We start from the raw sequence: 55440 nt of genomic DNA, 5'->3' as shown, positions 1-55440 counted from the left end.
AGGGCGCCGGGCAGCCGGGTGACACTGCCACTCCGGGTGGCACCGTCAAGCCCGGTGGCACGAACTCGCAGGCGACCGTGCGCACTATCGGCAAGATCGGTTGGTACGAGGGCTTCGAGATCACCGTCGACAAGGCCACCGTCACGCCGGACGAATTCGGCGGCGCGACGGTGCGGGTGGACATCACCTACAAGAACACCGCCACGAAGGACCAGACGCTGAGCATCGTCCCCGGCGTGCAGATCGACAGCGCACTCGATCCCGGGGCCGGATTCGACAATCCGGACGTGCCCGGAAAGGGCTCGGCCGCAGGCGATGTCACCACCTCGGTGAAGAAGCTGGACAATGCCGAGCACCTGCTCGACACCATCACGATCGTCTACGGCACCTCCGCGGACAATCAGACCCTGATCCCGCTGAAGACCGACGCGAAGGCCGACAGCGTCGCTCCCAGGACACTGAACGTCTCGGGCAAACTGGTGCAGGACCAGACCACCGTCGACATCACCGGCGGCACACTGACACCCAGCTACACCAAGGGTGAGCGCAACAAGATGGATCTCGCCCTGCACATCAAGCTGGTCGGCGGCTCCGGCATCGCCGCGGGCGGACTGAACGTCTTCTACGAGTACTTCAGCATCAAGACGCCGGACGGCCAGAACGTGGTGGCCGATATCCGCGGCCCCATCGACGAACTGCTCAGCCGCAACCAAACCATCGACAAGGCGGACAATGTCGTCGTGTTCGTGGTCCCGGCGCCGGCGACCGGCTCCTATGTGGTCAGCTACGACGCGACCAAGGGGGCGAGCGCTGCCCCCACCTTCTCCTTCGCGGTGAGCTGAAAAGCACTGCGCGCCCGGGTCTTTCCGGATCCAGCAGCCACTCGGGCGCGCTTTTTCAGTGTTATCGTGCTCACAGTCCGGCGGCGAAGACCCGCGCCGCCTCGAGATCACCGGCATGCGGCCGTCCCTTGTTGACGCCGCCGACCACTCGCAGCGGTGCCCAGGCGTCGAACGCGCGAACCGAGAAGGTGTCGACCACGTCGAATCCCGCGCGCCGGACCAGCCGTGCCATCGGCCACAGTTGCGGCGGAAACCCACTGGTGGCGAACACGAATGCCCTGCCGCGCTCCGCTTTCGGCAGCGACCGCACGAACCCGCGCAGCCGGGGGTGGAACATCTGGTTGAAGATCCCCGACCCGAACCCCACCAGGTCGTACTCCCCGAGCGAGCTCACCTCGACCTGCGCGGGCTCCAGGACCGTGGCCTTCAGCACCTCGCCCATGGCCTCCGCCACTCGCCGCGTATTGCCATGCGACACCGAAACGCACACGATCAGGGCCTTCATCACAACGCTCCTTCGCTACCCGCATCGATCGGACATGCTCGGAGACACCAGCCGAGTCTCGACCGTGACACCGAAGCGGTGTGTCGGCCGTCATAGGACTCGCACGCTCGGGCCGGTGTCGGTGTGGCGACGGCCAATTCTGGTGGTCATGGTTCCGTCGATCACTTTGAAACTATGGCATTTCATATATTTTGGGATGTCAATTCGCCGCAGACCGCAGGTCGAGTGCACTGTCATGTTGCTTGCCGGGCCGGGTGCGGAGGCCGTCGCAGACGACATGCCGGACGCCGCTGATCGGGGCGTTGCCGACCGGCTTGCGGGAGTGTGACATGCTGGTAGCGAGCACGGGTTGTTGATGTGATCGCTCGGCTCGCAACAGGGAGATTTAAAAAGAATGTCGCAAGGCAGTGTGAAGTGGTTTAACGGCGAAAAGGGCTTCGGGTTCATTGCGCAGGACGGCGGCGGTCCCGACGTTTTCGTCCACTACTCCGAGATTGCCGGCTCCGGTTTCAAGTCCCTCGACGAGGGCCAGCGGGTCGAGTTCGAGATCGGCCAGGGCCAGAAGGGTCCGCAGGCGCAGAACGTCCGCGCCATCTAGGAGCCGACGCAACACCTAACCCGCGCCGATCGGCGCGGGTTTCGTGCTTTTTCGAGGCGTTGCGCTGCCGAAGTCAGAAATCTCTGCGGCGCAGGGTTTCCCATCCGGCCCACATCGCGGCGGCCGCCCAGACGCCGGTGACGGCGAGGCCGGTCCAGGGGCCGAGAGTTCCCGAGGGGGTGTGGACGAGTGCCTGCCTGCCCGCCCGGTCGGGGAGGAATTGGACGAGCCCGCCGTCGTGGGTGACGTCGCCGAGGGTGAACGACAGCAGCAGGACCACGGGTACGAGAATTCCCATGGCGGCCATGGCGTTTCGGAACATGGTCGCCAGGCCGGCGGCGAACAGGGCGATCAGTGCGAGATAGAGTGCGCAGCCGATGATTGCGCGCCACGCCGCCGGATCATCGACCCGCACCCGGTGTGCCCCCAGCAGGGGTTGCCCGACGAAGAAACACAGCGCCGCGGTCGGCAGACCCGCCAGTAGTGTGCTCACGCCGATCACCAAAAGGTTCGCCGAATAGACCAGGCCCCGCCGCGGCACCGCCGCGAACCAGATGCGCGCTCCGTTGTTCCTGAACTGTGCTGCCGCGCAGACGGCTCCGCCGCAGATGGCGGCGAGTTGACCGAAATTGACGCCGTAGAACGAGATCAGCAGCGCATCGAAACCCGGTTTGCCCGCGTCGTGCCTGCCGAGACTGGCGGTCCCGGTCAGCGAAAACCCCACGGTGGCTGCGAACATCAGTGCGACCAGGCCGCTGAGCACCGGCAGCGATCGGGCCTTGATCAATTCGGAGCGCAGGACAGCTGTGAAAGACATTGTCACATCACCTTTTCCGGCGTCGCGAGGGCCGAACTGGCAGAGGCGAACTCGGCGGAGTCCGCCGTCAGAGCGAGGTACGCCTGCTCCAAAGTTCCCGACTCGTCGGCAAGTTCGAGGACGGGAACCCCGGCTCGGACGAGCAGCGGACCGACCGTGCCGACCCGCGCACCGTTGACATACCAGCGCCCCGAATCCTCGGCGACCGGATCGAAGCCGGCATCGGTCAGCACGGTGCGCAACGGTTCGGGGGAGTCGGTGCGAATCCGGACCCGCGGCCGGGCATGGCGATCGATGAAGTCGTCGAGTCCGGAGTCGGCGAGGACCCTGCCACGACCCAGCACCACGAGATGGTCTGCGAAGGAGGCGGTTTCGGTCATCAGATGGCTGGAGACGAACACCGTCCGGCCCTCGTCGGCAAGGCCGCGCAGCGTGCTGCGGAGCCAGATGATGCCCTCCGGGTCGAGCCCGTTGGACGGCTCGTCGAGCATCAGGACCGGCGGGTCGCCCAGCAGTGCGGCGGCGATCCCGAGCCGCTGACGCATGCCCAGCGAGAACATCTTGATCCGTTTGCCGGCCACTGTCTCGAGACCGACCGCCCCCAGCACGTCGTCCACGCGCCGCCGGGGAATCCCGCCCGCGGCGGCGAGTGCCGACAGGTGCGCGAACGCGGTCCGGCCCGAATGCATCGCGAACGGGTCGAGGAGTGCGCCGATGAGACGCTGCGGACGGTGCGCGGCGGTGAACGGGCGACCGGCCACTGTCGCACGGCCCGAGGTCGGCCGATCCAGGCCGAGCACGAGCCGCATCGTGGTGGACTTGCCCGCGCCATTGGGACCGAGGAAACCTGTGACCCGGCCCGGCTGCACCGCGCAGGTGACCCGGTCCAGCACCCGCTTCGGGCCGTAGTCCTTGGTCAGCTCGTGAAGGTCGATGGTGGTCATGGACCTCAGCCTGGTTCCGCGTCGCGGCTGTGTCCTCCCGCTGCCGGGTGAATCGTCTCCCCAATTCGGGGGAGCCGAGCCCCGGAAGGCGGCTGGCACGATGAAGCCATGATCAGTTCGGTCGCGTCACGCCTTTCCGATCCGGTGACGTACTCGCGCGGGCTGCATCTGGCGCTGCCGCTCGCCCTGGTGGCAGTGTGGCTGTACATCGATCGCACCCACTGGTACCTGCCTGCGGCGCTCGCCGTACCGGTCGGGCTGATTCCCGCGACACGCTTGGCGGAGGGTCTGCAGGCACAGCTGTTTTTGATCCACCGCGAACACGGTGGGCCCCAACGTTCGATCACGGCCGCCCGTTCGGTGGACCGGTCGGATCGATGGCGGACCGTGCTGTGGCTGGAAGTCCGGCTCGGACTGAGCGCGATCCTGCTGGAGACATGTGTGCCGGTCGTACTGCTCACCCGGGACCTGGTGCGCGCGGCGACCGGGAGCCCGCCCGCCCACGACGCCATCATCCGAATCATGCACCCGCACTGGTGGTTCGGGCTGCTGATACCGCTGACCATCGCCCTGCTCGGCATCGTTGTCATCGGCCTGGGCGACCTGGTCACCGCCGCGGCACGCACGCTGCTGGCGCCGTCCGCGGCGCAGCGGCTGCGAGCCCTGGAGGAGAGCACCGAGCAACTGCTGCAACACAATCGGATCGCACGCGAACTGCACGATTCGATCGGCCACGCCCTGACCGCCGCGGTCCTGCAGGCTGGTGCCGCGCGCGCGACCGGTGACCCCGAGTTCACCGAGCGCGCCCTGACCGCCATCGAGGACACCGGGCGGGCCGCACTCGAGGATCTGGATCGGGTCCTGCTCGTGCTGCGCGAGCCACACCGTCCGATCCATGAAAGACCGACCCTCGCGGACGCCGAACGGCTGTTCGAAGCAGCCCGGTCCGCCGGTGCGACGGTCGACGCAGTCGTAATCGGTCCGCTGCACCGGATTCCGGGTCCGGTCTCGCGGGAGGGCTACCGAATTCTGCAGGAGGCCATTACCAATGCCATGCGTCACGCTGGACGGGTGCCGATCGAGGTTCGGGTCTTGTCCGGGCCGGACCGGCTCGACCTCGATATCGCCAACGAGCTGATCGGCCCGATCTCCGCCGGCGTCGGAACCGGGCTCCACGGCATTCGCGAGCGTGCCGAACTGCTGGGCGGATCGGTGCGGCTCGGTGCCGAGGACGGCAGGTGGCAGGTACGAGTCGAGCTACCGATCCAGGTCCGGAGGTGATCGAATGCCTGTGACAGTCCTGCTCGTCGACGATGAACCACTCGCTCGCGCGGGCCTGCGCGCGATCCTCGATGCCCAGCCCGACATCGAGGTGATCGGCGAGGCCGCCGACGGCGTAGCCGTCGTTTCGCTGTGCAGACAGCTGAATCCCGATGTGATCGCCTTGGATGTGCGAATGCCGTTGATGGACGGCATCGAGACCACCCGTGCCATCCTGCGTTCCACCGCGCGGCCACCGAAGATCCTGGTGATCACCACGTACGAGAACGACGATTACGTCTACGCCGCCCTGCGCGCCGGCGCCGACGGATTCCTTCTCAAACGAGCCCGTCCCGCCGAAATCGCCAACGCGGTACGGACTGTCGCAACCGGGGATTCGCTGCTGTACCCCGCCGCCGTCCGCGCGCTCGCTCACGGGCGCGGGAATCCCCGCGCCCGTGAGCAACTCGTTCGCGCCGGCCTCACCGACCGTGAGGAAACCGTCCTCCTGCTGATGACCCGCGGACTGTCGAACCGGGAAATCGCCGACCAACTCCACATCGGAGCCGAGACCGTCAAGACCCACGTCAGTGGCATCCTCACCAAACTCGACGCCCGGGATCGCACCCAGGCCGTGATCCTGGCCTACGAATCCGGCTTCGTCGACCGCTGATTCGAATCCTGAGCGGTCAGCGGGCGGCCCTGACCGCGAGGGCCGCGGCGACCAGGAGGGTGATGCCCTCGGCCGTGGCGGTGGCGCCGACGGCGTGGGCAGCGGAGAGGGCGGTGGAACCGGCGAGGGTGAGGAATGCGGTGCCGAAGGCAGCCACGCCGATCACGACGCCCAATTGGACGCAGGTGACGAGGATGCCGCTGGCGTCGGCGGCGAGGGCCAGGGGGATCTTGCTGGTGGCGCGGGCCATGAGGGGGCTGAAGGCGAGGCCGTAGCCGATGCCCATCACGCCGAAGACGGTCAGTTCGAGCGGGCCGATGTCGCGGCCGCCGCGCATCTGCAGGCCCATGACGATGGTGGTCAGGGCGGCGACCAGCAGGCCGGTGGGGATCATCGCGCGGTGGAGGCGGGCGGGGATGCGGGTCCAATTCAGGCTCACCAGGCCGAACGTCACGCCATTGGGGAGGAACAGGAGTCCGGCGTGCAGAGCGCTGTAGCCGAGGGTGGACTGGAGATGGATGGTGAGGACGAAGACCCAGCCGCCGAAGGTGCACATGACCAGGAACAGGGTGGCCGCGGTGAGCACCAGGCCGGGGGCCCGTAGCACGCGGTCGGCGAAGAGCGGTTCCCCGCCGCGGAGGTGCACCCAGCGCTCGACCAGGGCGAAGGCGGCGAAGCCGAAAGCGGACGCGCCCAGGGTGATTCGGGTCCACAGCGGCCAATCCTGTTCGTGCCCGAGCACCAGCGGCACGACCAGCGCCAGGACCGAGCCGGTCAGGACGGCCAGACCGGCCAGGTCGAGCTTGCGGTCCACGCCGGTCGTGACGGCCGGCAGGATGCGCGGGGTGGCGGCGAGCAGTGCCAGGCCGATCGGCACGTTCACCAGAAACACACCGCGCCAGCCGGTTCCGGCGATATCGCTGCTCACGATGAGGCCGCCGAGGATCTGGCCGACGACCATGCCGCCGGAGATGACGGTCGCGTAGGCCGACAGCGCCCGTGCCCGGGCGGGTCCGGTGAAGGAGCGCTGCAGGATGGTCATCACCTGCGGCACCATGGCCGCCGATCCGACGCCCTGCAGGAACCGGAAGACGATGAGCGCCCCGGAGCTCCAGGCCAGCCCGCATGCCAGCGAGGCGAGGGTGAACAGCGCCAGCCCGGTGACGAACAGGGTGCGCTGCCCGAACCGGTCACCCAGCCGCGCGCCGGTGACCAGGAGCACCGCGTACGCGATCACGTATCCGGAGACGATGAGCTGCAGCCCGGAACCGGTGGCGTGCAGGGAGGTTCGGATGGAGGGGATGGCGACGTTCACGATGGAGGCGTCGAGTACCGCCATGAACTGGCCGAGCAGGATGACGGTCAGGACTGCGAGGGGACGTCGGACGGCTACCGGGGCGGGAGCCGCCGCGGGTGGAGACTGGGTCAGGCTCTGTGTCATGGGAATCAGCGTGCGCGGCGGCCGAAGCGGCGGACAGGAGTCTGTCTATACGGGTACTGGCACCACCTGGATACCCCTAGCGAATACCGTCACCATGGAGTGATGGTGTCAGCCTCGGGTTTCAACGGCGTCGAGACAATCACGGAAGCGGCCGTGCGCAATGGCAATTCGCGGTCGGTGCGCAAGACCCGGCGCGAGGAGATGTCGACCTTCCTGAAGTCGCGGCGGGCGCGCATCCGCCCGGAGGACGTCGGCCTGCCCGCGGGCGCGCGCCGGCGCACTCCGGGGCTGCGGCGTGAGGAGGTGGCGCAGCTGGCGGGGGTGGGGATCACCTGGTACACCTGGCTCGAGCAGGGGCGCGACATCAATTGCAGTGTCCAGGTGCTGGATGCGATCGCCCGGGCGCTGTGCCTGGACGGCGCGGAGCACGCGCACCTGTACCGGCTCGCCGACGTTCCGACCGCGCCGACGCCGATCACCGAGGAGTTGGTGCCCGAGGAGGTGCAGATAATCCTCGACCACATGCATCCGCTGCCCGCCGCCCTGTTCAGCGCCAAATACGATGTGCTGGCCTGCAATACCGCCTACTCGACGATGTATCCGATGTTCATGAGCGGCTCCCGGAACGTGCTGCGCAAGGTCTTCCTGGCCGACGAGTGCTGCACGCCCTACCCGCCCCACTCGGAGCCGGACCACCTGGCCCGCATGGTCGGCTACCTGCGCGCCGCGTACGCCCGCAACCTCGGCGACCCCGAATGGGTGGAATTCATCGACGACATGGTCTCGGCGAGCCCGCATTTCGCGGAACTCTGGGCACGTAACGACGTCGCCCTCCCGCTGGGCCGCACCCGCATCATCCGCAACCTCGCCGTCGGCGAACTCGAGATGTACATGACCAGCATGTCCCTGCCCTCCATCGCCGGCGCGTGGATGCAGGTCTGGACGCCGTCCGACCCCGAAGCCTGGGACAAACTCCACGCCCTGCTGTCCATGACGACCGAAGAGCGCCATCGCCCCTGGTCCGAACACGTCGAGCAGGCCCACGGCCGAACCCTCACGATCGACGACCGCGCCTGGGCCTGAGCGGTTCTCGCATGTGCGTGACGCGCGGGGTGCGCGGATGTCGCGCGGGAGGGCAGTGGGGTCGCCTAGTCTGCGCTGCATGAGCGAGCGCTCGGGAGACGTCACCGTGGGTCAGGCGACCGGGCGGGCGACGGTGCTGGCGTGGGGGTTCTGGGACTGGGCGGGCGCGGCGTTCAACGCGGTGATCCTGACCTTCGTGTTCTCGGTGTATCTGACCGACAAGGTGGGCAAGGATCTGCCGGGCGGGATCTCGCCCAGTGCCTGGCTCGGGTGGGCGCTGGGAGCGGCGGGGCTGGTGGTGGCGGTGACCGCGCCGGTGGCCGGGCAGTGGTTCGACGCCACCGCCAGACGCAAGCTGGCGCTGGGACTGCTGACCTCGCTGACGGTGCTGGTGATGGCGGCCATGTTCTTCGTGCATGCCGACTACCACTACCTGTGGCTGGGATTGGCCCTGCTGGGCGTGGGTTCGGCGACGTTCGAGCTCTCGCATGTGCCGTACTTCGCCATGCTGCGGCAGGTGTCCACGCCCGCCAATGTCGGGCGGGTGTCCGGGTTCGGCTGGGCCATGGGCTATTTCGGCGGGATCATCCTGTTGCTGATCAGCTATGCCGGCTTCATCGCGGGCAAGGGCGACTATCGCGGACTGCTCGGCGTGCCGATCGAGGACGGGCTGAACATCCGCCTGGTCGCGGTGCTGGCGGCGGTCTGGTTCGCCGGATTCGCGGTGCCGCTGTTCCTGTTCGTTCCCGAGGTGCCGCGCACCATGGCCGACCCCGGTGCGGCGGTGCGGGGCCGGTCGTTCCTGCGCTCGTACGGGGTGCTCTTGCGCGACATCCGGGAACTGTGGCGCGTCGATCGGCGCACCGTGGCGTTCCTGCTGGCCAGCGCGGTGTTCCGGGACGGCTTGGCCGGGGTGTTCACCTTCGGCGCGATCCTGGCGGTGCGGGTGTACGGCATCGCGGACTCGGATGTGCTGCTGTTCGGCATTGCCGCGAATGTGGTTGCGGCCCTGGGCGCGCTGGTCGGCGGCCGGTTCGACGACCGCACCGGCCCGAAGGCGGTGATCGTCACCTCGCTGGCGGGCATGATCGTGTGTGGAGCGTTCCTGCTGGTGCTGTCCGGTCCGCTCATGTTCTGGATCTTCGGCCTGGCGCTGACCGTATTCGTCGGCCCCGCACAGGCTTCCGCACGCTCGTTCCTGGCCCGGGTGTCCCCGCCCGGCCGCGAGGGTCAGATGTTCGGGCTCTACGCCACCACGGGTCGCGCCGTATCCTTCCTGGCCCCAACCCTTTTCGGCTTCTTCGTCTGGGCGTTCGACGCCGAGCGGGCGGGAATCGTTGGCCTGCTACTCGTCTTGATCGTCGGCCTGATGCTATTGTTGCCGGTGCGCGGAGATGATGTGCGCGGCCGCTGATTTCAGGGACGAAGCACACCTATGAGGGCCGCCACGCACCCATGCCGAGCGCGATGAGCCGCACCTGCAGCACCGCACGCTCCACGGTCCGCACGCTCTCCCGGGATTCGGCCATCAGGTAGTCGGCGATCCGGTCGGCGACCGTGGACACGATGAGATCCGCGGCCAGCTCCAGATCATCGGGCGACCATGCGTCCAGCGCCCGCACCCGGGACAGGTCGACCACCAATTCCCGTTCGATGAGCTGCATTTCGACCGCGATGGCCCCGCGCAGCGCGGCCGAGCCGCCGTGGCGTTCGCGAATCAGGAAGCCCCACAGATCGCGTTTGCCCTCGACCTGGTCGAAGACGAAGCGCACGGTCTGCGCCAGCGTCGGGTTCGGGGTGCGCCGCATTTCCCGTAGCGCCAAGCGCAATTGACGCACGCCTTCTTCGACCAGCGTGGTGCCGAGTTCGTCGAGTGAGGTGAAGTGCCGGTAGAACGCGGTGGGCACGATGCCGGCCGAGCGTGCGATCTCACGCAGGGACAGGGCGGCGAAGCCGCGGTCCGCGGCCAGGGCGAGGGTGCCGTCGAGTAGCGCCGCGCGGGTGCGCTCCTTGCGCTCTACTCGGGTAGCTGCCTGCTCGCTCATCTCGATCACCATACATGCGTTCACATTCGTTCCATTCGCAAGATGTCGTGTGGGTCACACGAACTGCCGGTTGAACTGGAGTGGCTTCGCCCGGCACACTATTTCAGTGTACAGATGTGCACCGAAATCCATCGGGGTCCGGTATGACATCGAGGTCACGCCGGAGGCGCATCGACTGCGAAGAGGCGTCGCTCAGCCCGGCGACGCGACAGGAGGCTCACATGGTCGGACTACTCGACCTGGTGCAGAAGACAATGACCACCCCGCACCCGCTGGATCGCTACCTCGAGCTGGTGCGCCCGACCCTGACCCGGCGCTCGATGCGCGCGGAGATCACCCACGTGCGGCGCAGCGCGGTCGGCTCGGTCACCCTCACCCTCAAGCCCGCCCGGCAGTGGTCCGGGCACGTGGCGGGCCAATACGTGCAGATCGGCGTCGTGATCGACGGCGTCCGCCACACCCGCTGCTATTCGCCGGTCAATGCCGAGGGGCGCCGTGACCGGCACATCGAACTCACCGTCAAGGCCCACCCGCACGGCCTGGTCTCGAACCACCTGCACGAGAACGCGATTCCCGGCATGGTGGTGGACCTGGAGCCCGCCGCCGGCGTGTTCCACCTGCCCGAGCCGCGGCCCGAGCAGATCGTGCTGATCAGCGGCGGCAGCGGCATCACGCCGGTGCTGTCCATGCTGCGCACCCTCGCCAACGAGGGCTACCGCGGCCGCATCCTGTTCCTGCATTACAACCGTTCTCCGGAATGGGTGCCGCATCGCCAGGAACTCGAGGCGATCGCCATGCAGCACGGCAATGTCCGCATCGAATTCCGCTACCCGGAGACCCAGCGCGACGCCCACTTCGGCTACGACGAGCTGGAGTCCCTCGCGCCCTGGTTCCCGTCCGCGCCGACCTACCTGTGCGGACCGCCCGGCCTGATGGCCGCGGTGCGCACCGTCTACGAGGCCGAACAGCTCGGCGATCGGCTGCACAGCGAGGAGTTCACCCTCACCACCGCGGTCGTGGACCCGGCCGACGCCGAGGGCAAGGTGACCTTCTCCGGCAGCGGCGTGGTCGCCGAGAACACCGGTGCGAGCCTGCTCGAGCAGGCCGAATCCGCGGGCCTGAGCCCGGCGTACGGCTGCCGCATGGGCATCTGCTTCTCCTGCACGGCCGTCAAGCGCAGCGGCTGCACCCGCAACCTGCGCACCGGGGAGCTCGACAGCGACCCGGACCAGCCCATCCAGATCTGCATCAACGCCCCCGTCGGGGACGTCGACCTCGCTCTCTGACTCATTTCTGCCATCTGAACAGGAGGGATCATGGCGATCCTCACCGAAACCACCGAGGGCCCGCTGGTGCTCAGCGTCGATCAGGTCGAGGAGATCGGCCGCGAGCTCGACGCGCTGCGCGCCCGCATCACCGCGGACCTGGGCGACCGGGACCGCGAGTACATCTACCAGGTCATCAAGGTTCAGCGCGGCCTGGAGATCGCCGGCCGCGGCCTGCTCTACCTGGGCTTCCTGCCGCCGTTCTGGCTGGCCGGCGTGGCCGCGCTGAGCGCGTCGAAGATTCTCGACAATATGGAGATCGGCCACAACGTCATGCACGGCCAGTGGGACTGGATGCGTGAGCCGACCCTGAATTCCCGTGTCTTCGAATGGGATACGGTCTGCCCTGGCGACCAGTGGCGGCACTCGCACAACTACATGCACCACACCTATACCAACATCCTCGACATGGACCGCGACATCGGTTACGGCATCCTGCGCGTGGACGAGGCGCAGAGCTGGAACGTGCTGCGGCTGGGCAACCCGCTCTACGCCTTCGCGCTGATGGTCGCGTTCGAGTGGGGCGTTATGGGCCACGACCTCGAGATCGAGAACATCGTCCGGGGCAAGAAGTCCTGGCAGGAGGTCAAGACGCTGGTCAAGGGCCAGTGGCGCAAGGCCAGCCGGCAGGTGCTCAAGGACTACGTGGTCTTTCCGGCGCTGACCGGACCGCTGTTCCTGTCCACGCTGGCGGCCAACTTCACCGCCAATATCGTGCGCAACCTGTGGACGTTCTCGATCATCTTCTGCGGCCACTTCCCAACCGGCGTACAGACGTTCACCCAGGAGGAGTGCGCCGAGGAGACCCAGGGCGAGTGGTACGTGCGCCAGATGCTGGGCTCGGCCAATATCAAGGGCAGCAAGCTCTTCCACATCATGTCCGGCAACCTGTCGCACCAGATCGAGCACCACCTGTTCCCGGATCTGCCGGCCAACCGGTACCCGGAAATCGCCCCCGAGGTGAAGGCGCTGTGCGAAAAGCACGGCCTGCCCTACAACACCGGACGCTTCTCCCGGCAGATCGGTTCCGTGTGGTTGAAGCTGGTCAAGCTGGCGCTGCCGCCGTTCCTGGTCAAGAATTCAGCACAGGCCGGTGTTATCGTGATGCGCCGGGGGCAGGCGAGCGAAGTGGGCGTGTAAATGATTTCCAAATTCGAGAGCAACAAGGATCTGATCCAGGAATTGACGTCGTCGGGAGCACGACACGTCGGCAATATCGCCTCGATCATCACCGGCACCGTCGCCGAGGTGACCCGCGAGATCGGTGACTGGATCACCGACGCCATCGAGATGCGTGAGGCCGCCGCCGCTGCCGCGCAGGATGCGGCCGCCCAGCGCGCCGCGAACCTGACCGACGACCTCGACGACGAGGTCGGCGAAGCCCCGGAATCCGCACCCGCACAGGATGATTCGGCGACGAAGCCGGTCCGTAGCGAGCGCGTGACCGATTCCGACGTCATCGACGCAGAGGTCATCGACCCGCGTTAGCTCTCGGGGGTGCGGGGGCGAAGCCCCCGAGAGCCCCCGGAGTCGGGCTCCTCACCAGGTCGGCAGTCGCCGGCGATGCTGGGCGACCTCCGTGATCAGATCCCGATAGCCGTCGGCGAGCTCGGCGAGCCGGTACCACTGCAGGTGGGCCTCCGTGTCCACCCCGCGGCGGGGCCGGTCCTCGCTGATGCGATGCGCCACCGCGCGGTGTGTCTCCTTCTCCACCCCATGGTGGGGCCGCGCTCGCCCGTCGCCTGCTTTCGGAGCCCGCGTCGGCTCGGACTCGGTATTGCCCAGAGCCCGTTGTGCGGCAACCCATTTCGCGGCCATCCGGTCGATGACCGCGCCGAGGGTCTCGGTGTGCAACGAGGCCCCGGCGCGGTGCGGAATGTTCACCGCCACCCAGTCGTCGATGCGGGCCACCAGTTCGGCCCGGCGCTCGTCGATCCGGTCGACACGGTGGGTGCTGTCGGCGACATCGTCTGGGGTGGCGTCGGCGGCATGCGCGGTGTCCAGGGCGCGATATCGACGCTCGTGGCATCGCACCAGTTCGTGGGCTGATTCGAGGACGTCGCGATCGCGACGATCGGAGCTGACCGGTTCCCGGAAGGCGCGCAACAGCGTTGATGGCGATGGGAGCTCGGCCCCGAAACCCGCTCCGGTGTAGTCGATTGCCATGATTCCCACCCTCGGCGTCGCATGCGTGGATGCGCCAGGGCCGAGGGGGTTTCGGGGAGGGGCTCCCCTCGGCTCCGGCGCAGCCCCGCACCCGGAACGCAACAGCCCACCACCAGCGACACGGTGAAGTAACCGGGAAATCCGCGACGATGCGATGAGAAGACTGTCCGATAATGCGGGACATATTCAGGAAAGCGCGATAGTCGGAGGGGCGCAACCATCCGGCGCGTGATCGGCGAAGCTGCCTGAAAATCGTTATACAGCATTACAAGACGGTCACATGGCCGCGGCGGTTGAAGGCCGATCGACACCTCTGCGGGCGGTGTGTGAGACAGGTTCGAGTGCTGGGCTCGACCGGGGCGAGGCTTCCCGCCGGCGGGTACGGTTACCGAGGCTTATGAATAGCTACCTGTGCGGCGTGCCGAGGGCGCGACGCGCCGTAGTCCGTTAGCCTCGATATTCGTGCCCGCCTATGCGTCGTCGCCGGAACTGCGATTCGGTTTCATGTTCGCGCTGGAAGACCCCGAGCGAATTGCCGAAGTCGTCCGTAATCTGATTGTTCGCCGGACGGTGTCGGTATTCCGTCTCGCGCATCTGTCCAGCGACAACGGACCGCCCGATCGGTTTGTCGTGAACTGGGGTGCGCTGCCGCAGGTCTCCGTCACGATCGCCGCGCCGGACCCCGACGAATTACGTTCCAGCGGAACGATGCTGGTCAACGCGTTTCTGGGGGAGGACGGCGAGGTGAGCCTGTATTCGGCGGGCGCGGCGCCGCCGCAGTAGGAACTGGACGGTCCTCTCCCTGTGACGGGCCGCACAGCCCGTCTTAGCGACCTCTCAGCTACCGACAAGGTTCGCCTCAGTGTCCCTCGGCAGTGTGGGTCCGGTCGCCGAACGGAAATCCCGGACGGCGGCGTCCACTAGAGAGAGGTTGAAACATGATCCCGGTTATCATCCAGACTGGTTCCGCTGCGCTGAACGGCGTGCTGAACACCGGTAGTGCGGCCCTGGGTGGTCTGCTCAACACCCTGTGGACGGGATCCTTCGGCCGTTAATTCGCAATAGAGCGAAGGGTTTTCGGGCAATCGCCCCGGGTGCGTTCGCATCCGGGGCGATCTTTTTGTCAGACGGCCAGGGCGGGAGCCCGGCGGGCCTGGAGGATCTGCTCGAGCAGGGCCACCAGGACGAGTTTCACCGATTCCCGGTCGCGGGCATCGCAATCCATGAGGTGGATGGTGGGCGAGAGGTCCAGCGCCTCGCGGACCTCGTCGAGCGCGAAACGCGGTCCGGCCTCGAAGCGGTTGACCGCCACCACGAACGGGGTGCCGCGCTGCTCGAAGAAGTCCAGCACGGGGTAGCAGTCCTCGACGCGGCCGGTGTCGACCAGGATGACGCCGCCGAGCGCGCCGTCGAGCAGGTCGTCCCAGAGGAATTCGAATCGCTCCTGGCCGGGGGTGCCGAACAGGTAGAGCACCAGGCTGGGGTCGAGGGTGATGCGGCCGAAGTCGAGGGCCACGGTGGTGGTGGTCTTGCCGGTGGCCAGGCCCGGATCGTCCAGTCCCACCGACACTTCGGTCATGGCGGCTTCGGTGGCGAGCGGCTCGATCTCCGAGATCGCTCCGATGAAAGTGGTCTTGCCGACGCCGAATCCACCGCTGGTCACGATTTTCACCGAGGAGGCCAGCGGTACGTCGGCGGGGTCAGAGGTTCCGAACAAGGTCCCGGATCCTTTCCAGAGCAGCGGTGGAGAGTTCATCGGTCCGGCCGACCGAGACGTGTCCTTCGGATACCAGATCGCTCACCAGCACCCGCGCCACCCCGATCGGAACCCGCAGGGCCGCACCGATTTCGGCGATGGAGTGCGGGCGCTGGCACAATCGCACCACCCGTTCCAGCTCGAACCGCAGCGGCGCGGACAGGGCCGCGGGGGTGGCGCGCACCAGGGTTTCGATGCGCAGGCCGTCGACTACCGGCGTGGTGCGCCCCGAGGTCATCATGAACGGTCGCACCACCTGTTCCTCATCGTCGGCCAATCTCGTATCTCGCGTGGGTTTTTCGGACGCGGCGGCACCGGACCAGCCGCGCGGGCGGCCGGGCGCGATCATGCGTGCGTCCGGCAGCCGATGCGAATCATTCATCGGCTCAAGGACTCCCGCAATTCGGTGATCAGGGCCGGGGTCAGCAGCGCGCCGGCACGGTCGGCCAGCACGGCCATCTGATAGCCGACCAGGCCCACATCGGCGCCGTTGTCGGCGATCACGCCGATGCAGCTGCCATTGCTCATGGCCGAGACCAGCAGGAATCCGCGCCCCATCTCGATCATGATCAGCCGCAGGCCGTCGAAATCGTAACTGCGCGAGGCACTTCGGCCCAGGCTGGTGAGCCCGGAGACGATGGCGGCGAGCCGGTCGCCCGCGGTCCGGTCCAGGCCCTGGGACATGGCCATGAGTAGTCCGTCGGAGGACACCGCCACGGCGTCGCGCACCCCGTCGGTGGTACGCACGAAGTCGGCCAGCAGCCAGTTGAAAGTGTGCGGATCGGTGTCGGTGTAGTGGGTCGTCACCCGGTGTCCTCCTATGCTGTCGATCCGGGCCGCGGCGGTTCGCCGGTCTGCCCGCGCTGATGGCCGGACCGGAATCCGGCGAGCATGCTGCGTATCTCGTCGGGTGAGCGGTCCGCGACCGGCGGGGCGGCCGGCCGTGCGGCCGCCGGTTGGGCGCCGCCCGGTGTGACGCCCGGATTCTCGCGAGTCTTCCGGTTCCGCTTGACGAGACCGTTTCGCGTACGTTGCACCTCCGGGACAGCTCCCGAAACCTCGGTCGCCGCTCCCGGTGAGCTCGCCGGAGCCAGGCCCGCCGGGGGCCCCGCCGCCGGTGGCTGAATGGCGAACGAACCCGTGGTCGGCCCGCCGAAGAGACGCTCGGCGGCGGTGGCATGCGGTGGGGCCGCCGGGGTATGCGGCGCAACGGTCGGGGTGGGGGTGGGCAGCGGAACGAGCTTGATCGAGTTCGGGCTCGCGGATGCGCCATTGGCGACGTCGTCGTGGCGGGGTGTCGCACGCTGCGGGCGTTCCGTGTCGCCGGAGCCGGGGGTGTGCCCCGAGCTGTGGCGGCCCGGTTTCGGGTCCGGCATGGTGTCGGCGACCGTCGGAAGCTGCGCGCCCGCAGCGTGTTTCGAATCCTCGGGCGGGGCGGGAAGCTCCGCGCCGGGGTCGCCGAGCAGGTCGTCCGGCAGCAGCAGCCGGGCCACCACGCCACTGGTCGGGGACACGGTGAGCTCGACCTCGATGCCCAGGCGCCGGGCCAGCCGGCCGACCACGTAGTGGCCCAGGAAGCGGGTGGGCGCGACGAGGAAGTCGGCTTCGCCACGCAGGCGGGCATTGGCGGTACTGAGCTGGTCGGGCGGCATGCCGACGCCGTGGTCGACGATGGCGAGCATGTAGCGCGAGCCGAGCCGGCGGCCGTAGATCTCCACCTCCAGATCGGGCGGGGAGAAGGACAGCCCGTTCTCGATGAGTTCGGCCAGCATGTGCGCGACCTCGCTGACATGCGCGCCCGCGATGGAGATCTCGTCCACCCGGCGCAGCACCACCCGCCGGTAGTCGTCGACCTCGGACAGACCGGCGCGGATGACGTCGGTCAGCGGAATGGGTTTCGACCAGCGGCGCGGGCTGGACTCGCCGACCAGCACCAGCAGGCTCTCGGCATTGCGCCGCATGCGGGTGGCCAGGTGGTCGAGCTCGAAGAGGTTGGCCAGCGTGCTGGGGTCGAGCTCCTCCCGCTCGAACTCGCTGATCAGCCCGAGCTGGCGGCGCACCAGGTTCTGATTGCGCCGCGCCAGGTTGGCCATGGATTCGGTGCTGTTGCGGCGCAGCCGCGCCTGCGCGGAGGCGAGTTCGTAGGCGGTGGTCTGCACCCGGTCCAAAGCCCGTGCCACGGACACGATCTCGGCGCCCGCGCTCTCGTCGGCGTGCACCGGTTCGGGCGGGTCCGGGTCCGCGCCCTCGGAGGTCTGCCAGGCTTCGATGAGCTGCGGCAGTCGTTTACCGGCCACCCGGTCGGCCTCCTCGGCCAGCTCGGCCAGCGGCCGCACGATCGCCCGCACGGTGGCGACCACCAGCGCCACCTCGGCGGCGATGGCCAGCAGCGCGGCCAGCACGTAGAGGGACAGGCGCAGGGCGGCGTCGCGGCGCAGTTCGCTTGCCCGGGAGGTGATCTCGCCGCCGATATTGCGCTGGACGGTGCGTTCGCCGTCGATGATGGAGCTCATCTGGCGCCACCAGTCGGAGGGGTTGACCGATTCGGTGATCGGACCGCGCTCGGAGGCGAGGGCGATGGTCTCCGCGTCGCCCGCCCGCGCCGACTCGTCGGTTCGCATCGCGGTGTAGAGCTGCGAACGCTGCGCGGGTGTGGCATCGCGTTCGAAGGCCGTCACGGCGGCCTGTCTGGCGGCTCGGATATCGAGGAACTTCACGTACTCGCCCGGTGCGAACGCGCCCGCGGCGAAGACACCGTTGAGGAAGCCGCGTTCCTGACCGGTAAACTCCTTGACGTCGCCGAGCGCGTAGAGGCTCTGCAGCCCCCGCCACAGCCGGCCGTCGAGAGCGTGATCGAGGCCGGGCCGCGCCTGGTTCAGCGTGCCGATCGCATTGGTATAGAAGGTGAACGAGGCCGACCGGTCGGCGCGACCGGCGTCCACATCGGCGCGCGTGGCGGTCACCCCGGAGAACTGCTGGAGCGCGGTGCGCACCAGATCGGCCCCCGGCGGCTGCTGGTTCAGCGTGGAGTTGAGCTCCTGCAATGCGCTGTCGGTGGCCAGGCGCTGATTGCCGAGCGCCGTGCGGGACGCGGCGTCGCCGCCGAGCAGTCCATTGGTGAGACCGCGCTCGCGCTGTACCTCGTGGACCAGGTCCTGTACCGCCAGCGCGAGATGGACCGACTGGGCGGTGTCCCCGGTGTCGCGGTAGTCGTTCACCTCGCGGGTGATGACGATCGTCAGCAGCGCCAGCACCAGCGCCACCGACACGATCAGAATGCGTCGCAGACGAGCCCGGATAGTGCGTGGCCGGATCAATTCCATTGGCGGCGTGAGCTTTACGTTACCCGATGGCAACAGTTTCGCCGGACGCACTCTCACTCGGTCTCCCGTAAATCAGCTGTCGTGCCGACCCGGGCCGGGCACATGGAGAATAGTCAGCAACGTCGCACACCCGACCCCGGGCCGCAATTCGAAACAAGTCGATGTGGTGTGCGGAACTCGCCGTCGCGCGCGCTATTACAAATCTGGTCACAATGTGTGAGAAGCAGATGTGATCTTCGCGTCGCCGGGGAAACATTGCGGTGAACAACGGCTCACCGCTGTTCCGGCGGCTGTCGGATGGAGGCCGCCGCGCTCGAGAGGAGTGACGGACATGCAGCCCAGTCCCGCTTATCCGGTGCGTGTGCGGGGAGACCTCGACCCGGGGTTGTCCCGCTGGATGTGGATAGTCAAGTGGATACTCGCCATTCCACACTATGTTGTGCTGATCTTCCTGAGCATCGCGTATCTGGTGGTGAGCATCATCGCTTTCTTCGCGATCCTCATAACCGGCTCGTATCCGAGAGGGCTCTTCGATTTCAATGTCGGCGTGCTGCGTTGGAGCTGGCGAGTGCGTTTCTACGCGCTCTCGCAACTGGGAACCGACCGCTACCCGCCGTTCAGCCTGCAACCCGATCCGGACTACCCGGCTGATCTGGAAGTCGACTATCCCGAGCAACTGAATCGCTGGATGGTCTTGATCAAGTGGTGGCTGCTGGCGATTCCGCAGTATCTGATCGTCGCCGCGTTCATGGGCGGCGGCCGCAATCAGCTGTCACTGCTGCCGATCCTGCTGATAGTCGCCGTCATCGGCCTGCTGTTCACCGGCGCGTATCCGCGGGGCCTGTACGACTTCGCCATGGGCGTCAACCGCTGGACGTTGCGGGTGCGCGCCTACGCGTCCCTGATGACCGACGCCTACCCGCCGTTCCGGCTCGATCAGGGCGCGAGGGAGCCCGACGCCGCGGCCTCGTAGAGGCGCCGCACCACGTCCTCGATATCGGGTTCCTCGATGGAGAGGTCGCGGACCTCGGCGCGCGCCGAGACTGCCGTGAGCAGCTGTGCGGCAGTGGTGATCTCGGTGTCGAAGGCCAGCCGCTGCCGCATGCCCGCGCCCTGACTGTCGAGCAGTTTGGCGCCGGGCAGGTCGGCCAGGTCGGGGGTGGGCTCGACGAGATCGACGGTGAGCACGCGTTGCGCACCGACGGTCGCGCCGAGGCCGGTCAGCGAGCCGTCGTAGACCAGCCGGCCGTGGTCCACCACCAGCACCCGCTCGCACAGCCGCTCGATATCGCCCATGTCGTGGGTGGTGAGCAGCAAGGTGGTGCCGCGCTGGGTGCGCTCGTAGCGCAGGAATTCGCGTAATCGCTGCTTGGACAGCACATCCAGGCCGATGGTCGGTTCGTCGAGAATGACCAGTTCGGGTGAATGCAGCAGGGCCGCCGCGACTTCCGCGCGCATGCGCTGGCCCAGCGACAGCTGCCGGACCGGGGTGTCGAGGGTGCCGCCCATCTCCAGCTGCTCGACGAGCTCGGCGGTGCGGGTGCGCGCCGCCGCCGGGGTGAGCCGGTGGATGGCGGCCAGGATCGAGAACGATTCGCGCAGTGGCAGATCCCACCACAGCTGCGAACGCTGCCCGAACACCACACCGATCCGCCCGGCCAGTTCGCGGCGCTGCCGCACCGGGTCCAGCCCGCAGGTGCGCAGCCGACCGGCCGAGGGCACCAGGATGCCGGTGATCATCTTGATGGTGGTGGACTTGCCCGCCCCGTTCGCACCGATGTATCCGACCGCCGCGCCCGGTTCGACCCGGAAGCTCATATCGTCCACCGCGGTGAGCACCTCGCGCCGGCGCCGCCAGCGGCCGTCCTTCTTGCTCAGCACGAAAGTCCTTGTCAGGCCCTCGATGTCGATGATGGCACCGTTCACCCGCCGCCTCCTTGATAGTGCCTGGTCCCGAGTCGCCACAGGAACAGCGCGGCCGCCCACACCCACGCCGCCGCCACCGGCGCCGCCCAGGCCAGCCAGCTCGGCAGCAGGGCGGGCCCGGACAGCCCGAGCAGCGCGATGGCGGGCAGATACGAGGTGAAGGCGACCGGAACCAGAAATCCGAACACGAGTTTCATCGGTGCCGGGAACACCGAGGTGGGTTGCATGGACGCGTACGACCCGCCGTAGGTGAAGGCGTTGGTCAGCTCCGCGCCGTCGATGAGGAAGAACTGCGCCCCGGCCGCGCACACGAAGAGCCCGGCGAAGATGGCGATTCCGGACAGCACCGTGACGGCGAACAGCACCAGGTGCGCCGGGGTCCACTGGATGTCGTTGCGTGCCAGGCCGAATGACAGCACGGTGGCGGCCACCGCGATGCGTGCCACCCGGCGCAGCTGGATATCGCTGGTCATGAGCTGCAGCAGCAGGGGTTGCGGCCGCAGGTAGAAGGCGTCCAGCTTGCCCATCCGGATGTAAGTGGGGAGCGTGTCGGCGTGCCCGACCACCATGTCGGCGATGGCGAAACAGGTGTTGCTCATGCCGAACAGCAGCAGCATGGCGTTCAGGTCCAGCCCGCCCAGTCGGGGCACATTGTGGAAGATCACCCACATCTCGGCGAACTCCACCAGCCCGATCAGGAAGGCGCTCACCACATCCGCGGCGAAGGACAGCGGATAGGCGCGTTGCGCGCGCACCCGCGAACCCAGCACCGCACGGTAGGGCGTCAGCCGGGAGGGACGTGCCTCACCCACCCTGCACCTCCAGTTTGCGGCGCCCGGCCCGCAGTAGCAGCTGCCCGGCGCCCACCAGCACGGCCAACCAGAAGCATTGCACGACAACGATTTCCACCGCATCCCTGCCGGCCGTGCGACCGGACAGCACATCGATGGGCCACTGCAGCATGGACGGGAATGGCGTGGCGTAGGCAATGTCGCGCAGCCAGCTCGGAAACAGGTGCACCGGCGCGAACAGCCCGGCCAGGAAGGTGCCCAGGATCATGTGCAGGGCGCGCAGCCCGCGGGTCTCGATGAGCCAGAACCCGGCCAGGCTGACCGCGAACATGGACAGGAACGACAGCGTCATGGCCAGCAGCAGGCTGAGGGCGCCCAGCACGTACGGTCCCGGCGTATCCGGGAACGCGAGCCCGAAGGTGAGCACGCCGACGAGAATGCTGGGTATGCCGCGCGGTAGCAGAGAGAACGCCGCCCGGCCGAGATATTCGGCCAGGTGCGCGAATTGGATGTCGATGGGCCGCAGGAGGTCGATGGCGACGTCCCCGGTGCGGATGCGCTCGACGATGTCGGGCAGCGTCCAGAAGGCGATGGCGCCCAGCAGTCCCTGCGACAGCCAGATGTAGGCGCCGATGGTCCCGCGGTCGTAGCCGCCGAATCCGCTGTTCACGCGCACGGCCGTCATGAGCACGGCCGCCCGCACGAAGCCGAACACGAGATTGGTGAACAGGCCCGCCAGCATGGCGAGCCGGTAGTGCGATTGCCTGCGAAACCCTGCCTTGACCAGCTGCCAGTTGACCCCCACGTCGCTGCGCACAAGAGGTTGACACTACGGGTGCGGTCGTTGTCCTGCAATGGAGTTGCGTGGCCCCCTCGTGCGGGACCGAGTTATGCTCGATGCCGGTTTGTTGCGGTGCGCGTCACGCACGGAGCATCCGCGTCCGATTCGCGGGAAAACGGGTTCACGGCTCGGTTCCTGTGATAGAAACATCAGCGTTTCACTTAGTTGCGACGCTAGGACCGCTGATGACCATTGCCGACACGAACGTTTTCGAGGCTCTCGAATCCAATGTGCGTGGTTACTGCCGTTCCTGGCCGACGGTGTTCGACACCGCCAGCGGCGCCTGGCTCACCGACGAGAGCGGCAAGGAGTACCTCGACTTCTTCGCCGGCGCAGGCGCGCTCAACTACGGCCACAACAACCCGCTGCTCAAGCAGGCGCTGATCGACTACCTGCTCGGCGACGGCATCACCCACGCCCTGGACATGTCCACCGTCGCCAAGCGCCGGCTGCTCGAGGCCATGCGCGACCTGGTGCTCGTGCCGCGCGGGCTGGACTACAAGGTTCAGTTCCCCGGCCCGACCGGAGCCAATGCCGTCGAGGCCGCACTCAAGCTGGCGCGTAAGGTCACCGGCCGCACCACCGTCCTGAACTTCACCAACGCCTTCCACGGGATGACGCTGGGCGCGCTGTCGGTCACCGGCAATGCCGCCAAGCGCGCCGGCGCGGGCGTTCCGCTGGTGCACACCACCCCGATGCCCTACGACGGCTATCTGGATGAGCCCGAGGACTTCTCGTGGATGCGCCGCGCCCTCGACGACAGCTCGTCCGGGCTGGACAAGCCCGCCGCGGTCATCGTCGAGACCGTGCAGGGCGAGGGCGGGATCAATGTGGCCCGCGCCGAATGGCTGCGGCAGCTGTCCGAATTGTGCTCGGCCCGTGGCATTCTGCTCATCGTCGACGACGTGCAGATGGGCTGCGGCCGCACCGGCCCGTTCTTCTCCTTCGAGGTCGCGGGCATCACCCCCGATATCGTCGCGCTCTCGAAGTCGATCGGCGGCTACGGCCTGCCCATGGCGCTGGTGCTCATGCGCCGGGACCTGGACCAGTGGGCGCCCGGTGAGCACAACGGCACCTTCCGCGGCAACAACGCGGCCTTCGTCACCGCCGAGGTCGCGCTGCGCCACTACTGGTCCGACGACCGCCTGCAGCTCGCCACCCTGGCCAAGGGCGCGCGCGTGCACGAGCACCTGGTCGCGCTGACCGAATCCTTCACCGGCATCTCCACCCGCGGCCGCGGGCTGGTGCACGGCCTGGTCTTCGAGGACGCCTCGCAGGCCGAGAAGGTCTGCCAGGTCGCCTTCGAGCACGGCCTGCTGGTCGAAACCTCCGGCGCCAACGACGAAGTCGTGAAGCTGCTCCCACCTCTGACCGTCAGCGATGACGAGATCACCCACGGCCTGGGCATTCTCACCCGCGCCGTGGAGATCGTCCGCGACGGCCACTAGACGTCGGCCACCGCCCACACCGGTGCCGACCCGGTGCCGGGTTCCCAGCTGCGGAGGGAACCCGGCACCACCCATTTCTATGCCTTTCTATGTCGTGAAATGCTGCTGGAACCAGGCGAACAGGGCCGCGTTGTTCTTGGGCGAGTTGCCGGGATACTCGGCTGTCGATCCGGTGACCACCACGAACAGGTGCAGGTCCTCGTACACCGCGACCAGGACGTCGCGGGCCGGATCATCGGTCTTGTCGGTGTAGCAGAAGAACCGCCCGATGGGGGTGCTCTGTTGTCGCCAGACATCATCGGCGCCACCGCCGCCGCAGGCATGGCCGGGAAACTGACCCAGGTCGGCCTGATACACGGTCTTGGTGGTACCGCTGTTCGGGAATCCGACGAAGGAGACCCCCGGGTCGTCGATCTTGGTATCGCAGTCGAGGATTGCGGTGGCCGGGCCGACGGGCGGGTTGCCGTGCCGGCAGTTGGTATCGATGTACGGGGCGTTGAGATGACCGAGCAGGGAGCGGTCGCCCTCGGTGAAATCGTCGGGGTCGTGGGCGTTCTCCTGGGACCGGAACTGTCCGAGGTTCCCTTTCTCGTGATAGTCGCGCAGCGCCGTCTTGTCGGCGCCGTCCCAGATGTATGCGGCCATCGCCAAATCGGACTCGTCGGTAATGACCAGCGCCGGATTGCCCGCCGCCGACGTGGTGCGGTCGGTGTAGCAGGCCTTTCGCCCGATCTCCTTGCCGTCGTCCATCGAGGCGCCGTCCTTGCCGGGCGGATCCGAGGGACAGCTGGTCGCGCCCATCACGCCGAGAAAGGCGGTGTTGTAGTAGTCGTGCAGCGCGTTCGCGGTCCGGAATCGGAAGAAGTGCGCCTCGGGTGCGGATGTGGCCGGGTTCGGGTCGCAGACGATGAAGGACAGGACGGCCTGGTCGGAGGACCCGTGCGCGCAATTGGCCCGGTGATATCCGGTCCCGGCGACCACCGAGAGCAGGTCGATGTCGGGACCGCGCAGGGTCGCCGCGTCCCCGATCGCCGTGCCCGGTTTCGTCCGCTGTGAATAGGCCCAGCCCGCGAAAGTCAGTGCGGCCGCGACGAGAACGAGCACACGTCGGTGCTGGGTCCGAGGTCGAGTGAGGAGAAGCGCTCGGGGGCCATGTAGCGGAAGGAGCCGACCGCCCCGCCGTCCTGGGTGAGCGACTCGTCGGTGGCCGACTGCGCGATCCCGAAATCCACCAGGTAGACGAAGCCCTCGTGGGTGACCAGGATGTTGTCCGGCTTCACGTCCCGGTGCAGCAGCCCGTCCCGATGCGCGGCGTCCAGCGCGGCGGCGACCTGCTCGACCACCGCGACCGCGTCCTCCGGCGCGCCCGGCCCGTGCCGGTGCAGCAGTGAGCGCAGGCTGTCGCCGTCCACCAGCCGCATGTCGTTGTAGAGCCGGCCGTCGATCTCCCCGTAGTCGTGGATCGGGACGACGTGCGCCTCCCGCAGCCGCGCGGCCGCGTGCGATTCGCGCTGGAACCGCTGCCGGTACACGGTGTCCTCGGCCAGGCGTTCGGGCAGCACCTTGATGGCCACTGTCCGGTCCTTGACCGTGTCGTAGGCCTGGTACACCTCGCCCATGCCCCCGCGCGCAGCTGGGGCGGGAGCAAGCCCAGAATCACGCGGATTACAACCGGTGACCGGGCCGGGCCGGACCGGCAGGGTCGGGGTGTGGCGGACGAAGGCTCGCGGCCGCCACCGTCCCCGTCCCCGTTCGCCCGAGGTGCTGTCGTGTCCGCAATTGCCGTGCAGGCCAGGCCCATTACCGGCCGGCCACGCCTGCCGAGCGTCTCCGTGCTGGCGCGCTTCGTCGCGCCGGTGCTGCTGGTGGTGGTCTGGCAGCTCGCCAGCTCGACCGGTGTGCTGCCCGAGCGGCTGCTCGCCTCCCCGGTGACCGTCGTGCAGACGGCCGTCGACCTGATCAAGGACGGCACGCTCACCAAGGCCGTGTCGGTGTCGCTGCAGCGAGCCGCGCTGGGCTTCGTCATCGGCGCGGTGGCCGGCATCGGGCTGGCCCTGCTGGCCGGGCTGAGCCGGGCCGGGGAGTACCTGGTCGACCCGCTGATGCAGATGCTGCGGACGCTGCCGTTCTACGGCCTGATCCCGCTGTTCATCCTGTGGTTCGGGATCGGGGAGCTGCCCAAGATCGTGCTGGTCGCCTTCGGGGTGGCGATTCCCCTGTACCTCAACACCTTCGCGGGTATCCGCGGCGTGGACGGCAAGCTGGCCGAGCTGGCCCGGGTGCAGCGGCTGAGCCGGGCGGGCCTGATCCGGCACATCGTGCTGCCGGGCGCGCTGCCGCAGACACTGGTCGGCCTGCGTCAGTCGCTGGGCGTGGCCTGGCTGGCGCTCATTGTCGCCGAGCAGGTCAATGCCGACGCGGGTCTGGGTTTCATGATCAACGACGCCCGCGAGTTCCTGCGTACCGACGTGATCGTGGTCGGCCTGCTCGTCTACAGCGTGCTCGGGCTGCTCACCGACGCGCTCGTTCGTTCCATCGAGAGGAGAGCGCTGTCATGGCGACGCGGCTTCCTGGCACCCTGACCGATTCGGTGATCGCGGCGACGCTGGCCGAACTGGAGGAGACGGCGGCGACCCCGGCCGCGGCCGATTCCCCGGTGGTGCGAATTCGGGATCTGGTCAAGGACTTCGGCGAACGCCGCGTCCTGCACGGACTGGATCTCGATATCCGCGCCGGCGAATTCGTGGCCCTGCTCGGGCGCAGCGGCTCCGGTAAATCCACCCTGCTGCGGGCGCTGGCGGGCCTGGACGACGAGACCGGCGGCGAGCTCACCGTATCCGGAGAGGTCGCGGTCGCCTTCCAGGAACCGCGCCTGGTGCCGTGGAAACGCGTGCGCGACAACGTGACTCTCGGACTGCGTCATGAAAACCCCAGGGCCGCCGCCGCAGCCGCGCTGGCCGAGGTGGGCCTGGCGGCGCGCGGCGAGGCCTGGCCGCTGACCCTCTCCGGCGGTGAGGCGCAGCGGGCCTCACTGGCGCGCGCCCTGGTCCGGGAGCCGGATCTGCTGCTGCTCGACGAACCCTTCAGCGCCCTGGATGCCCTGACCCGCATTACGATTCACGGCCTGGTGCTGGACCTGTGGGCGCGGCATCGGCCCGGCGTGCTGCTGGTCACCCACGACGTGGACGAGGCGGTGCTGCTGGCCGATCGTGCCCTGGTGCTCGACGGCGGCCGGATCGCCCGCGAGATTCCCATCGACCTGCCGCGCCCGCGTCGGCGCGACCATCCCGAATTCCTGGCCCTGCGTACGGCATTGCTCGCCGAGCTGGGTGTCACCCCGGAAGGAACCACCGAATGAGATCCAAGCGCCTGTTCGCCGCCCTGGCGGTCGCCACCGCCCTCGTCAGCGCGGCGTGCTCGTCCCGCAATGACGACACCAAGGGCGTGAACGCGGACGGATCGGTGGACCTGTCACAGGTGACCCTGCACATCGGTGATCAGAAAGGTCTTGCGCTGCAAGCCCTGCTGGAGGTCTCCGGCGAGGGCAAGGGACTCCCGTACAAGGTCGAATGGTCCACCTTCACCGCCGGACCGCCCCTGCTCGAGGCCATCAATGCCGGATCCATCGACTTCGGCGGCGTCGGCGACGCTCCGCCGGTGTTCGCGGCGGCGGCCAAGTCCCAGATCAAGATCATCGGGTCCTACGACTCCGGGGCGGCCGGGAACGGTCTGGTGGTGCCCAAGGACTCGTCGATCAAGGATCCGAAAGACCTGCGCGGCAGGAAGATCGCGGTCACCAAGGGCAGCTCCGCGCACTACCACCTGTTGTCGGTGCTGACCAAGGCCGGGCTCACCTTCTCCGATATCGAACCGCAGTACCTGCAACCCGCCGACGCGCTCGCCGCGCTGTCCACCGGGCGGGTGGACGCCTGGACGGTCTGGGATCCCTATGTGGCCCAGGCCGAACTGAGCGGCAATCGGGTGCTGGTGGACGGCACCGGCTACGTGAAGCCGGACAGCTTCTTCGTCACGGGCTCGAAGACGTTGCAGAACAAGGCGAATGCGGCCGCCGTCCGGGACCTGCTGGTGCGCATCCAGCGTGCGCATGTGTGGATCACCGGCCATCGCGAGGACTGGGCCAAGCAGTCGGCCGCCATCACCGGGGTGCCCTACGACGTCACGCTCCTGGCCGTGAACCGCGCCAACTACCAGGATCACCCGCTCGATGACGCGACGATCGTCGCGGAACAGCAAGTGGCCGAAGGTTTCTCCGACGCCAAGCTGATTCCGGGCAAGGTCCGGATCGCCGACTTCATCGACACCCGCTACAACGATCGATTCACCTCCTAGGAGTCCCCGCATGAGCTTGTCGTTCCACTGGTTCCTGCCCACCTCCGGCGACTCTCGCGGCCTGGTGGCCGGCGGGCACGGCACCCCGATGTCGGGTGACCGCCCGGCCTCGCTGCACTACCTGAACCAGATCGCCGCGGCCGCCGAGACCAACGGCTTCGAGGCCGTGCTCACCCCCACCGGCTCCTGGTGCGAGGACGCCTGGCTCACCACCGCTATGCTGGTTGAGACTACCGAGACGCTGAAATTCCTGGTGGCCCTGCGCCCGGGCCTGATGAGCCCCACCCTGGCCGCGCAGATGGCGGGCACCTTCCAGCGGCATTCCGCGGGACGGCTCTTCCTCAATGTGGTGACCGGCGGCGAACCGCTGGAGCAGGCGGCCTACGGCGACTTCGCCGACAAGGAGACCCGGTACGCCCGGACGGGAGAGTTCCTGGATGTGGTGCGGTCACTGTGGAACTCGCACGAGCCGGTCACGTTCCGCGGCGAGCACATTCACGTCGAGAACGCGCTGTTGAGCAATCGGCCCGATCCGGTGCCGCCGGTGTTCTTCGGCGGCTCCTCGGCCCCGGCGGGACCCGTCGCGGCCCGGTACGCCGACACCTATCTCACCTGGGGTGAACCGGTGCTGGCGGTCAGCCGCAAGCTCGACTGGATCCGCGGGCTGGCCGTGGACCACGGCCGCAAGCTGGACTACGGCCTGCGTATCCACGTCATCACCCGCGACACCTCCGAGGAGGCGTGGGCGGTGGCCGACAAGCTGCTGGCCGGGATCGACCCGGCCGATATCGAGCGCGTCCAGAACGCCCTGGCCAAGAGCGAATCCGAGGGGCAGCGCCGGATGTCGGAGCTGCACAACGGCAGCACCGACCGGCTCGAGATCGCCCCGAACCTGTGGGCGGGCGTGGGCCTGGTGCGCGGTGGCGCGGGCACCGCGCTGGTCGGCTCGCACGCGGAGGTGGCCGAGCGCCTCGTCGAATACTCGAAGGCCGGCATCTCCCACTTCGTGCTCTCCGGCTACCCGCACCTGGAGGAGGCCTACTGGTTCGGCGAGGGCGTGCTGCCGATCCTGGAGCGAAAGGGCCTGTGGCAGCACCCGATCCGCCGCCCGTCCCTTCCCGTCTCGACCCCGTTCGCCAGCGCGTCCAGCAGCTAGACCCGAAGTAGCCGGGCCCGGCCGCCGCACCCGAGGGCGCGGCGGCCGGTGAGTACATGCCGTGAGTAATTCGGCGGAAGCGGCAGCGGGACAGGTCTTCCTACGCTTCGGGCAGCACCCACCGCGGGTGACTCCGAGAGGAGGAGACCATGTCCTATATCCACATCAGCCACACGCCCGCGTCGGATTGCAGCGGTACCGGGAGGTGCACGAGGCGCTCGGACCCGAGCCCCTGGCGGGCAACCTGCTGCACATCGTCGGCGAACTGGACGGCACCCTGCACATCGTGGACGTCTGGGAATCCGCCGCCGCGGCCGACAGATTCGCCGCCGAACGGCTCTTCCCGGCCTTCGAGCGCACCGGCATCGCACCCGGCCCGGACGCCACCATCGAGGCCTTCGAGGGTGAGATCACCGACCGGCGCGGGTAGCGGTCGGTGCTCCGCATTCCGGGCGGAGAGGTGTGGCGTGCGAGCAACGTGCGGTCCGGAGGTATCCGTGTCGACCGAGTTCATCGGGCGCGAGCGCGAGCTCGCCGACCTGCGCCGGCGATGGGAGCAGGCGGCGCACGGCACGCCGCGGCTGATCATCTGCCGCGGTGAGGCGGGCATCGGCAAGACCCGCCTGGCCAGTGAACTCACGACCTGGGTCCGAACGCGAGGTGGCCGCACGCTCTGGGCACGGGCGCTGGAAGCCCGGGATGCGCCGCCGTTCGGGCTGTGGCGGCAGGCCTTCGACGCATCCGAGCCCGACATCGAGGATCCCGCGACCGGCCGGACGCGACTTTTCGACGGGTTCGCCGACCGGCTCACCGGGGACGAGCCGGTGCTGCTGGTGCTCGACGACATCCATTGGGCCGATGAGCCGTCGCTGCTGGCGCTGCGGCACATCGTGCGCGGCTGGCGCGATCAGCGAATCCTGGTGTGTGCCAACGCCCGTGACACCTCCGCCGACGCCGAGGCGGGCTGGCGGGCCGTGGCGCCGGAACTGCTGCGGGAGCCGGTGACCGACGTCCTGGACCTGACCGGGCTGTCCCACGGCAGCTCCGCCGCCTGCTTGAGCGCGGCGGCCGAACGTGCCGTGCCCGACCGCATTACCGCCGCCGCCTACCGGATGAGCGGTGGAAACCCCTTCTATCTGCGGGAACTCGGGCGGAGCCTGCTCGGCGCCGCCGCCGGCGACGAGCTGCGCCTGCCCGCCACACTGCGGGAAGTGGTGCGCGGCCGCCTCGCCACCGTGCCACCCCGTGCCCAGGAACTGTTGCGGGCGGCCGCCATCCTCGATGACGCCTTCCCCGTCGCGATCGCCGCGCGGCTGATCGGCCGCCCGGTGCTGGAATGCCTCCCCGCGCTGGACGCCGCCGTCGCCTCCGGCCTGCTCGTCCTCGAATCACCGGGCGGGACAGTGCGATTCACGCACGCCCTGTGGTTCGCCGACCAGCTGCGGCCCTACCGCGATCGGCATGTCGTCAGCGGTGCGGGTAATGCGCACTACTTCGGCCCGGTGCCGCTCTGGCTCGGTAAATTCGCCGCCGCACTGGGTGATTCGGCCGCCGCGGAACGCGAGCTGCGCACCGCGCTGGAGATCTGCCGGGACACCGGCGCCCAGGGTTTCGTGGTCGAGGCGAGCACTGATCTGACCGCGGTGCTGCTGGCGCGCGGGGCGACCGAGGAGGCGCTGGCACTGGCGAAAGCCGCGCTGCCGCAGGCCGAGTCGATCGGCATGCCGCCGTGGACTGACCGACTGCGGAGCCTTGCCGCCGAGGCGTCCGCGCGGGCGGTGCTGTCCCCACGTGAGCGGGAGGTGGCCCAGCTGGTCGCCGCGGGGCTGAGCAATCGCGAGATCGCCACCGCCCTGGTGCTGTCCGAGCGCACCGCGCAGAACCACGCGCAGCACATTCTCACCAAACTCGGCTTCACCAATCGCGCGCAGATCGTGACCTGGGTGTATAACGCCGCCCGTGGCCCGGGCGCACAGGCTGGACTGCGGCCTCGATGAACAGGGCTCGGAGACGCCGGAATTCACCCTGTCGTAGTGCGACCGTCGACCGCGTCTGACACAGTCGACAGGTATGAACGGTCGGCGGCGTGTTCTGGGACTGTGCGCGGCGGTACTGAGTTTGGCTCTGGTGGCGGGCTGCGGCGGTGCGGACAACCCGACCTCCGCTACCTCGACCGCGGTGCCGCTGGTGTCGACCGGCGACCTGCCCAAGGCGCAACCGGGTGAAGTACACCTGTTCGGGATCAACGACCTGCACGGGAATCTGCAACCGCCGGACGGCGCCAACGGCAAAGTGGGGACGTACACCGCCGGGGGAGCGGCGTACCTGGCCGCGCATCTGGCGCGGCTGAAGGCGGCCTACCCGGACAGCGCCATCCTGTCGGCCGGGGACAATATCGGGGCCAGCCCGCTCGTCTCCTCCCTGTTCCACGACGAGCCGACCATCGACTTCCTGAACTCGGTGGGTGTCGCGGCCTCGGCGGTCGGCAATCACGAATTCGACCACGGCGTCGCCGAATTGCGCCGACTCCAGCAGGGCGGATGCGCTGCCGACGGCTGCACGCCGGGCGAGCCGTTCACCGGGGCGAAGTTCCCGTACCTGGCCGGCAATGTCACCGACGGCAACGGCCAGCTGCCGCCCGGGCTGAAGGCGTGGACCATGCTCGAATTGGGCGGCCACAAGATCGGCGTCATCGGCGTCGTCACCACCGACACCGAGCACATCGTCACGCCCGAGGGCATTCGTGGCTACCGCTTCGGCGACGAGGCCGACGCCATCGGCAAGTACGTGCCCGAGATGAAATCCGCGGGTGCGGAAACCGTGGTGGCGCTGCTGCACGACGGCGGCGCCCAGCAAACCCACGGCGGCCCGGTCGATTACAACGGCTGCGCCGGCATCTCACCCGACGTCCAGGCGCTGGCCCACCACACCGATGCCGCGGTGTCGGTGCTGCTCACCGCGCACAGCCACCAGGCCTACAACTGCACACTGGACGGCAAGGTGGTCACCCAGGCCGCCTCCTTCGGCCGCCTCGTCGCCGACGTTACCCTGCGCTTCCACGACGGCAAGGTCGAGGCGAAGGCTGTCAACCGGGTCGTCACCCGCGATGTCACGCCCGCGCCCGGCGCCGCCCAGCTGGTGGATTACTTTGCCGGACAAGCGAAACCGCTGGCCGATCGGGTGATCGGCCAGGCCACCGCGCCGGTGCCCGCCGAGCCCGCTCCGGCCGGGGATTCCCCGCTCGGCGATGTCATCGCCGACGCCATGCTCGACGCCATGACCACCGTGCAGGCCGTGGCGGCCTTCATGAATCCAGGTGGTGTGCGTGCGGGGCTGACCGGCGGCAACATCACCTACGAGCAGGCCTACACCGTGCAGCCCTTCGGCAATCAGGTGGTGGCGGTGGAGCTGACCGGACAGCAGATCCTGAATCTGCTGGAGCAGCAATGGGACAATGTGAGCAAGCCCGGCGTGTTGTCGGTCGCGGGCATCACCTACACCTACTCCGACGGCGCGCCCAAGGGGCACAAGGTGGTCGACGGCAGCGTCCGGGTGGCCGGGCAGGCGCTGAATCCCGTGGCGGTCTACCGGGTTTCGACCAACAACTTCCTGGCCGCCGGGGGCGACGGCTTCACCGTGTTCCAGCAGAGCCGCGAAACCCTGGTCGGCCCCATCGATCTCGACGCCCTGGAGACCTACCTGCGCGGCCGCGGGGCGGTCACCCCGCCCGCGAGCCGCATCGAGAAGCACTAGCGCCGGAACTCCTCGACCGGGAGCCTTGGAGTGCTATTGGCCCATCACGTATTTCACCGTCGGCCCGGCGGTCCAGCCGCCGTCCACCGCGAGTTCCGCGCCGGTGACGTAGGAGGACGCGTCCGAGAGCAGGAAGACGATGGCCGAGGCGATCTCATCGGCCTCGCCGACCCGGCTCATCGGGGTATTGGGATAGCCGCCCTCACCCTGCTGGATGCCGACCTGTGCGGTCATCGGGGTGTAGGTCATGCCCGGGTGCACGGAGTTCACTCGAATCCGGTCGATGCCGTTCTCGATGGCGGCCACCTTGGACATGCCGCGCACCGCCCACTTGGAGGCGCCGTAGCTGCCGGTCAGGGCCAAACCCATGAGCCCGGCGGCGGAGGAGATATTGACGATCGAGCCGCCGCCCGCCTGCTTGAGCGCGGGGATGAAGGTGCGCATGCCCAGGAAGACGCCGACCAGATTGATGTCGATGACCTTGCGGAAGTGCTCTACCGATTCATCGGCCAGCAGCTCCCCGGTCGAGATGCCGGCATTGTTCACCAGGCCGTGCACGCTGCCGCCGAAGGCGTCGCAGGCCGCGGCCAGCGCGGTGGTCCAGTCGAGTTCGGAGGTGACGTCGAGGTGCTGATAGGCAGCCCGCGAGCCCAATTCGGCCGCGAGCGCCTTGCCCTCCTCGTCGAGCACGTCGGCGATCACGACATTCGCCCCGGCCCCGACCGCCTGCCGGGCGGCCGCGGCGCCGATGCCCCGGGCCGCGCCGGTGATGAGAATCGTCTTGCCGCTCAGATCGTGCATGGGAGGCTCCTTCCAGAGGAACCGGCGCACAGGCGTGGTGACCCGTTCGCCGGCCACACAGTTGGTTTGCTGAATAGTGTCCGATGCGTTCCGAATCGGCTCGGCGGCGCACCCGAATCCATATTGTTGATATGCCAACTAATTCGACCCAGCTGTCGGCGCGGGTATTCCCGTAGGGTGCGGGCGTGAACCGCGCGCCCATCGGCACCGTCGACGAACTCATGACCCTGCTGGCCGGCTGCGCCGACGCCTGGGACATGCCCGACCGCAGCGGCGATCCGGTCGACATCCTCGACCACGACCGGCAGTGCGCCGAGCTCCTGCGCCGGGACTTTCCCGGCGACGAGGAACTCCAGGTGGCCGGGCTGGTGCACGACATCGGGCACGTGCTGGTGCCCGGTGACGACGCGGGGCACGGAGTCCACGGCGGCGACGCGGTCCGGGCCCTGCTCGGCGCACGTGTCGCGCGGCTGGTCGAACTGCACGTCGTGGCCAAGCGGTATCTGGCGGCCACGGATTCGATACACGCCGAGGCGCTTTCGCCGTCGAGCCGGCGCACCCTGATCGCGCAGGGCGGTCCCATGACGCCCGCGGAGATCACGGCCTTCGAGCGCGATCCCGATTTCGCCGCGGCCCTCGCGTTGCGGCGCGCCGATGACGCGGGCAAGGTGGTCGGGCTGACCGTCCATCCCCTCGAGACCTGGCGGCCGGTGGTCGAGCGGGTGGCCGCCGCCCGCTGACCGCGGGTCGCCGGACCCGGCCGGGCGGCGTGCATAGACTCGCTCTGTGCCGTTGTCCCCGCGCGTCCCCGATCTGGCCGCCCTCGATCTGCTGCTGTCGGTGATCGAGCTGGGCAGTCTCGGCCGGGCGGCCAAGGCGCACGGCATCAGTCAGCCCTCCGCCAGCTCGCGCATCCGCTATCTCGAGCAGCTGGTGGGCGTGCCGGTGCTGGAGCGGACGACGCTCGGCTCGCGGCCGACGGCGGCGGGCTCGCTCATCGCCGAATGGGCGCGCACTGTCGTGGATGCGGCCGTGCGGCTGGACGCCGGGATCGACAGCCTGCGCGCGCAGCGGGATTCGCGGCTGCGGGTGGCGGCCAGCCAGACCGTCGCGGAGTACCTGTTCCCGAAATGGCTGGTGGGCCTGCGGGCCCGGATGCCGGACACCTCCATCGCCCTGGAATCGGGCAATTCGGCCGAGGTCGCCAAGGCGGTGCTCGAGGGCCGGGCCGGAATCGGGTTCGTGGAGAGCCCGCGCTTGCCGACCGAACTGGAAAGCCATGTGGTGGGCCGGGATCGGCTGGTCGTGGTGGTCGCGCCCGGTCACCCCTGGGCCCGCCGGGCCGAGATCGACGCGGCCGAACTGGCGCGCAGTCCGCTCATCTATCGCGAACCCGGATCGGGCACCCGGAACTCCTTCGAGCGCGCCATGACCGCCGGAATGCCGGGCTGGGAGCCGAATGTCGCGCTGGAGCTGTCCTCGACCACTGCCATCAAGACCGCCGTCGCCGACGGCATCGCGCCGGCCGTGCTGAGTTCCCTGGCGGTGGCCACCGAACTGGCCGAGGGAATCCTGATGTCGCCCACGGTGACCGGTCTGGATCTGGAAAGACAGCTGCGTGCGGTATGGCCGATCGGACAGAAGCCGACCGGTCCGGCGCGTGATTTGTATGCCATTGCGTGCCGCCCACTGTGAATCGCCCGCGGGAGTTTTCAAGGGAGTCCAGGGGAGTTTTCGCGCCATTCCGGGGAGTTTTGTCCGAAGTGTTGACAGAGTGACGCCCATCACCATAGTGTTCCGGCGCAGGCCCACCGAATTTCCGAAGGGCCAACGCTGCCTGCACATTTCTCCCGCCAATACAATGGCTTCGCTGAATTCGCAGCCTGAAGACTCAAGTGCGCCAACGCCTCCCCGTGGGCGTTATCAAAGGGTTATGGTCACGGCATGGTGCGAACCGCCGCCGCTGCCGCAGACCCGGATGAGCCAGACATTCCGGCCACTGCTTCGCGGCCGAAGCTAGAGGTTGTTCCCGAATCGCCTGACCCCGAAGCGCCACAGTCCCACTCCTTCGGCGCACACGTCCTGAGCCCGGCCGATATCGAGCGACTCCCGTCCTCGGCAAGGCACCGCATCGCAGCCTTCATCCACCTGCAGGTGGCAACCCTGGAGGAATGGCCAGAGCCGGTGCTGCCCCCCATTCCCGATCTCGACGATCTCTGACGGTCGTGCACCCCGGGTATTCCCCGAACCGGATTCGTCCAAACCTGTGTGATCCCGTCCGATTTCATCCCGCACACTGCTGAGCTTCATCGAAAACGTGAGCTTCATCGAAAACGGCCGCAGCCCAAGCGCATCGGTGACGATGTGCAGGAACTGCGGCCGCGCCGTGGTTGATCAGCCGCCGATCGACTGGAAGATTTTGACGCCCACCAGGATCACCGCGAGCAGCAGGTAGCCGCGCAGGGCGAACATGCCCACCGTGCGCGCCGTGGAGAACGCCGGTCGCGCCAGGGTGTCGAGCGCGGGGGTGCGCCAGGTGTCGCGGTCCGCCTCCAGAATGGCCTTGCGCTCGGCCTTGGTGAGGCGAGTGGAGTCCAGCTCCTCCACCTGATCCGGATCCAGTCCGCCGAGCTCGGCCGCGGTCCGCTCGGCCCGGCGACGCCGGCCGCGCTGCCAGGCGATGAGCATGCCCGCCCCGCCCAGGACGCCGACCAGCGCGCCGGCGCCGAAGCCGATTTCGAGGGTCGTGGTGGTCAGGTCCGGGAAGAAGGTGGCCGCGGTCAGCGCGAGCGACAGCAGCACCAGCGACCAGACGATGACCCCGGCGACAATGTTCTGCCTGACCGTGTTCACCCACGGGCCGAGCACGGCCTTGTCATTGCAGAGCAGGACCAGGAACACCGTCGCCGACGGCAGCAGCACCCCGGCCAGCGCCTGCACCCCCTGGGTCAGCAGGCCCAGAACGTGATCGGGGCTGAACGACACCGCGGCGGCGACGCCGAGCAGTGCCGCGTATCCGATATAGAAGGCCGGCGCCTCGGAGACCTTCCAGTGCAGCGAGTGCCGCCGGCCCAGGGTGTCGCCGAGGGCGTAGGTGGTGGCCAGGCCGACGGCGTTGGCGCCGATGAGCGAGGCGTCCAGCAGCAGGATTGCGAAGAGCGCGCCGGCGGTGGTGCCCACGTGGTCGTGCAGCGCGTGGGCGACGGCCCCGGCATCGGTGAAGCTGCCGGCCGCGGCCGTGCCCGCGAGGCCGAAAGTGGTCGCCGCCATGATGGCGACCGCGCCGACCATGACCACGACGATGCCGACCCACAGGTCGATGCGCTCGTAGCGGATCCAGCGGGGAGTGATGCGCTTGTCGACGATATTGGACTGCTGGAAGAACAGCTGCCACGGCGCGACCGTGGTGCCCACGATGGACACGATGAGCAGTAGCAGCGTCGAGTTCAGCCCGCCCGGGAATGACGGCAGGAATCCGTGCGCGACCTGAGATGCCTTGGGGTGCACCAGGAATGCCAGCGGGAACATGACGATGTTCAGCGCGATCAGCCCGAACAGGAACCGCTCCCAGCGCCGGAACGAACCGCCGGCCACCATGGCGAACAGCGCGACCGCGGCCAGCGGCACGGCGATGCCCTTGGGCAGCCCGAAGTAGTTGAGCGCCATGGAGACACCGATGAACTCGGTGACGATGGTGAGCGCGTTCACGATGAACAGATCGCCGACGCTGAACGCGCCCCAGAACTTGCCGAAGCGGTCGAAGATCAAGCGCGCGTGGCCGACTCCGGCGACCGCGCCGAGACGGACCACCATCTCCTGGTTCACGTAGAGCACCGGGATCAGCAGCACCAGGGTCCAGACCAGCGCCATGCCGTAGTTCTGTCCGGCCTGCGCGTAGGTGGCCACGCCACCGGCATCGTTGTCGCCGACCATGACGATCAGGCCGGGCCCGATGATGGCCAGCAGCATGCGGAAGCGCTGGCGGCGGGAACGGCCTTCGAGGGTGTCGTGCCGGCCGATGGAGCCGAGCGCGCCGACGATGTCGCCGACGTGCGCGCTGTCCATGACGGCGCCGGTGGGGTGGACGTCGGCGGCGGGCCGGCCGGCTGCGGCGGGCACGGCGACGGTGGAGGTGCGGCGGCTGGAGCCGTTCGCGAAGAAGGCCATGGCCTGTCCCTCGCTTTCGATCATCAGATGTGCGGGCGTGCGGAATACGCCCGGCCGCCGAGCGAGTTCGGGCACGGATCGGCCGGCCCGGGGCACGCGCGGGCTACTGACCGGCGGTGGAACGCCGGGCACGCCTGTGCGGGAAACGGGTCAGCCGGTGACCGGAATGCGGCAAGCCGGGGACGTCAGAAGAGTGAAATCCGTACTCGGATACGGACTATCGCCGGAACTCATTGTTCGTCCCTCACCTCCTTGCCGCCGGGACGTACGTGGACGTCACTACATCGGGTGTCGCATCGCGCGCGGCAAGAGGGATCTGGGCCCCGCACGACGGCGTGGACCCTGCACCCCTCTCGTCAGAGCTTCGGCACTGCACGACGTATCCGGGGGCTCGCGGCCCGGGAAGCCACTTCGGATCACCCCTTAATCCGGGGTGATCTGTCCTAACCCTGGGCGTCTCTCGACGTCGTCGGATCAGTGGCCTGTGTTCGTACAGGAGCCTCGCCTAGCGAGGTGCTGACTGGGCAATGGTGAGCCCGGTCGTTCCGCTTGTCAAATCCGGGCCGGTCGGTTCCTCGTAATCCATTGTGCCCCAACCCGGTTCGGGCACGGCCACTCCGTGGCAATCATTCATGGTCACCCGGTCCGTTATCGCATCCGGCGGTGGCGACGATCAACCGGTCAACCTGCCGAACCGGGGAGTCGACATGCAATTTCCGATCCGTGCCCTGACCGGGGCCGCCGCCCTGATCGCCGTGTCCACGCTGGGCCCGGCGATCGCCCAGGCGGCACCGCCCGACTTCGTGCGGTTCCGCACGCCGTCGGGAAATATCGGCTGCATCGTCTCCGCGACCACCGCGGCCTGCGAGATCTCCGAGCACGACTACGCCACCCCGCCCCGGCCGGAGAACTGCCACCTCCAGTACGGCGACCGCCTGGTCCTGGAGAGCACCGGCGTCGTCGACTTCCACTGCCACGGCGACCGTCTGGTCGAATCCACCGCGGCGGTCCTCGACTACGGCACGAACATCACCGTCGGCGGCCTCACCTGCCTGAGCACGACCGACTACGTCGAATGCGCCGGGGCGGGCCACAGCTTCCGCCTCTCCCGGCAGGCCTACACCATCCACTGACGGGCACTACGGCTTTCGATAGTGCGTGAGCAGGGCCAATTCGCGTCGGCGGCGTGCACGCTGCGCAGGATGCGCAGTTCGCCGGTATCGGGATCGACCGCCACCTGGAACAGCTGCGCATTGAAGGCGACCGAGCGGGGCGTGCCGCCCCAATGTCCGTCCGCGGCAAGGGATTCCCCGGACTCGGCCGACAACGTGTGCAGCGCCTGCAGGGAGATGCGGCGATTGCCGCAGCGCACCGAGTCCGCGCCGAGCTCGCAGTCCTCGGCGGCAACGCCGAGATGTGTTGCGGCGGTGGCACACAAGGTGGCGGCGAGCTTGCGCGCCGCGTACAGCACCGCCTTGCCTGCCACCACGGTGCCGGTGGACCCGAACGCGCCCGTGTCGTGGCGGACCACATCGGTATCGGACTGGCGGATGGCGACGCGGTCGGGGACGGTGGCCAACTCCTGTGCCGCGATCTGCCGGTGCACGGTCGTGGTGCCGTTGCCGAATTCCGCGGTGCCCACGGCCAGGTCGTAGCAACCATTGGGCAGCAATGTGATCCGGGCGTCGGCGTAGTGTCCGCCGGGTGGTCCGGTGGCGATCATGGACAGGGCGGCGCCGCTGCCGGTCAGCCAGCCCGCCGGGGCCGGCGGGAACGGTTCGGCCAGGGCCCGGCGGATGATGCCGAAGCACTGGTCCAGGCCGTAACTGGCGATGTGCAGATCCTCCTCGTGGCCGCCGGGGTTGACCATGGGCTCGCCGGGGCCGATCATATTGCGCTCGCGGAACACCAGCGGGTCGAGGTCGACCCGGCGGGCCAGCTCGTGCATCACCGACTCCATGGCGAACACCACCTGCCCGAGCCCGTAACCCCGGAAGGCCCCGGCCGGAACGGTATTGGTGTAGACCGAATACCCGTCGACCTTCCTGCTGGGGCAGCGGTACACCGCCATCGACTCACCGACGGCGTGGAAGAGCACCGCCGGACCGTGGTTTCCGTATGCGCCGGTATTGGAGACCACCCGCGCCTGCAGGGCCGATAACCGGCCGTCCGCGCGGGTGCCCGCCTTGATGTGCACCGACGGCAGCACCCGGTAGTCGACGCGGATGCGCCGGTACCGCGACCGGACGCTGGCGGAGCGGGACGAACGCGACCGTGCCGCAACGGAGTTCGTGCTCCGGATGAGCGCACCCCAGACGGGTTCCGTTGCGACGGAGGTGGATTCGCTCGGTGTTGCCGAGCCCGGCCCGTACCGGATGCTGTGCGCGACCGTCGCGCACCGCGATCCCGCGGCCGCCGCCGGCGCCCTGCGCGAACTGGTGGCCCAGTTGAGCGATGCGCCGACCCCGATCGCGACCGACGGCGACCAGGCATTCGCCCTCATCCCCGACCGTCCCGATCTGCTCGACCGCCTGCGCGCGGCCCACCCCACGGTCGCCGCCTGCGACCCGAATGCGACTCTCGCCGTGGGTATCTCGACCGCGTCCGGGCTCGCCGACCTCCCCGATGCCCGCATCCGTGCCACCCATGCCCGGCGCGCCGCGCACACCCTGCGCTCCGGCGTCACCGCCGCCGAGGATCTGGCCACCCTGCACGAACTCCTGGCCGGTGTTCCCGAGCCGATCCGCGACGCCTATCGCACCCGGGTCCTGGGTCCCCTGCTCGAACAGGACGACTCGCACGCGGCCCTGCGCGCCACCCTCATCGCCTTCCTCGACCACAACGGCTCCTGGACCCGCACCGCCGAAGCCCTGTACCTGCACGTCAATACGGTCCACTACCGGATCGAACGGATCGAACGCCTGACCGGGCGCGATCTGTCCCGCCTCGACGATCGCATCGATCTGCGGGCCGCCCTGATGGCGGCCGGTGCATGATCGGTCGGTGTCCGAACTCAACAAGCACAATGTCGTCTACTTCGAAAGTGCCACCATGCGAGGGCTCTACGCCGCTCTCGACGAATGGCAGCAGGCCAACAATCATAGGTTCCTGTCGCTCGGCATCCAGCAGGATAACGGGCTCTTCTGCTGCATTGCCCTGACCAATCCCGCCGAGGTGGTCATCACGAGCGCCGACGGCCACAATCACGCCGCCGTCAACCGATTCGGCCTGCTTTCCGTCACCTCCGACTAGCCGATCTTTTTCGGTTCAGTAGTTCAGTAGTTCAGTTCCGGGTCGTGGCCGGGTGACCGGTCACGACTCGACTCCACGCCGCTTCTGCCACGAACTGACCTGCCGTGGACGCCATTCCCCGCGGACCAGAGGGTTGTGCCCCTGCCGCCCGGCGCGCTGCTCCCGCTTGAATTCGCGGAAATATTCGAAGCGGATCATCAGCAAACCCGAGACGATGAGCACCGCGGTCGCGATCGCGCCCAGTATCGCCCAGCCGTGGTAGCCGGACGCGGCGGCAGTGAGTGTCATGCCGAGGCATGCGATGCCGAGCAGGCACAGCACCAGAGCTGGGCCTTCGCCCGGGTCCTCGATGGCGTCACCGGGATGCGGATGCCAGTGCTCTCCGTTCGACTTGACCGCCGTCACCCTGACCATGTCCCTACCTCCCTCGAACCGAGAAGACTCTTCACCTGTAGTCCAGAATGCACCCGGTGTTGTGGCTACGTGCGAGTAATGTCCTGAAATTTCGGAGAGAATGCCTGATTCTCAGGCGTCATTTCAGGAATCATCCCAGCAATCGGCCCTCCGTCGGGAGGTGGATACGCGGGAAAGGCTGTTCGGATTCGAGGAGATACGCCAGTTCGATAAGGGTCCGTTCGTCGCCGTGCGCACCGGAGAGCTGCACGCCGACCGGCAGTCCCGCGCTGGTGCGGCCCATGGGCAGCGATATGGCGGGGGTTCCGGCGATATTGTTCAGCGGTGTATAGCCCACGTAACCGGTGAGCCGCTCGATCAATTCGGGGAACGGAACCGTCGGTGAGACGAATCCGAGTTCCGGTGTGGTGTGCGAGAGGACCGGCGAGACGACCACTTCGTGCCGCGCGAACATCCGGGCGTAGGCGGCCGGCACCCGGCGTAGTCGCCGCAGCGCACCCGGGGTGCGGTGCAGGGTGCGGCGGTGATGGTCCCGCAGGCCGCGGGTGAGGCCGTCGGCCTTGGCGGCGTCGAAGGACCGGTCCAGGATGATCTTCCCGGTGCTGACCGCGAGATCGGCGAGCAATGCCCAGTACTGCACGAAGTCGGCGGCGAACTGCGCGGTGACCGGCAGCGTGATCGGTTCCACGATGTGACCGGCCCGCTCCAGCAGGCTCGCGGTGTGCTCGACCGCCGCCCGGGTGGGCACGTCGACCTCGGCGCCGGTCACACTGTGCATGATCAGCCCCACTCGCAGCCGGCGCTGGGCCGGGCCGTGCACCGCCCCGACCGGTGCGAGCCTCGGATTGCGCCACACATCCTCGGCGGCGGCCACGAACGCCGCGGTATCGCGGACCGTGCGGGTGACCACGCCCTCGGAAATCATGTGAACGGGAAGGTGTTTCACCTGTTCACCGTCCACGTGCCGGCCGCGGCTCGGCTTGAGCCCGACCAGTCCGCCGCACGCGGCCGGAATGCGAATCGATCCGCCGCCATCGTTCGCGTGCGCGATCGGGACGACGCCCGCGGTGACGAGCGCGGCCGACCCGCCGGACGACGCGCCGATCGAATGGGCCAGGCTCCACGGGTTCCGCGCGGCCGGCTCGGTCATGTACTCGGTGGAGGCGTTGAAGCCGAACTCCGGCAGTCGCGACTTGCCGATCAGCGTCAGTCCGGTGCCCAGGAACTGGCGGGTGTAGGCCCCGTCCTTCGCGGCGGGCCGGGCCCGGAAGGCTTCGCTGCCATGGTTCGTCGGCAGGCCCGCGACATCGGTGTTGTCCTTCACGAACGTCGGGACTCCGTACAGCGCGCTGCCGGGCCGGGTGGCGTAGCGCGGGGAGTCGTAGAGCGGGCAGGCGACCGCGTGCAGCTCGGGGTCGACCGCGCGGGCCCGGTCGATGGCGGCGGCGGCGAGCTCCCGCGGGCTCGCCTCGCCGGCGCGGACCAGGTCGGCGAGGGCAACCGCGTCGTGTTCGCCGAGGGCATCGTCGCGAAAGGCGTGGAGGGGCGTCATGCCGAGCAAGCCTAGAAGAACTTACAGACTTTGCCCAGGTAAATCTGTAAGGAATTACAGAGAGCGACTAGGGTGGGTGGCGTGACCGAACGCCGCCATCGCCCGAGCGCCCTGGCTCGGCGAGCAGCCCTGCTCAAAGCCGCAGTCGAGGTGGCGGCCGAGGTCGGCGTGGCCGGGGTGACCCATCGCGCGGTCACCGAGAAGGCCGGGCTGCCGCTGACCACCGTCGGCTACTTCTTCGACTCGATCGATGCGCTGACCGAGGAGGCGCTGCGCACGTATACCGAAGAGGATGCCGACACCCAGATCGCGATCGCGGAGTCGCTCGCCGAGGCGCACGGTTCACCCGACGAGATCGCGGCCGCCTTCACCGCCGCCGCCACGCCGCGCACACCGGAAACCCTCGCGCTGTTCGAGGCGTACCTGCACGCGGCGCGTCGGCCGGAATCCCGTGATGCGGTCACCCGCGCGCTGACCGCCGCGCGCCGGGCCGCCGCCGCGGGCGCGCGGGCGGCCGGGGCCCCGGATCCGGATGCCATGGCGCCCGCCTTCACCGCGCTGGCGCACGGGCTCGCGCTGCACGAGATGGCCTCGCCGGGTGCGCTGCCGCCCGACACCGTGCACGCGGCCTTCCGCGCGATGTTCCTCGGATTCCTGCTCGACAGCGGGTATATCGAGCCGGCCCTGCAACTCAGGCGGCAGCCGGCACCGCAGGAGTAGCGCCGTGACCGACCCCGCCGTGCGGCATCGGGACCGGGTGGACGCCCGGCTGGACCTGCCGATCATTCCGCCCGCCGTGCTGATCGGGGTCGCCGAGATCGGGCGATCGGTGTGCAGAATGCCCTGGCCACCGCGCCCGCCGACGCACCGGCCGACCTGCCTTCCGACGCGACGTCCCTGTTGGCGGCCGCGCAGGGCGGGCGACTGCTCGGTGTACCGCCGCTGCCGGCGCTGGCCGCGGGCGCGGCGGCCAAACGGGCGGCTACGGCTACCAGTGGTGGAGTGGGGCGACCCCGGACGGTTTCCAGGCCAATGGTTTCCAAGGGCAGTACATCACTGTCAGCCCCGCGGGCTGCCTGACGGGCGTGCGTCTCGCGCATACCGTGCAGTTCACCGGCGCCGGGGATTTCGCTGGCCAGGGCAACGCGGAATGGCACACCCTCTAGGGCGGTACTCCAACAGCTCGGCGGCTGTCGCTGACCGCTCGTGGCGATCGGGCCCTGTCGATCTTTTTTCGCGGCCGTGTCGATCTGTCGGGGAGGTCGTTCGACCTTGGTGTGAGAGGGTCGGACAGCGACCCGCGACAAGGAGGACAATCCCGTGAAGTACATGCTGATCTGGCGCGCCAGCGACGAGGGCAATGCGGCCATGGCCGAGGCCGACTTCGAGAAGGTGCTCGAATCCGTCGGGCGCTTCAACGACGAGCTGATCCGCGCCGGGGTCCTGCTGGCCGCCGAGGGTCTCGACAGTGCGGAAGAGGGTGTGGTGGTGGACTTCTCGTCGGAGCCGCCGCTGGTCACCGACGGACCCTACGGCGAGACCAAGGAGCTGTTCGGCGGCTTCTACATCCTGAACGTGGCCTCCAAGGAGGAGGCCGTCGAATGGGCCAGGCGGGCGCCGTCGTTCGGTGCCGGATTCAAGACCGAGATCCGGCGCGTCACCACCATCGACGAATTCCCGCAGGACAACGAGTGGATCCAGAAGGAACGCGCCTGGCGCGAGGCCACCGGGCAGCTGTGAGCCGCTGAGCCATGGCCGACCCCACCGGTCGTGACGCCGTCGCCGCGGTGTGGCGCATCGAATCCGCGCGCATCGTCGGCGCCCTGGCCCGCTACACCGGCGACTTCACCCTGGCCGAAGACCTCGCCCAGGAGGCGCTGGCCGAGGCGCTGGTGACCTGGCCGCGCGACGGCGTGCCACGCAATCCTGCGGGCTGGCTGCTCACCGTCGGCCGGCGTCGTGCCATCGACGCCTTCCGCCGCCGCGCCACCCGCGACGACCGGTACCGCGCCCTCGCCCGCGACCTGGGCGAGGGCGGGGTCGCCACCGGCGGGACACCCGCGGAAACGCCAGGGGCGGAACCGCTCTGGGATCCCGATCAGATCGACGACGACGTGCTCGCGCTCATGTTCGTGTCGTGCCATCCGGCGCTGTCCCGCGAAGCGCAGGTGGCGCTGACCCTCCGCGTGATCGGTGGCCTGACCAGCGACGAGATCGCCAAGGCCTTCCTGGTGCCCACCGCGACGGTGCAGGCCCGCATCACCCGCGCCAAGAAAACCCTCGCGGCGGCACAGGTTCCGTTCGCCATCCCCCCGGCCGACGAACGCGCCGCCCGGCTCGGCTCGGTGCTGAACGTCGTCTACGTGATCTTCACCGAAGGCTCGTCGGCCACCTCCGGCGCACACCTGATCCGCCTCGACCTCGCCGCCGAAGCCCAGCGCCTCGCCCGGGTGCTGGCCCGCCTCGTCCCCGAGGAGCCCGAGGTCCACGGTTTGCTGGCCCTGCTGGAACTGACCGCCGCCCGCTTCCCCGCCCGCACCGACGCCACCGGCCGGCCCATCCTGCTCGAACACCAGAACCGAATGCGCTGGGACCGGGCGGCGATCCGCCGCGGCCGCGCCGCCCTCGACCAGGCGGCCCGCCTCGGCCGCGGCCTCGGCGCCTACGGTCTGCAGGCCGCGATAGCCGAATGCCACGCCGTCGCCGACTCCGTCGAGGCCACCGACTGGCCGCGCATCGTCCTGCTCTACGAAGCCCTGGCCCGGCTCTCGCCGTCCCCGATCATCGACCTCAACCGGGCCGTCGCGGTCTCCATGGCGGAGGGTCCCGCCCCTGCCCTCGCCATCGTCGACGACCTCAGATCGGCTGCGGCCCTTCCGAATTCCCATCTGCTCCCGAGTGTCCGCGGGGAACTGCTCGCCAGACTGGGCCGGACAGCCGAAGCCCGAACCGAATTCGACCTCGCTATCACCCTGTGCGGCAACGACCAGGAACGCACCCTGCTCGAAGCCAAACTCGCCGAACTGGATTGACCAGCTCCTCGGGTCGGGCTCGGGGATTTCCCCCATGCCGATTCTGGGGATGTGCCGGATTACGCCGGGGCGGCGGCGAAACTAGCGTTCAGCCATGACTTCGACTCTGCGCGGGCGCCTTTCGGTTGCCCTCGGTGCCGCCGTGTTGCTCGTCGCCGAGATGGCCACCGCGGTCGCCCAGCCCGCCGTGCCCTCGCTCGCGGAGCAGTTGCGTCAGGACACCGAAGCGATCCACGCCCTCGGTGTCAGCGGCGTGCAGGCCCGCGTCATCACGCCCGACGGTGGGCAATCGGTCGCCACCAGCGGCACGGCCGACCTGAACACCGGCCTCCCGGTCCCCTCCGACGGCTACTTCCGCATGGCCAGCACCGCCAAGACCCTGGTCGCGACGGTGGTCCTCCAACTCGAGGCCGAGCACACGCTGACTCTCGACGACACGGTCGACCGCTGGCTGCCGGGAGTCGTGCAGGGCAACGGGAACGACGGCAGCCGGATCACCATTCGCCACCTGCTCCAGCACACCAGCGGTATTCACGACGACCTGCCCGGATACACCACGCCGGAGGAGTACTACCAGCAGCGCTACGACCTCTACAGTCCCGAGCAGCTGGTGGCCCGTGCCATGGCCCAGGCGCCGGACTTCGCGCCCGGGCAGGGCTGGCAGTACTCCAATACCGGATATGTCCTGCTCGGCATGATCATTCAGCAGGCCACCGGCCGACCCGCCCACCAGGAGATCGAGGCCCGCGTCCTCGGCCCGCTCGGGCTCGACCAGACCCGGTGGACCGGCGCCTCGCCCACCCTGCCCGAGCCGCACGCCCGGGCCTACCAATTCTTCGGTCCCGGTGCCGAGGTGGACGTCACCGATCAGATACCCGTTGAGCACGAGACCCTTTCGTGGGTCACCACCACCCGGGACGAGAACAGCTTCTTCCGCGCGCTGCTCGGCGGCCGGTTGCTCCCCGCGCGGCAGCTCGCGGAGATGAAGCAGACCGTCTCGGTGAGTGCGGAACTCCAACAGCTGTGGCCCGGTGGCCGATACGGGCTCGGCCTGGCCGAACGGCCCCTCGGCTGCGGAGGAACCTACTGGAGTCACGAGGGCGGGGACGGCGGCTACATCACTCTCAACGGCGTCACCGAGGACGGCACGCGAAGCGCCGTGGTGTCCATGTCCGAGGCGCGCGGCGACACTCCGGAACACATCCGCGACCAGGAGAACGTGGCCGGCGCCCTGATCGACCATGCCCTCTGCGCCGGGAGCCGGTGAGCAGCGCAGCCGATCGTTGTGGAGTCCCAGCGAATCGCTGTGCAGTCCTGCGGCTTTCCGTATGTGATTGAACTCGCCCACGACGGCGTCGAGACTGAATTCTCGACGTTTGCCGGAGGTGGTGCTGGTGGGTTGGCGAAGAGCCGTCGGGCTGGTCGGTGTTCTGACAGTGGGCGTCGGAACGATGGTCGCAGGGGGCAATACACCGAAGGCCTCGGCAACCGGGGCGCACAGCGAAGTATTCACCAATCCGGTGCTGGCCGCCGGGGCCGACCCGAGCATGACCTACTACCAGGGCCGATTTCACCTGGTGCAGGGGGACTTCTACAACGACGACAACATCGTGATCCGCAGTTCGGACACGCTCGGGGGACTGGAGGAGAGCGAGCCGAAGGTGGTGTGGGAGCACCCCGACTGCCCCGCTCCCGCCTGCACCAAGATCTGGGCTCCGGAACTCGTGCACATCGGCGACCGGTGGTGGATCTACTTCGCGGGGCAGGAGGACGACCGCAACGAGACCCATCGGATGTACGCGCTGCGTTCCACCGGAAACGACCCGACCGGCCCCTACGAATATCTCGGGCCGCTGAACCTGCCCGGCGGCTGGGCCATCGACGGCACCTACCAGCAGTACGCGGGCGCCGGCTACTTCTTCTGGTCCTGCCTGCGCAACCCCGATGACACACGCGTACAAGACATTTGCGTGGTCCGCATGTCGGATCCCATGACGCCGATCGGCGACCGCGTCAGCATCGCAACACCCACCGCCGCCTGGGAAACCGTCCCCAACGACGCGGACCTCCTGCTCAACGAGGCCCCGCAACCCCTGATCGCACCCGACGGCCGCCTCTTCGCAACCTTCTCCGCCAATGCCAGTTTCGACGACACCTACTGCCTGGGCCTCCTCGAACTGGCGCGCGGCGGCGACCCCATGGACCCCGACGCCTGGACCAAATCGGACGGTCCCGTGCTCCCCGGCGGTCCCGGCGCCATCGCCCCCGGCCACAACGGATTCCTCACCATCGACGGCCGCCCCTGGATCACCTACCACGCCCGCCTCGAACCCGGCACCGGCTGGCCCGGCCGCAGCATCCGCGTCCAGCCCATGTACTTCGGCAAGGACGGCCGCCCGCGATTCGGCATGGCCTTCGGCCCCGACGACCCCATCGTGATCGACGGCAAAGACCGCAACGCTCCGGGAACCCCGGTGACGCCCGAGCCGCGGCGCTGAGGTCAGGTCGCCTCGGCCGATGCCCGGGTGCGGCGCCACTGTGCGGGGCTGCAGCCGTGCTGTTTGCGGAACCATCGGGAGAAGTTTCCGGGGGCGGAGAAGCCGAGGAGTTCGGCGGTTTCGGTCAGGGAGCGGCGCGGGTTGGCGACCATGTGGCGGGCCAGTTCGGCGCGGGTCGAATCCAGTAGTGAGCTGAAGGTCTCGCCTTCGGCGGCGAGGCGGCGGTGGACGGTGCGGCGGTCGACGCCCAGGCTGCGGGCCACCTGCTCCACCGAACAGCGACCGGTGGGGAGGAGCAGTTCGATGAGCTCGCGGACGCGGTCGGCGGTGGTCGCGGGACGGACCGGGTGGACGGGGTCCAGCAGCCGCTGGGTGTAGGCGCGCAGCTGCGGATCCGCCATCGCATTGGGCGCATCGAGATGGCTTGTGTAGGTGAGGATTCCATTGAAGTCCTGCTCGAAGGTCACCTGCGGTCCGAAGACCCGGTGATGGGCGCGCAGATCGGGCGGGGCGGGGTGGGTGAAGCGGACCTCCACCGGCTGCCACGGGGCACCGATGAAACCGGCGAGTAGGTCGTGCAGCACGCCGACCGCGAGTTCGACGGATTGGCGAGTATCGCCGGGCTGCCCGATATCCAGGGTCAGCCGGATGGTGGCGAGGCCGTTCTGTTCGGTGAGGCGGGTGTGCAGCGCCTCGTTGTACGTGTCCTCGTGCCGCGACATCACGGTCAGAGCGCTGCGCACGTCGGGCTCCTCGCGGACCACCAGGCTCAGCGGACCCAGATTGGCGAAGCGGCGGCGCTCGGCCAGGCGCAGCCCGAAATCTGCGCAGTTCGTCGCGACGGACGAGTGCTCGAGCAGCTCGGCGATCGCGGCGGCGGGCACCCAGCGGTCCTGCAGGCTCAGACCGGCCGGGTCCAGGCCGGACGCGCGCAACAGCCCCACCGGGTCGATGCCCAGCGACCGGCACAGCTCCACGTATTCGTTCAGCGCCGCGTAGCGGGCCAGTGGTTTCACCGATTCTCCGACGTCCCGAAATGATCAGCATCCTGTCCCGTAATGATAAGCAGTCGATCCCTGCGGACCATACAGTGGGTTTCGTTCCAGCAACCGAAGCCAGACCGAAGGAAGGGACGACGACGTGGCCACAAGCAACGAGGATTGGTCCAAGCCAGCAGCGATGGCCATCCCCGAGACGGGGTACTTCGAGTACGAACAGGGGCGCTACGGCCCGGTCTATCCCCGCACTCCAGCTAACTATGGGTTTTCCATCGTCGCCAAGGTCAAGCCGGGTCATGAGGCGGCGATCCGGGAACACGGCAAGGTCATCCAGGCCGCGGTCGAACAGGATCCGAATGTGCTTGCGCCGCTGCGGCTGCACTATCTGCGGTGGGTGCTGTTCGATATCGGCGACGGCCTGACCTTCCAGTATCAGGGCATCTTCGACACCGATTTCGACAAGTACCTCGAGGACGCGCTCGACCTGTTCCTGTCCACGGGCATCACCACCGCCTTCGTGAATCTCGAAGGCTTTCCCGAGGATTGGCGCACCAATCGGGCCGCTGCCATCGAATTCTTCCGCAAGCACCAGTTCCCGAGCTTCCTCGAATACGGCGAATACCCGTTCGTGACCTCCGACGAGGTCAAGAAGGCCCTGCGGCTCAAAGCGGCGTTCTCCGGCATGCTCGACGAGATGCAGTAGCGGGGGTCGTGATGCTCGAATTCGACGATATCCAGCACATCCTGCTGACCCGGGTGCCGGCGCTGACCGGACGCTACGAGTTCCTGTCCTTCACCGACGCCGCCGGTGCGCGTGCGTGGCTCGCCGCCATGGCCGACCGCGTGCCCTCGGTCGCCGACTTGCAGGACTCGGTGGACACCGACAAGCAGTGGGTGTCCGTGGCTTTCACCTGGACCGGACTGCGCGCCCTGGGCGTCCCGGCCGACGCGCTGGCGAGTTTCCCGGAGGAATTCCGCCAGGGCATGGCCGCCCGGGCCGAAGTCCTGGGTGATGCCGGGGCCAACCATCCCGACCATTGGATCGACGGCACGGCCGGTGACGATCTGCACGCGATCGTCATCCTCTTCGCCCGTGACGCCGCCGAACGCGACCGGCGGGTGGCCGAACACAATGCACTCCTTGCCGCTTGCCCAGGTGTCACGGTGCTGTCGTCGCTGGATCTGGAGGCCGTACCGCCGTTCGGCTACGCGCACGACCACTTCGGTTATCGGGATCGCTTGTCGCAGCCGGTGATCGAAGGTACGGGGGAGGAGCCCACACCGGGCAGCGGCGCACCGCTGAAGGCCGGGGAGTTCATCCTCGGTTACGACGACGAGAGTGGGCCGCCGCTGGATCTGCCGCAGCCCGAGGTACTTTCGCGCAACGGCACCTTCATGGCCTATCGCCGCCTGCGCGAACACGTGGGTCGATTCCGTGACTTCATGGCCGAGCACGGCGACACCGCCGAGGAACAGGAGCTGGTGGCGGCGAAGCTGATGGGCCGCTGGCGCAGTGGCGCGCCGCTGGTCCTCGCTCCGGAGGCCGACGATCCGGAACTGGGTGCGGATATGAGCCGCAACAACGATTTCAACTACAAACAGATGGATCCGCACGGCTACGCGGTGCCGCTCGGATCGCACATCCGGCGCATGAATCCACGTGATACGGGCGTGAACATGCAGCGCCGCCGCATGATTCGGCGCGGCGCAACCTATGGGCCGCACCTGCCGGAGGGAACCCCCGACGACGGCGCCGACCGTGGCATCGCGGCCTTCGTGCTGTGCGCGAGCCTGGTGCGCCAGTTCGAGTTCGCGCAGAACGTGTGGGTCAACGACACGTCGTTCCACGAGCTGGGCAACGAGCGGGATCCGATCATCGGCAACCAGAACGGCACCCTGGAGTTCAAGATTCCGAAGCGTCCGATTCGCAAGACCATCACCGGAATTCCGGCGTTCACCAACGTCCGAGGCGGCGCGTACTTCTTCCTGCCAGGGCTGCGCGCCCTGCGCTATCTGACCACTCTCACCGATATCGAGGCAGCAGCATGACATCGTTCACCCCGGCCCGCACCTACAATCAGGCCCACCTGGCTCGCCCCTACACCCCCGGCCAGCGGCGCATCAGCATCTACTGGTCGTGGAGCTATCCCTGGGAAGCGCAACGGGATACGGCCGAACTGGACAACCGCTTCTCCACCATGACCGAGGTGCGCCAGGCCACCTGGCCCGCCTACGAGACGCCCGAATACGATGCCGCGCACTTCCTGCAGGGCATCGCGGGCACCCTCGAGCTGTTCCACCGCTCGACCCTCGACTTCCAGCGGGTAGCCGGGGAAGTGACGGGGCATCCGGTGGCGGTGTTCCAGCGCATCGACCAGGCCGGATTCAGACAGCCCATCGACGAACGCATCCTCGCCGACACCGACACCCTCCTGGTGTTCGGCCTCGATCACCTTCTCGCGCAGGAGGAAGCGGCTCCCGAGGAGATCGCCGCAATCCAGCAGTGGCTCCAGCGCGAGGGCACCTGCCTGCTCCTCGCCCCGCACCACGACGTCGGCTTCACCGATGACCTGAAGCAGCGCCAGATCGAGTTCGAACACCACGGTGATCCGCTGGTGCCGCGCCAGCAGCGGTTCGGCGCCTATACCCGCTCGCTGATGACCGCCCTGAATGTCCCGGTACACAACGTCTACGGCCTGCGGCCCGCCGTCGTCGAAGGCACTCGCTCGATCGCGCCGCTCACCTCCTTCCGTGACCTCGACACCCCGCGCTTGCTCGACGATGTCACCACCTTCAATTTCCACCCGCACCTGCCCCACTACGAATTGACCGAGCCCGAAAGCGATTCGGTGCGCCTGCTCGCGCGTCAGCCCATCGAACTGTCCCGTCCCCACCCGTTCATCGAGGCGGGCAACACCGAATTCAATACGTTGCTGTGGCTGCCCCCCACCGTCGAACGCGCCGGCGACATCGTGATGGCCGACTCCACCAACTTCACCACCCTCTTCGGCGGCACCGACAGCCTCGCCAACTTCTGGCGCAACCTCGCGGCGATGAAATGACCGCGGCTGCAGACGGCGGCCCGATGCCGCAGAGGTGGGACCTGTGATCGGAGACCTGCTGCCACTGGCCATAGGCGTTGCGCTGTCACCCATTCCGGTGGTGGCGGCCATCCTCATGCTGCTCTCCACCAACGCCGGCCGGGCGAGCGCGGGCTTCGCGCTCGGCTGGGTGACGGGCATCCTGACGGTCACGGGGCTCGTGACAGCCGCGGCAGCATCCGGGCTGATGAGTTCGGCGGGCCGGCCCTCCGCCGCGGCCTCTGCGATCAAGATCGCCATGGGCCTGCTGCTGGTGTTCATCGCCTTCCGTCAGTGGGGCAGCCGCAAGGACGATTCGATACCGGGCTGGATGAAGGCCATCGACGAACTCGGAGTCGCCAAGGCGGCCGGCTTCGGCCTGCTGCTCTCCGTACTGAATCCGAAGAACCTGCTCCTGTGCATCACGGCGGGCGTCACAATCGGCACCTCGGCGCTGAACCCGGCCGGCACTGCCGCGGCAATCGCCGTATTCGTTTTCCTGGGCGCGGCATCGGTGGTCGTTCCCGTGGGTGGCTACGCCGTCGCGGCGAATCAGCTGCGCGGCGCACTCGCCCGCTTGAAGAACTGGCTACAGGCGAACAATCACACGGTGATCGCCGTGGTGTTCATGGTGATGGGCACCACCGCCTTCGCCAAGGGCGTGAGCGGATTCTGACCAAATGCTGATCGCACTGTGCCACACAGTGTTTCACCACCGTCTCGGGTCATCGGCGGAAGTCCGACGACCCGAGACGGTCTCATGCCGCCGTTGCACGGCTCGCCGCACTCCGCGGTCAGAACGGGATGCCGAACCATTCGCCGCGGCCGGGTACGACGTCCTGGTCTTCGACTACCGTGGCTTCGGAGACTCCGAAGGCACTCCACGACAGCGTGTTTCGTACCGACAGCAGCGCGAGGACTACCACGCGGCCATCGCCGTCGCTCGGCAGTTGCCCGGCGTCGACCCCGAACGCATTGTGCTCTGGGGGACCTCCTACTCCGGCGGCCATGCCGTCGCGGTGGCCGCCCAGGACCGGCGGATCACGGCGATCGTGGCGATCACCCCCGCGATGGACGGACTCGCCACCCTGGCGCATGTCATGCGCCGCGCCGGTGCCGGCTACCTCGCACGCGCGGCCGGGCACGGGTTGCGTGACCTCGCCCGGAGGATCGCCAAGCGACCGCTGCACTACGTGCCGATCGTCGGCCCGCCCGGATCGCCGGCCATCATGACCAGCCCCGGCGCGGTGGAGGCTGTCATCCCGGTCGCGGGACCGACCTGGCGTAACGAGGTGTGCGCTCGAGCCGCCCTGGCAGTCGGCCTGAACCGGCCCACCACGTTCGCCGGGTGCGTGCCCTGTCCGATCCTGGTGCAGGTCGGCACGAACGACAGTGTCGCGCCACCGAGCGCGGCCCTGCGCGTCGCTGCGAAAGCCGGTCCGCGGGCGCGTATTCGCGAGTACCCCGTCGACCATTTCGACATCTATCAGAGCCCGTGGCAGCAGCAGGCGGTGACCGACCAGCTCGAGTTCCTCACCGCTGTATTGCGGTGACCTCCAGGTCCAGGATCGGCAGGTCAGAACTGCGGCCCGCTCCCGCACTGCACCGGCACCGGCCGCCCCGGATCCAGCGCGTTCAGAATCATCGCGTCCACGCTCGGGTCGTACGCCAAACCGCTGTGCCCGACCGGGTCGTCCGGGCACTGGTCCTGGACGACGAGGTCGCTGACGCCATCCTCGGCAATGGCCGCGGCGGCGGGCGGGGACACCATGGCGTCGTGCGCCGACACGATGGTGGTGTAGCGAATGCCGGTCCGGGCGATCGGGCCGTCGTGCAGCCGGGTCATCGCCGCCGAGCCAGGGGAGACGTCCTCACAGATCCCGCATACGCCCGCGACCAGCCCGCGTAGCCCGAGTTGCGTTGCGCCGCCGATAAGTCCGCTGGTGATTCCGTTCGTGGGTGGTGCCAGGACGACGACCGCGCCGATCCGGTCAGCCGCTGCCGGGTCGGTCTTCGCGAGGTAGAGCGAAACGAACGCGCCACCGGAATGCCCGACCAGGTCGACCTTGGCGGCGCCGGTCTCGGCCCGCACGCGGTCGACGAAGGCGGATACCTGCGGCACGGACACCGACACCCCGTCGATGCCGCCGTCGAATGCGTTGGTCCCGCCGTAATTCAGGGAGTACACGCAGTACCCGGTATTCGCCAGCTTCGGCCCTAGATGCGCGAACCCGTTGTACTGATTGGCGGGAAAGCCGTGCACGAGCACCACCGGCCGCGGATGGGCCGCCGACGGTGTGCACGGCACATTCACGCCGGGCGCCGACTGTGCGGGATCCTGCCCGGACACCACGAACCAGGCTTCACGGGCAACCATCTGCTCGAAAGTCGCCTCCGGTAGCGGAGCGGCGGCAGCGGCCGCGCCGGGCGCAACGATGTTCGGTACCAAGGCAATCGCGGTGGTGGCCAGAACCGAGCCAACGCATTCGCGTATGCCCATGTCGAGCTCCAAGAAACGAACGAACTTTTCTCTTAGTTTAGTCCTATAAATTCCCCGCAGGTGGAGGAGCGTTTCTGGAATCTCGATGTTCACAGTGGTTCGT

The 55440-nt window shown here is 68.3% G+C and carries 56 protein-coding genes, 1 pseudogene and 1 riboswitch (1 of these 58 only partly in view); of the genes and pseudogenes, 35 read left to right on the top strand and 22 right to left on the bottom strand.

Annotated elements, in window-relative coordinates; all coding sequences use genetic code 11:
* Nucleotides 1–842: the 3' portion of a hypothetical protein gene (locus ACFXHE_RS13365; protein ID WP_379382778.1), read on the top strand. The gene continues 124 nt to the left of window position 1, outside the view; the window shows 842 of its 966 coding nt (coding positions 125–966); its start codon lies beyond the left edge, outside the window; it ends in the stop codon at nt 840–842.
* 70 nt (nt 843–912) lie between these two features.
* Here ACFXHE_RS13365 and ACFXHE_RS13360 read toward each other — a convergent pair whose 3' ends face one another.
* Nucleotides 913–1347, bottom strand: coding sequence for a flavodoxin family protein (locus tag ACFXHE_RS13360; RefSeq protein WP_379382776.1), 435 nt, complete (start codon nt 1345–1347; stop codon nt 913–915).
* Between the two features lie 394 nt (nt 1348–1741).
* On the opposite strand from ACFXHE_RS13360, the gene ACFXHE_RS13355 reads away from it, so the two are divergent.
* A complete protein-coding gene (locus tag ACFXHE_RS13355; protein WP_040813159.1) occupies nt 1742–1945 on the top strand; it encodes a cold-shock protein in 204 nt (67 codons plus the stop codon).
* 73 nt (nt 1946–2018) lie between these two features.
* On the opposite strand, the gene ACFXHE_RS13350 is transcribed toward ACFXHE_RS13355, so the two are convergent.
* Nucleotides 2019–2762, bottom strand: a complete 744-nt coding sequence (locus ACFXHE_RS13350; protein WP_379382774.1) for a hypothetical protein — start codon at nt 2760–2762, stop codon at nt 2019–2021.
* 2 nt (nt 2763–2764) lie between these two features.
* Nucleotides 2765–3706: an ABC transporter ATP-binding protein gene (locus ACFXHE_RS13345; RefSeq protein WP_379382772.1), complete on the bottom strand. Its 942-nt coding sequence runs from the start codon at nt 3704–3706 to the stop codon at nt 2765–2767.
* A 108-nt stretch (nt 3707–3814) separates the two neighbouring features.
* Here ACFXHE_RS13345 and ACFXHE_RS13340 point away from each other — a divergent pair, with 108 nt between their 5' ends.
* Complete coding sequence (locus ACFXHE_RS13340) at nt 3815–4987, top strand: sensor histidine kinase (protein WP_379382770.1); 1173 nt, start codon at nt 3815–3817, stop codon at nt 4985–4987.
* A 4-nt stretch (nt 4988–4991) separates the two neighbouring features.
* On the top strand, nt 4992–5639 hold the full coding sequence (locus tag ACFXHE_RS13335) for a response regulator (RefSeq protein ID WP_379382768.1): 648 nt from the start codon (nt 4992–4994) through the stop codon (nt 5637–5639).
* A 16-nt stretch (nt 5640–5655) separates the two neighbouring features.
* Here the strand turns inward: ACFXHE_RS13335 and ACFXHE_RS13330 are convergent, their stop codons facing one another.
* Nucleotides 5656–7080: an MFS transporter gene (locus tag ACFXHE_RS13330; RefSeq protein WP_379382766.1), complete on the bottom strand. Its 1425-nt coding sequence runs from the start codon at nt 7078–7080 to the stop codon at nt 5656–5658.
* A gap of 102 nt (nt 7081–7182) precedes the next feature.
* On the opposite strand from ACFXHE_RS13330, the gene ACFXHE_RS13325 reads away from it, so the two are divergent.
* Together ACFXHE_RS13325 and ACFXHE_RS13320 are read left to right on the top strand one after the other, a co-directional pair.
* Entirely contained in the window at nt 7183–8163 is a 981-nt protein-coding gene (locus tag ACFXHE_RS13325; protein ID WP_379382764.1) for a helix-turn-helix transcriptional regulator, read from the top strand.
* 79 nt (nt 8164–8242) lie between these two features.
* Nucleotides 8243–9577 carry an MFS transporter gene (locus tag ACFXHE_RS13320; RefSeq protein WP_379382762.1) on the top strand — a complete coding sequence of 445 codons (1335 nt, stop codon included), beginning with the start codon at nt 8243–8245 and terminating at the stop codon, nt 9575–9577.
* 19 nt (nt 9578–9596) lie between these two features.
* Here the strand turns inward: ACFXHE_RS13320 and ACFXHE_RS13315 are convergent, their stop codons facing one another.
* Nucleotides 9597–10208 carry a TetR family transcriptional regulator gene (locus ACFXHE_RS13315; protein WP_379382760.1) on the bottom strand — a complete coding sequence of 204 codons (612 nt, stop codon included), beginning with the start codon at nt 10206–10208 and terminating at the stop codon, nt 9597–9599.
* A gap of 221 nt (nt 10209–10429) precedes the next feature.
* Here ACFXHE_RS13315 and ACFXHE_RS13310 point away from each other — a divergent pair, with 221 nt between their 5' ends.
* The 3 genes from ACFXHE_RS13310 to ACFXHE_RS13300 are packed head-to-tail and all read left to right on the top strand — an operon-like array spanning nt 10430 to nt 13021.
* Nucleotides 10430–11494 carry a ferredoxin reductase gene (locus ACFXHE_RS13310; RefSeq protein WP_379382758.1) on the top strand — a complete coding sequence of 355 codons (1065 nt, stop codon included), beginning with the start codon at nt 10430–10432 and terminating at the stop codon, nt 11492–11494.
* A gap of 30 nt (nt 11495–11524) precedes the next feature.
* A complete protein-coding gene (locus ACFXHE_RS13305; RefSeq protein WP_379382757.1) occupies nt 11525–12673 on the top strand; it encodes a fatty acid desaturase family protein in 1149 nt (382 codons plus the stop codon).
* Entirely contained in the window at nt 12674–13021 is a 348-nt protein-coding gene (locus ACFXHE_RS13300; RefSeq protein WP_379382755.1) for a hypothetical protein, read from the top strand. It begins immediately after the preceding gene.
* 51 nt (nt 13022–13072) lie between these two features.
* On the opposite strand, the gene ACFXHE_RS13295 is transcribed toward ACFXHE_RS13300, so the two are convergent.
* Entirely contained in the window at nt 13073–13699 is a 627-nt protein-coding gene (locus ACFXHE_RS13295) for a DUF4254 domain-containing protein (protein ID WP_379382753.1), read from the bottom strand.
* A 462-nt stretch (nt 13700–14161) separates the two neighbouring features.
* On the opposite strand from ACFXHE_RS13295, the gene ACFXHE_RS13290 reads away from it, so the two are divergent.
* Complete coding sequence (locus ACFXHE_RS13290) at nt 14162–14482, top strand: hypothetical protein (RefSeq protein WP_354834445.1); 321 nt, start codon at nt 14162–14164, stop codon at nt 14480–14482.
* Between the two features lie 340 nt (nt 14483–14822).
* On the opposite strand, the gene ACFXHE_RS13285 is transcribed toward ACFXHE_RS13290, so the two are convergent.
* From ACFXHE_RS13285 to ACFXHE_RS13270, 4 genes are read right to left on the bottom strand one after another with little or no spacing between them, the layout of a single operon-like run.
* Entirely contained in the window at nt 14823–15383 is a 561-nt protein-coding gene (locus ACFXHE_RS13285; RefSeq protein ID WP_354835302.1) for an ATP/GTP-binding protein, read from the bottom strand.
* Between the two features lie 16 nt (nt 15384–15399).
* On the bottom strand, nt 15400–15837 hold the full coding sequence (locus tag ACFXHE_RS13280; protein ID WP_379382751.1) for a DUF742 domain-containing protein: 438 nt from the start codon (nt 15835–15837) through the stop codon (nt 15400–15402).
* Nucleotides 15834–16262, bottom strand: coding sequence for a roadblock/LC7 domain-containing protein (locus ACFXHE_RS13275; protein WP_354834451.1), 429 nt, complete (start codon nt 16260–16262; stop codon nt 15834–15836). The genes ACFXHE_RS13280 and ACFXHE_RS13275 overlap by 4 nt, the downstream gene beginning before the upstream one ends.
* A gap of 11 nt (nt 16263–16273) precedes the next feature.
* Nucleotides 16274–18724, bottom strand: a complete 2451-nt coding sequence (locus ACFXHE_RS13270) for a nitrate- and nitrite sensing domain-containing protein (RefSeq protein ID WP_379382749.1) — start codon at nt 18722–18724, stop codon at nt 16274–16276.
* A gap of 385 nt (nt 18725–19109) precedes the next feature.
* Here ACFXHE_RS13270 and ACFXHE_RS13265 point away from each other — a divergent pair, with 385 nt between their 5' ends.
* The gene (locus ACFXHE_RS13265; RefSeq protein WP_379382747.1) at nt 19110–19751 is read left to right on the top strand and encodes a DUF4389 domain-containing protein; all 642 of its coding nucleotides are present in this window, start codon (nt 19110–19112) and stop codon (nt 19749–19751) included.
* Here ACFXHE_RS13265 and ACFXHE_RS13260 read toward each other — a convergent pair.
* The 3 genes from ACFXHE_RS13260 to ACFXHE_RS13250 all read right to left on the bottom strand — a co-directional run bounded on the left by ACFXHE_RS13260 (nt 19715) and on the right by ACFXHE_RS13250 (nt 22312).
* Nucleotides 19715–20596: an ATP-binding cassette domain-containing protein gene (locus ACFXHE_RS13260; protein ID WP_379382858.1), complete on the bottom strand. Its 882-nt coding sequence runs from the start codon at nt 20594–20596 to the stop codon at nt 19715–19717. The two genes, ACFXHE_RS13265 and ACFXHE_RS13260, sit on opposite strands and share 37 nt — an antisense overlap.
* 104 nt (nt 20597–20700) lie before the next feature.
* Nucleotides 20701–21516, bottom strand: a complete 816-nt coding sequence (locus tag ACFXHE_RS13255) for an ABC transporter permease (RefSeq protein ID WP_379382746.1) — start codon at nt 21514–21516, stop codon at nt 20701–20703.
* On the bottom strand, nt 21509–22312 hold the full coding sequence (locus ACFXHE_RS13250) for an ABC transporter permease (protein ID WP_379382744.1): 804 nt from the start codon (nt 22310–22312) through the stop codon (nt 21509–21511). The genes ACFXHE_RS13255 and ACFXHE_RS13250 overlap by 8 nt, the downstream gene beginning before the upstream one ends.
* A gap of 209 nt (nt 22313–22521) precedes the next feature.
* On the opposite strand from ACFXHE_RS13250, the gene ectB reads away from it, so the two are divergent.
* Nucleotides 22522–23784, top strand: a complete 1263-nt coding sequence (ectB, locus tag ACFXHE_RS13245; RefSeq protein WP_379382742.1) for a diaminobutyrate--2-oxoglutarate transaminase — start codon at nt 22522–22524, stop codon at nt 23782–23784.
* Between the two features lie 87 nt (nt 23785–23871).
* Here the strand turns inward: ectB and ACFXHE_RS13240 are convergent, their stop codons facing one another.
* Complete coding sequence (locus ACFXHE_RS13240; protein WP_379382740.1) at nt 23872–24888, bottom strand: hypothetical protein; 1017 nt, start codon at nt 24886–24888, stop codon at nt 23872–23874.
* Nucleotides 24864–25403 (bottom strand): annotated as a pseudogene (locus tag ACFXHE_RS13235) (serine/threonine-protein kinase); the annotation flags it as partial. The gene ACFXHE_RS13240 and the pseudogene ACFXHE_RS13235, both read right to left, overlap by 25 nt.
* A 150-nt stretch (nt 25404–25553) precedes the next feature.
* On the opposite strand from ACFXHE_RS13235, the gene ACFXHE_RS13230 reads away from it, so the two are divergent.
* The 7 genes from ACFXHE_RS13230 to ACFXHE_RS13200 all read left to right on the top strand — a co-directional run bounded on the left by ACFXHE_RS13230 (nt 25554) and on the right by ACFXHE_RS13200 (nt 33043).
* Nucleotides 25554–26366 carry an ABC transporter permease gene (locus tag ACFXHE_RS13230; RefSeq protein ID WP_379382738.1) on the top strand — a complete coding sequence of 271 codons (813 nt, stop codon included), beginning with the start codon at nt 25554–25556 and terminating at the stop codon, nt 26364–26366.
* Nucleotides 26339–27142 carry an ABC transporter ATP-binding protein gene (locus tag ACFXHE_RS13225; RefSeq protein ID WP_379382736.1) on the top strand — a complete coding sequence of 268 codons (804 nt, stop codon included), beginning with the start codon at nt 26339–26341 and terminating at the stop codon, nt 27140–27142. Before ACFXHE_RS13230 ends, ACFXHE_RS13225 begins: the two co-directional genes overlap by 28 nt.
* Complete coding sequence (locus ACFXHE_RS13220) at nt 27139–28134, top strand: ABC transporter substrate-binding protein (RefSeq protein WP_379382734.1); 996 nt, start codon at nt 27139–27141, stop codon at nt 28132–28134. Before ACFXHE_RS13225 ends, ACFXHE_RS13220 begins: the two co-directional genes overlap by 4 nt.
* A 10-nt stretch (nt 28135–28144) precedes the next feature.
* Nucleotides 28145–29290, top strand: a complete 1146-nt coding sequence (locus ACFXHE_RS13215; protein ID WP_379382732.1) for an LLM class flavin-dependent oxidoreductase — start codon at nt 28145–28147, stop codon at nt 29288–29290.
* Between the two features lie 205 nt (nt 29291–29495).
* Nucleotides 29496–29720 (top strand): hypothetical protein, encoded by a 225-nt coding sequence (locus tag ACFXHE_RS13210; protein WP_379382730.1) that lies wholly within the window; start codon nt 29496–29498, stop codon nt 29718–29720.
* Between the two features lie 67 nt (nt 29721–29787).
* Nucleotides 29788–31287, top strand: coding sequence for an AAA family ATPase (locus ACFXHE_RS13205; RefSeq protein ID WP_379382728.1), 1500 nt, complete (start codon nt 29788–29790; stop codon nt 31285–31287).
* Nucleotides 31288–31360: 73 nt separating this feature from the next.
* Nucleotides 31361–33043 carry a bifunctional metallophosphatase/5'-nucleotidase gene (locus ACFXHE_RS13200; RefSeq protein ID WP_379382726.1) on the top strand — a complete coding sequence of 561 codons (1683 nt, stop codon included), beginning with the start codon at nt 31361–31363 and terminating at the stop codon, nt 33041–33043.
* A 33-nt stretch (nt 33044–33076) separates the two neighbouring features.
* Here the strand turns inward: ACFXHE_RS13200 and ACFXHE_RS13195 are convergent, their stop codons facing one another.
* On the bottom strand, nt 33077–33844 hold the full coding sequence (locus tag ACFXHE_RS13195; RefSeq protein ID WP_379382724.1) for a glucose 1-dehydrogenase: 768 nt from the start codon (nt 33842–33844) through the stop codon (nt 33077–33079).
* Between the two features lie 185 nt (nt 33845–34029).
* Here ACFXHE_RS13195 and ACFXHE_RS13190 point away from each other — a divergent pair, with 185 nt between their 5' ends.
* The 3 genes from ACFXHE_RS13190 to ACFXHE_RS13180 all read left to right on the top strand — a co-directional run bounded on the left by ACFXHE_RS13190 (nt 34030) and on the right by ACFXHE_RS13180 (nt 36064).
* Nucleotides 34030–34584 (top strand): inositol oxygenase family protein, encoded by a 555-nt coding sequence (locus tag ACFXHE_RS13190; protein ID WP_379382722.1) that lies wholly within the window; start codon nt 34030–34032, stop codon nt 34582–34584.
* 46 nt (nt 34585–34630) lie between these two features.
* Nucleotides 34631–35539: a LysR family transcriptional regulator gene (locus ACFXHE_RS13185; protein ID WP_379382720.1), complete on the top strand. Its 909-nt coding sequence runs from the start codon at nt 34631–34633 to the stop codon at nt 35537–35539.
* Between the two features lie 249 nt (nt 35540–35788).
* On the top strand, nt 35789–36064 hold the full coding sequence (locus ACFXHE_RS13180) for a hypothetical protein (protein ID WP_354834502.1): 276 nt from the start codon (nt 35789–35791) through the stop codon (nt 36062–36064).
* A 174-nt stretch (nt 36065–36238) separates the two neighbouring features.
* Here the strand turns inward: ACFXHE_RS13180 and ACFXHE_RS13175 are convergent, their stop codons facing one another.
* Complete coding sequence (locus ACFXHE_RS13175) at nt 36239–38011, bottom strand: NRAMP family divalent metal transporter (RefSeq protein ID WP_379382856.1); 1773 nt, start codon at nt 38009–38011, stop codon at nt 36239–36241.
* A 341-nt stretch (nt 38012–38352) separates the two neighbouring features.
* Nucleotides 38353–38531, bottom strand: a riboswitch (M-box (ykoK) riboswitch).
* A 187-nt stretch (nt 38532–38718) separates the two neighbouring features.
* On the opposite strand from ACFXHE_RS13175, the gene ACFXHE_RS13170 reads away from it, so the two are divergent.
* Nucleotides 38719–39144 (top strand): DUF6636 domain-containing protein, encoded by a 426-nt coding sequence (locus ACFXHE_RS13170; protein ID WP_379382718.1) that lies wholly within the window; start codon nt 38719–38721, stop codon nt 39142–39144.
* On the opposite strand, the gene ACFXHE_RS13165 is transcribed toward ACFXHE_RS13170, so the two are convergent.
* The gene (locus tag ACFXHE_RS13165) at nt 39129–40208 is read right to left on the bottom strand and encodes a xanthine dehydrogenase family protein molybdopterin-binding subunit (protein WP_379382716.1); all 1080 of its coding nucleotides are present in this window, start codon (nt 40206–40208) and stop codon (nt 39129–39131) included. The two genes, ACFXHE_RS13170 and ACFXHE_RS13165, sit on opposite strands and share 16 nt — an antisense overlap.
* A gap of 28 nt (nt 40209–40236) precedes the next feature.
* Here ACFXHE_RS13165 and ACFXHE_RS13160 point away from each other — a divergent pair, with 28 nt between their 5' ends.
* Together ACFXHE_RS13160 and ACFXHE_RS13155 are read left to right on the top strand one after the other, a co-directional pair.
* Nucleotides 40237–41007, top strand: a complete 771-nt coding sequence (locus ACFXHE_RS13160) for a PucR family transcriptional regulator (protein WP_379382714.1) — start codon at nt 40237–40239, stop codon at nt 41005–41007.
* A 7-nt stretch (nt 41008–41014) separates the two neighbouring features.
* A complete protein-coding gene (locus tag ACFXHE_RS13155) occupies nt 41015–41263 on the top strand; it encodes a hypothetical protein (RefSeq protein WP_379382713.1) in 249 nt (82 codons plus the stop codon).
* Between the two features lie 60 nt (nt 41264–41323).
* Here ACFXHE_RS13155 and ACFXHE_RS13150 read toward each other — a convergent pair whose 3' ends face one another.
* Both ACFXHE_RS13150 and ACFXHE_RS13145 read right to left on the bottom strand, forming a co-directional pair.
* Complete coding sequence (locus ACFXHE_RS13150; protein WP_379382711.1) at nt 41324–41677, bottom strand: hypothetical protein; 354 nt, start codon at nt 41675–41677, stop codon at nt 41324–41326.
* A 130-nt stretch (nt 41678–41807) separates the two neighbouring features.
* Nucleotides 41808–43229, bottom strand: a complete 1422-nt coding sequence (locus tag ACFXHE_RS13145; RefSeq protein ID WP_379382709.1) for an amidase — start codon at nt 43227–43229, stop codon at nt 41808–41810.
* Nucleotides 43230–43310: 81 nt separating this feature from the next.
* On the opposite strand from ACFXHE_RS13145, the gene ACFXHE_RS13140 reads away from it, so the two are divergent.
* The 5 genes from ACFXHE_RS13140 (at nt 43311) to ACFXHE_RS13120 (ending at nt 48759) form a co-directional block, all read left to right on the top strand.
* Nucleotides 43311–43949 carry a TetR/AcrR family transcriptional regulator gene (locus ACFXHE_RS13140; RefSeq protein ID WP_379382707.1) on the top strand — a complete coding sequence of 213 codons (639 nt, stop codon included), beginning with the start codon at nt 43311–43313 and terminating at the stop codon, nt 43947–43949.
* Between the two features lie 600 nt (nt 43950–44549).
* On the top strand, nt 44550–44969 hold the full coding sequence (locus tag ACFXHE_RS13135; RefSeq protein ID WP_379382705.1) for a YciI family protein: 420 nt from the start codon (nt 44550–44552) through the stop codon (nt 44967–44969).
* An 11-nt stretch (nt 44970–44980) separates the two neighbouring features.
* Nucleotides 44981–46261, top strand: coding sequence for an RNA polymerase sigma factor (locus ACFXHE_RS13130; protein ID WP_379382703.1), 1281 nt, complete (start codon nt 44981–44983; stop codon nt 46259–46261).
* A gap of 94 nt (nt 46262–46355) precedes the next feature.
* Nucleotides 46356–47528, top strand: coding sequence for a serine hydrolase domain-containing protein (locus ACFXHE_RS13125; RefSeq protein ID WP_379382701.1), 1173 nt, complete (start codon nt 46356–46358; stop codon nt 47526–47528).
* 127 nt (nt 47529–47655) lie between these two features.
* On the top strand, nt 47656–48759 hold the full coding sequence (locus ACFXHE_RS13120) for a family 43 glycosylhydrolase (protein WP_379382699.1): 1104 nt from the start codon (nt 47656–47658) through the stop codon (nt 48757–48759).
* A gap of 2 nt (nt 48760–48761) precedes the next feature.
* Here the strand turns inward: ACFXHE_RS13120 and ACFXHE_RS13115 are convergent, their stop codons facing one another.
* Nucleotides 48762–49775, bottom strand: a complete 1014-nt coding sequence (locus ACFXHE_RS13115; RefSeq protein ID WP_379382697.1) for an AraC family transcriptional regulator — start codon at nt 49773–49775, stop codon at nt 48762–48764.
* Nucleotides 49776–49938: 163 nt separating this feature from the next.
* Between ACFXHE_RS13115 and ACFXHE_RS13110 the strand changes: the two genes are divergently transcribed.
* The 5 genes from ACFXHE_RS13110 to ACFXHE_RS13090 are packed head-to-tail and all read left to right on the top strand — an operon-like array spanning nt 49939 to nt 54390.
* Complete coding sequence (locus ACFXHE_RS13110) at nt 49939–50460, top strand: hypothetical protein (protein WP_379382855.1); 522 nt, start codon at nt 49939–49941, stop codon at nt 50458–50460.
* An 11-nt stretch (nt 50461–50471) separates the two neighbouring features.
* Entirely contained in the window at nt 50472–51806 is a 1335-nt protein-coding gene (locus tag ACFXHE_RS13105; RefSeq protein WP_379382695.1) for a Dyp-type peroxidase, read from the top strand.
* Entirely contained in the window at nt 51803–52819 is a 1017-nt protein-coding gene (locus tag ACFXHE_RS13100) for a hypothetical protein (protein WP_379382693.1), read from the top strand. The genes ACFXHE_RS13105 and ACFXHE_RS13100 overlap by 4 nt, the downstream gene beginning before the upstream one ends.
* A 43-nt stretch (nt 52820–52862) precedes the next feature.
* Complete coding sequence (locus tag ACFXHE_RS13095; protein WP_379382691.1) at nt 52863–53513, top strand: GAP family protein; 651 nt, start codon at nt 52863–52865, stop codon at nt 53511–53513.
* A 4-nt stretch (nt 53514–53517) separates the two neighbouring features.
* Nucleotides 53518–54390: an alpha/beta hydrolase gene (locus ACFXHE_RS13090; RefSeq protein WP_379382689.1), complete on the top strand. Its 873-nt coding sequence runs from the start codon at nt 53518–53520 to the stop codon at nt 54388–54390.
* A gap of 23 nt (nt 54391–54413) precedes the next feature.
* Here ACFXHE_RS13090 and ACFXHE_RS13085 read toward each other — a convergent pair whose 3' ends face one another.
* Complete coding sequence (locus ACFXHE_RS13085) at nt 54414–55430, bottom strand: esterase/lipase family protein (protein WP_379382687.1); 1017 nt, start codon at nt 55428–55430, stop codon at nt 54414–54416.
* Nucleotides 55431–55440 lie beyond the last annotated feature (10 nt).

This window comes from Nocardia sp. NPDC059229 (genome assembly GCF_042754165.1).
Classification (GTDB): Bacteria; Actinomycetota; Actinomycetes; order Mycobacteriales; family Mycobacteriaceae; genus Nocardia.
Note: the sequence above shows the minus strand (reverse complement) of the source record. Positions and strands in the feature narration are given on the sequence as shown.

Excerpts from the sequence above, each read along its gene's own strand:
- ACFXHE_RS13360 (WP_379382776.1), bottom strand. The coding sequence starts at position 1,347 with ATGAAGGCCCTGATCGTGTGCGTTTCGGTGTCGCATGGCAATACGCGG.
- ACFXHE_RS13355 (WP_040813159.1), top strand. The coding sequence starts at position 1,742 with ATGTCGCAAGGCAGTGTGAAGTGGTTTAACGGCGAAAAGGGCTTCGGG.
- ACFXHE_RS13350 (WP_379382774.1), bottom strand. The coding sequence starts at position 2,762 with ATGTCTTTCACAGCTGTCCTGCGCTCCGAATTGATCAAGGCCCGATCG.
- ACFXHE_RS13345 (WP_379382772.1), bottom strand. The coding sequence starts at position 3,706 with ATGACCACCATCGACCTTCACGAGCTGACCAAGGACTACGGCCCGAAG.
- ACFXHE_RS13340 (WP_379382770.1), top strand. The coding sequence starts at position 3,815 with ATGATCAGTTCGGTCGCGTCACGCCTTTCCGATCCGGTGACGTACTCG.
- ACFXHE_RS13335 (WP_379382768.1), top strand. The coding sequence starts at position 4,992 with ATGCCTGTGACAGTCCTGCTCGTCGACGATGAACCACTCGCTCGCGCG.
- ACFXHE_RS13330 (WP_379382766.1), bottom strand. The coding sequence starts at position 7,080 with ATGACACAGAGCCTGACCCAGTCTCCACCCGCGGCGGCTCCCGCCCCG.
- ACFXHE_RS13325 (WP_379382764.1), top strand. The coding sequence starts at position 7,183 with ATGGTGTCAGCCTCGGGTTTCAACGGCGTCGAGACAATCACGGAAGCG.
- ACFXHE_RS13320 (WP_379382762.1), top strand. The coding sequence starts at position 8,243 with ATGAGCGAGCGCTCGGGAGACGTCACCGTGGGTCAGGCGACCGGGCGG.
- ACFXHE_RS13315 (WP_379382760.1), bottom strand. The coding sequence starts at position 10,208 with ATGAGCGAGCAGGCAGCTACCCGAGTAGAGCGCAAGGAGCGCACCCGC.
- ACFXHE_RS13310 (WP_379382758.1), top strand. The coding sequence starts at position 10,430 with ATGGTCGGACTACTCGACCTGGTGCAGAAGACAATGACCACCCCGCAC.
- ACFXHE_RS13305 (WP_379382757.1), top strand. The coding sequence starts at position 11,525 with ATGGCGATCCTCACCGAAACCACCGAGGGCCCGCTGGTGCTCAGCGTC.
- ACFXHE_RS13300 (WP_379382755.1), top strand. The coding sequence starts at position 12,674 with ATGATTTCCAAATTCGAGAGCAACAAGGATCTGATCCAGGAATTGACG.
- ACFXHE_RS13295 (WP_379382753.1), bottom strand. The coding sequence starts at position 13,699 with ATGGCAATCGACTACACCGGAGCGGGTTTCGGGGCCGAGCTCCCATCG.
- ACFXHE_RS13280 (WP_379382751.1), bottom strand. The coding sequence starts at position 15,837 with ATGAATGATTCGCATCGGCTGCCGGACGCACGCATGATCGCGCCCGGC.
- ACFXHE_RS13265 (WP_379382747.1), top strand. The coding sequence starts at position 19,110 with ATGCAGCCCAGTCCCGCTTATCCGGTGCGTGTGCGGGGAGACCTCGAC.
- ACFXHE_RS13260 (WP_379382858.1), bottom strand. The coding sequence starts at position 20,596 with ATGAGCTTCCGGGTCGAACCGGGCGCGGCGGTCGGATACATCGGTGCG.
- ectB (WP_379382742.1), top strand. The coding sequence starts at position 22,522 with ATGACCATTGCCGACACGAACGTTTTCGAGGCTCTCGAATCCAATGTG.
- ACFXHE_RS13225 (WP_379382736.1), top strand. The coding sequence starts at position 26,339 with ATGGCGACGCGGCTTCCTGGCACCCTGACCGATTCGGTGATCGCGGCG.
- ACFXHE_RS13220 (WP_379382734.1), top strand. The coding sequence starts at position 27,139 with ATGAGATCCAAGCGCCTGTTCGCCGCCCTGGCGGTCGCCACCGCCCTC.
- ACFXHE_RS13215 (WP_379382732.1), top strand. The coding sequence starts at position 28,145 with ATGAGCTTGTCGTTCCACTGGTTCCTGCCCACCTCCGGCGACTCTCGC.
- ACFXHE_RS13200 (WP_379382726.1), top strand. The coding sequence starts at position 31,361 with ATGAACGGTCGGCGGCGTGTTCTGGGACTGTGCGCGGCGGTACTGAGT.
- ACFXHE_RS13195 (WP_379382724.1), bottom strand. The coding sequence starts at position 33,844 with ATGCACGATCTGAGCGGCAAGACGATTCTCATCACCGGCGCGGCCCGG.
- ACFXHE_RS13180 (WP_354834502.1), top strand. The coding sequence starts at position 35,789 with ATGGTGCGAACCGCCGCCGCTGCCGCAGACCCGGATGAGCCAGACATT.
- ACFXHE_RS13175 (WP_379382856.1), bottom strand. The coding sequence starts at position 38,011 with ATGGCCTTCTTCGCGAACGGCTCCAGCCGCCGCACCTCCACCGTCGCC.
- ACFXHE_RS13170 (WP_379382718.1), top strand. The coding sequence starts at position 38,719 with ATGCAATTTCCGATCCGTGCCCTGACCGGGGCCGCCGCCCTGATCGCC.
- ACFXHE_RS13160 (WP_379382714.1), top strand. The coding sequence starts at position 40,237 with ATGCGCCGGTACCGCGACCGGACGCTGGCGGAGCGGGACGAACGCGAC.
- ACFXHE_RS13150 (WP_379382711.1), bottom strand. The coding sequence starts at position 41,677 with ATGGTCAGGGTGACGGCGGTCAAGTCGAACGGAGAGCACTGGCATCCG.
- ACFXHE_RS13145 (WP_379382709.1), bottom strand. The coding sequence starts at position 43,229 with ATGACGCCCCTCCACGCCTTTCGCGACGATGCCCTCGGCGAACACGAC.
- ACFXHE_RS13130 (WP_379382703.1), top strand. The coding sequence starts at position 44,981 with ATGGCCGACCCCACCGGTCGTGACGCCGTCGCCGCGGTGTGGCGCATC.
- ACFXHE_RS13125 (WP_379382701.1), top strand. The coding sequence starts at position 46,356 with ATGACTTCGACTCTGCGCGGGCGCCTTTCGGTTGCCCTCGGTGCCGCC.
- ACFXHE_RS13110 (WP_379382855.1), top strand. The coding sequence starts at position 49,939 with ATGGCCATCCCCGAGACGGGGTACTTCGAGTACGAACAGGGGCGCTAC.
- ACFXHE_RS13105 (WP_379382695.1), top strand. The coding sequence starts at position 50,472 with ATGCTCGAATTCGACGATATCCAGCACATCCTGCTGACCCGGGTGCCG.
- ACFXHE_RS13100 (WP_379382693.1), top strand. The coding sequence starts at position 51,803 with ATGACATCGTTCACCCCGGCCCGCACCTACAATCAGGCCCACCTGGCT.
- ACFXHE_RS13090 (WP_379382689.1), top strand. The coding sequence starts at position 53,518 with ATGCTGATCGCACTGTGCCACACAGTGTTTCACCACCGTCTCGGGTCA.